A 57,671-nucleotide genomic window follows, 5' to 3' on the forward strand; every position below is an offset into this window, starting at 1 on the left:
TGCAACATGCGCCGCGCGTCAATCAACAAACGCTTGTCAGCGTCAATCAACATCGGCATCATCAACCTCGCCGCGACATTCTCATCTTGTTTGTCGCGCGTCTCTCATCCAGATTGTCGCGCCACACGAATGGGCGTTTTGGCATCAGCGAAGGCTGCATCACGATTCTGTCGCAGACTCAATTCGACAAGCTGCGCCAGTTCCTCCTGGCGCAAGAGACGAAGGTGATTCCCGGCACGAACATCAAGTACTACGGAACGGTGGAGGTGAGATGAGGCGATTGCTGAGCGCGCTGCTGGCCGTCGTGCTAACGCTGCCGGTGTTTCTCGTTCTAACGCGAATCGATGCTATCCCCGGGTGGCTATACAGTGAACGGGGCTACGCTGTGCTCGATCCGCTGTTTCGCATGTTCGGCGCAGTGGGAGTCGAGGGCCACGAGGATGTCGTTGCTGGCGTTTTGTTGGTTGCCAGCTTCGTTGTCGCCGCGTTGATCGTATGGGGAGGCTCGGTCGTGTGGCGAATCGCTCGCCGTTCGAGCCAGTAGCCGGGGCCGGACGTTTAGCGGTTGTCGATGGCTCGTTCGTTTGCAACCGTCTGGTTGGCGCCATCCCGTCCGCAACCGTGCGTTTCGCACCTTGGGTGCATGGTTATTGACTGCAGCCGGCCGTTGCCAAACAGGGTAGCTGCATGCAATTGGCTGACGGACAGGCCGCGCGCTTCTTGACTTGCTTTCTCGCGTCACGCCATGGTACGACCCATCGGGGCCTTTGTTTTTGTAGAACGCGCGATCGGATTGTAGATGCGGAAAGGGCCGCGCAACGCGCAGCCCTTTGATTTTCTTGGTAGGCCGTACTGGATTCGAACCAGTGACCAACGGATTAAAAGTCCGCTGCTCTACCAGCTGAGCTAACGACCCGAAAGACGAAAAATTATAGAGGGGGGAGGGCAGATCGTCAAGCTTGGGCTCGCGCCGTCTTGCCATCCCGCCCGGCCCGCCTCCCTATTTGATCTGCCCCAGCTTGGTCTGCGCCGATTGCGCCACTTCCGAGCCGGCATACTGCGACACGATCTGCTGCAGCGTCTTGCGGGCCTGCGCCTTCTGACCTTGTTCCAGCTGATTGTTCGCGATTGCCAGCAACGCCTCGGGCGCGCGCGGATGCTGCGGGTAGTTCTTGACGATGTTTTGCCAGATCGCGGTCGAACCTTTGTAGTCCCGCTGCGCATAAAGCGCATTGCCGAGCCAGTACTGCGCCGTCGGCTGATAGGGGCTTTGCGGGTACTTCGCGATGAAGTCGCGAAACGATGCCGCGGCCGTCTTGAAGTCGCCCGCCCGGAATTCCTGCGACGCCTTGTTGAAAGCATCCGTTTCGCCCGGCTGCACCGTGCCCTGCACACCATCGACAGTCTGCTGCTGCGGCTCGAACTTCTTGAGCCGCCCGTCGAGATCGGTGTAGTAATCCTTTTGCTGCTTTTGCAGGGTGGTCAGCTGGTTGGCCATGTCCTCGTTTTGCCCGCGCAACGTCGCGACCTGCTGATTGAGCTGATCGATGCGATTGGACTGGTCGAGGAGCGCCCGCTGGGCCGCCGACAACTGGCTCGCGAGATTGTCGGTCTTGCTGCGCAAGTCGAGAATCGCCTGACGAGCCTGGTCGTCGTCGAATATGCCGGCGTGAGCAGGCAGCGCGACAAGCGCCGAGGCAGTCATGCCGGCGGCTGCGACGCCGCGCAGCCAGGAAAAACGGTGCTTCATATACGTCGCCTGTTACCTTTATTGATAGAGGATGTCCGCGCGGCGGTTTTGCGCCCACGACGCCTCGTCATGACCGGGGGCCAAAGGCTTTTCCTTGCCCAGGCTCACGGCTTCCATTTGCGAATCGGGCACGCCGAGTGTGCGCAGCGCGCTGCGCACGGCTTCGGCACGCTTTTGACCCAGCGCGAGGTTGTATTCGCTCGTGCCGCGCTCGTCGGTGTTGCCCTGAATCAGAATATGGCGGTCCGGGTGGCTCTTCATGTATTGCGCATGGGCCTGCAGCAGCGACTGGTATTCGTCCTTGACCGAATAGCTGTCGAAGTCGAAGTACACGCTGCGCTTGGCGAGCGGGCTGTTCGGATTGTTCAGCTCGTCGACGGTGACGGGCGCCACTGCGTTCGGATTCGGCTGTTGGCCGACCGTGCCAGTGGTCCCTTTGTCGTTGAGCTTCACACCCGAATGGCAGGCTGCCAACGCGCCCACGAGCAACGCTGCAAACACCATACGAAGTTTCGACATCATTTCTTACTCTCCTTGTGTGTCATTGCATAAACGGACCCCAGGACGGCTCGCGTACGCTGCCGCCCGGAACGGACAGGATTTGCCGCGTCCGACCGTCCGTCGAGACTGCGGCCAGCACGCCACGGCCGTTCACCTGAGTGGCGTAAAGAATGTACTGACCGTTCGCCGCGAAGCTCGGCGATTCGTCATGTGTCGTATCGGTAAGCGCCGTTGCCACGCCGCTTTGCAAATCCTGCACGTAGAGCTTGAATGCACCGCCGACGCGCGAAATATACGCGAGTTGCTTGCCGTCCGGACTCACGCGTGGGCTTGTGTTGTAACTACCGGTAAAAGTCACGCGCTGCGCCGCGCCCGCTTGCTCGCCTTGCGCGGGCATCCGGTAGATCTGCGGTTGGCCGCCTCGGTCGCTCGTGAAGTAGATCCATTGCCCATCGGGCGAGTAGGTCGGTTCGGTATCGATCGAGCTGCTCTGCGAAAGGCGCCGCAAGCCGCCGCCGTCAGCGTTGACCGCGAAGATCTGCGTGTTGCCGGTGCGCGAGAGCGCGACCGCCAGCGTGCGGCCATCCGGCGACCACGCGGGCGCACTGTTGTTGCCCTTCTGGTCCGAGATGATGACGCGTCTGCCCGTCGGCAAATCGTGGACATACACGATCGGCTTACGCTTTTCGAACGATACGTAGGCCACCTTCGCGCCGTCAGGCGACCACGCCGGCGAGATGATCGGTTCAGGGCTCGACAGCGCGACATGCACGTCTTGGCCGTCGGAATCCGAGACCTGCAACAAGTAGCGGTTGCCGCTCTTGACGACATACGACAGCCGCGTCGCAAACACGCCGCGCGTGCCGAGCAGCTTCTGATAGATGTAATCGGCGATTTTGTGCGCGGTCATGCGCAGACCGCTTTCCGGCGTGGTCAGCGACAGGCCGCCGAGGTTTTGCTGCTTGACGGTATCGTAAAGCTTGAAACGCACCTCGTACGTGCCGTTCGCGGCGCGCGTCACGCTGCCCGCGACGAACGCATCGGCGCCTTTTGCCTTCCAACCGCCGAGGTCGACGGAATCGGTCTCGGAGACCGGCGCGCTGCCTGCATCGATATTCGTGAATTTGCCGCTGCGTTTCAGATCCTCGCGCACGATCGCGCTGATCTGCTGCGGGGCGCTGGTTTCATTCGCGAAATTCGCCGTTGCGATCGGAAGTTGCGCCGAACCGGTGCCCGTCACGACGACGGTCAGCTCCGCGTTCGCGGCGCCACATGCAGCGATCAGGCACGACGCCACCCATGTTCTCAAGCCTAGCTTCGTCATCAAACTCATGCGAGAAATCCCAAAAAACAAGTTGTCACAACTGCAAAGAGACCGTCGAGTGCATCTTTCGTTCCCGCTTGCGGTCCGTCGCGTCGACTTTGCGACGCCCGCCGCGTTCGTTACTGCGGTGGCCTTACCTTGATGGAAAAGCTCGCCGGTGCCTGCCCGTTGGTATCGAGCGGCATTGGATCGGACTCCCGTACCGCACGCAGCGCAGCTTCGTCGAATGCCGGGTTGCCGCTGCTGTGCTGGATCGTTGCCGACAGCAGGGTGCCCGTCGGCGCGCAACGCACGGCGATCAGCGTTTCGAGCGAATTGTCCGGCGGCCAATGAACATTCGGGGCCACGCGCCTGCGCACTTTGTCCGCGTATCCGGGCGAGGCGGCCGTGCCGCCCGAGCCCGTTCCGGTGCCGCCCTTGGCGAGCCCGTTGCCGCTCGAGCTGTCGCCGGCGAGGCCTTGCAACTGCGCGAGGCGCGCGCGGCGCTCCTGGTCGAGCTGCTGCTGTTTTTGTTTCGCCTGCTGCTGCGCCAGGGCCTTGGCCTTTGCCGCTTTCTCGGCCTCCGCCTTCTTTTGCGCTTCGAGCTGCTGCTGCTTGAGTTCCTCTTCCTTCTGTTGCTTGAGCTGCTCCTGCTTTTGCTCCTGCTTTTGCTGTTCGGCCAACTGCTGCTGGCGAAGCTTCTCCGCCTGCTGCTTTTTGAGTTTGTCGGCCGCGGCCTTCTGCGCGGCCAGCTCGGCCTGCTGCTGAAGCTCGCGCTGCCGTTTCGCCTGCGCCTCTTGCTCGGCGAGTTGCCGCTGACGTTCCTGCTGCTCGAGCAACGCCGCTCGCGCGGCGGCTTCCTGCTGCTGGCGTTTTTTCTCCTGCAGCGCGATGTCGGCCTGCTCGTCCGGCGCCGGCGGAGCAGGCGGCGCTACACGCACGGGCGGGGCCGGCGGGGGCGGCGTCTGCTGCTGCGGAATATCGGTCCACAACTCGGCTTCAGCCCCCGCGGGCGTGCTGTTTTGCCAATGAATGCCGTGATAGAGGAACAACCCGAGCAACACGTGCATCAACAGCGCGAGCGTGAACGCGCGCGTCGTCCCGCGTTCGCGGGGCGGTTGCGGGGGGAAGGAATCCGACTTGCCGGGTTTCATTGCGATTTAACGAGCAGCCCGACGCGCTTGACGCCGCGCGCCTTCAAATCCGACATGACCTGCATCACGGCTTCGTACTTGACCGTCTTGTCAGCCGCGATGACCACTGGCTGATCGGGATGCGAGGCTTCGCGGTCGGTCACGAAGCCGTTCAGCTCCGCACGGGTCATTTGTTCCTGTTGCGTCGCGCCCGCGTCGTCCTTGTAACGAACGCTCATCTTGCCGTCCGCGCCAATATTCACCACGACGGGCGGTGTTTGCTGTTGCGGCGCGGCGCCGCCCACCGTCGGCAGATTCACGATCGACGGTGCGACGAGCGGCGCCGTGACCATGAAGATCACGAGCAGCACGAGCATCACGTCGATGTAAGGGACGACGTTGATGTCAGACATCGCGCGGCGGGAGCGGCTGCCGCGCATGGACGAACGATTGGTCGAGCCGGCCATCGCGTACTCCTTAATGCGCCTGGCGCTGCAAGATATTCGAGAATTCTTCGATGAACGTTTCGAAGCGGATCGCAAGGCGATCGATGTCGTGCGCGTAACGGTTGTATGCCACCACGGCCGGGATCGCGGCGAAAAGGCCGATCGCCGTCGCGGTCAGCGCTTCCGCGATCCCTGGCGCGACGTTCGCGAGCGTTGCCTGCTGCACGTTCGCGAGACCGCGGAAGGCGTTCATGATCCCCCATACGGTACCGAACAAACCGATATACGGGCTCACCGAGCCAACCGATGCCAGAAACGCGAGGTTGGCTTCGAGTGCGTCCATTTCGCGCTGAAACGCTGCGCGCATGGCACGCCTCGCGCCATCCAGGATCGCGCCTGGATCGTTCAGGCGCTTTTCCTTGCCTTTCAAGAATTCACGCATGCCCGATTCGAAAATTCTCTCGAGCGCGCCGATCGTATGGCGGTTGTTCGCCGCGCTCTGATAGAGCGCTTGCAGATCGCCGCCCGACCAGAAGTCGCGTTCGAACTGCTCAGTTTGCGCGCGGGCGCGCCGAATGGCAAACCACTTGCGGAAGATAAACGTCCATGACATCAGGGACAGCAGCAGCAAGAGCCCCATGACAGCCTGCGCGAGCACGCTCGCGTTGAGGACAAGAGAAATAATCGACAGATCTTGTGCGTTGTTCATAGATATTTTGCTTTTGGATCCGAAGGGCGGCCTTCACGGGCGGTAAGCCGCCGAAGCAGCTCCCAGTCGGCAATCTGAAAGCTCGGCGGCACGCGCAGCCGGGCTCCGATGGGTAACGATGCGGACAATACAAGGCCACTGACGAACTCTCAACGGTGTTCATGCATCGGCCGTTGACATTCCGGCGTGCACGACGCCGGGGCCTCGCCGCAGCGCTGCGAGTACCTCGGGTGGAATGGGCGCGGGTTTGAACGTGGCGCGCTCGACGCAGGCGACGCGAATCTCGCCGGTGGCAAGCAGGCGAGATTCGCACCACGCGTGTTGCACGAAATCGACACTCGCGCGACCGAGCCGCTCGATGTGGCTCTCGATCGTCAGCAGATCGTCCAGACGCGCGGGCGCTCGATAGTCGAGCGACGTGCCGCGTACGACGAAGACGATCCCGATCTCCCGATCGAGGCGGCCCTGTTCGATGCCGCACGCGCGGAGCCATTCGGTTCTCGCGCGTTCGAAGAACTTCAGGTAGTTCGCGTAAAAGACGATGCCGCCCGCATCCGTATCTTCGTAATACACGCGCAGCGGCCATAAGAAGCCGCGGCCCGTTGCTGGGCGACTGCTAGGCATATTCATGGGCGCATTTTACCGGAACCGGTACGACCATCTCGAAATTACATGGCGAGCGCAGGGCGCAGAGCGCCTGACAAGGTCGTCCGGCCATGCCTTCGAGCTCGGAGCATGGGCGCTGCCGGGCGGTTTCAGCCACGATGGATCGACAGGCCCGCGAACGATTGCGCCACCGGCATCAACTCGATCGTATTCACGTTCATGTGGGCGGGAAGCGTGGCGATCCAGTAGATCGAATCGGCGATGTCTTGCGGCGAAAGCGGCGTCACATCGCGGTAGACGCCGGCTGCCTTGGTGTCGTCTCCCTTGAAACGCACGTTCGAAAACTCCGTGCCGCCGCAGAGCCCCGGTTCCACGCAGGTGACGCGCACGGCCGTACCCGCGAGGTCGGCGCGCAGGTTCAGGCTGAACTGATGCACGAAGGCCTTCGTTGCTCCGTAGACGTTGCCGCCCGAATACGGGTAGCTGCCCGCCGTCGAGCCGAGGTTGAATATATGGCCCCGATCGCGCTCGACCATTCCTGGCAGCAGAGCATGGGTGACGGCGGCAAGGCCGGTGCAGTTCGTCTCGATCATCCGGTACCAATCGTCGAGATCGGCGCGCTGCGCGGGCTCCACTCCAAGGGCGAGTCCTGCATTGTTGACGAGCACGTCCACGGACGCGAAGGCCTCGGGCAGCCGCCCCGGCAACGCTTGTACGGCGGCGCGGTCGCGCACGTCGAGCTCGAGCGGCAAAAGTGCCGGTCCAAGCTCCTTGGCGAGCGCCTCCAGGCGATCGAGGCGGCGAGCGGTGGCGATCACGCGGTGGCCGCCATTGACGAAAATGCGAGCGATGGCCGCGCCGAAGCCGGCGGAGGCGCCCGTGACTAAAACGATCATTGCTGCTCCTGACTGGTCGAACCCGACAGGCCTCGTGGCCTTGCCGGAATAAGCAAGAACTACCGAAGGCGAAAAACGGAACGGGCCGATGATACCCGCCGTATCCCGGTCGCGGTATGAAGGTTCCCGATTCTTTCGAAATGCTTTCGAGTGGGCGGCGGGCGCGAGGCGGGGGCTGCGGGTACCTTTTGCGGCGGGGTCGGCGCGGGAAACGGTGCGCGCAAGCCCGCCGCGATGCGGTCGTGCCGGCACTGTGGCCGGCCAATTGCCTATTGGTTGCGCTGCCAGTACACTAACGCGCTCAACCCTTGCGTAACTGGCGATAACACCCTCCGGGGTCAAGGTGGAGCGACCCACCGTGAAGCGCAAGGTGCCGTTTTGCCGTTCGCCTGGGCAGCCGAAAACCGCGCGCGTTCGCTTGCGCTGCGGCGGTTGCCCCGCGGGTGTAACGGAGCTTCGACCATTCGAATTTTCCGCCACGCCAGTGCCGGCCCCTCCGCCATCCAGTGCAAGCGTACGATCGTATGCATTCCGCGCATTTCGGCCAACCTGTAAACCTTCAACGGAATCCGTATGTTTGACAGAGCCCAAAGCACCATTGCCGCCATCGATCCCGAGATCTGGCAGGCGATCGAACAGGAAAACCGCCGTCAGGAAGAACACATCGAACTGATCGCATCGGAAAACTACACGAGCCCGGCCGTGATGGCCGCTCAGGGCTCGCAGCTCACCAACAAATACGCCGAAGGCTATCCCGGCAAGCGCTATTACGGTGGCTGCGAATACGTCGACATCGTCGAGCGACTGGCGATCGAGCGCGTGAAGACGATCTTCGGCGCCGAGGCCGCGAACGTGCAGCCGAACTCCGGCTCGCAGGCGAATCAGGGCGTCTTTTTCGCGATGCTCAAGCCGGGCGATACGATCATGGGTATGAGCCTCGCCGAAGGCGGTCACCTGACGCACGGCTCGCCGGTCAACATGTCGGGCAAGTGGTTCAACGTGGTCAGCTACGGCTTGAACGAGGCGGAAGACATCGACTACGACGCCGCGGCCAAGCTTGCCGAGGAGCACAAGCCGAAGCTGATCGTCGCCGGCGCATCGGCGTTCGCGCTGAAGATCGACTTCGAGCGCCTCGCGAAAATCGCGAAATCGGTCGGCGCGTATTTGATGGTGGATATGGCGCACTATGCGGGACTCATCGCCGCCGGTGTGTATCCCAATCCGGTTCCCCACGCCGATTTCGTCACGACGACGACCCACAAGAGCCTGCGCGGCCCGCGCGGCGGCGTGATCCTGATGAAGGCCGAATACGAGAAGCAGATCAATTCGGCCATCTTCCCCGGCATTCAGGGCGGCCCGCTCATGCATGTGATCGCCGCGAAGGCTGTCGCATTCAAAGAGGCGCTCTCTCCTGAGTTCAAGGCTTACCAGCAGCGGGTGGTCGACAATGCGCGCGTGCTGGCCGAGACGCTCGTCAAGCGCGGCTTGCGCATCGTGTCGGGTCGTACGGAAAGCCACGTGATGCTGGTCGACCTGCGCGCGAAGAACATCACCGGCAAGGCGGCCGAAGCCGCGCTGGGCGCGGCGCATATCACCGTCAACAAGAACGCGATTCCGAACGATCCGGAAAAGCCGTTCGTCACGAGCGGGATCCGCCTCGGTTCGCCCGCCATGACGACGCGTGGCTTCGGTGCGCAAGAAGCGGAGCAGGTGGGGAATCTGATCGCCGACGTGCTCGAGAACCCGGAAGACGCGGGGACGATCGAGCGCGTGCGCGCGCAGGTTGCCGAGCTCACCAAGCGCTTCCCGGTTTATCGCTGAGCCATCATGCGCTGCCCCTTTTGCCGGCACGAGGATACTCAGGTCGTCGATTCGCGCGTATCCGAGGACGGCGCCGCGATTCGGCGCCGCCGCCGGTGTCCGGCCTGCGACAAGCGTTTCACGACGTACGAGCGAGTCGAGCTCATGTTGCCGGCGGTGGTGAAAAAGGATGGCAGCCGCACCGAATTCGATCGCCGCAAGATCGTCGCGAGCATGCAACTGGCGCTTAGAAAGCGCCCCGTTGCGGCGGACGCGATCGACGCGGCGGTTGCCCGCATCGAGTATCAATTGCTGGGCAGCGGCGAACGCGAAGTGCGCAGCGAGCGCCTCGGCGAGCTCGTGATGAACGAACTGCGTCAGCTCGATACCATCGCCTACGTTCGCTTCGCATCGGTCTACCGGCGCTTCGAGGATGTATCCGAATTCGAGGACGTCATCGAAGAGTTTCGTCGCGCCGCTCCCGCCAAACCGTCGCGCAAGCGTTGATCGGTCTCGTCGTTTCATCGTTTTTTCATTCCCTCGCACATTGACGTGACGCGCCATTGTCGGCGCGTCGATACTCGCTCGCCAGTCGGCCGAACGGACGATGGTGCTGTACGTGCACGTCCGCTAGATTGATCGAAATCGAACAACGGACAACGGAGCGGGGGATGCGGTTCGGTGCAAGTGGGGCAGGCATTGAGCGCCGACGTGCGCGGCATGCGGGTGGATTCACATTCGTCGAAACGCTGATCGTCTGCACTGTGATGCTATTGCTCGCGACGCTGGCGATACCGTCGTTTGCGACCTGGCAGCAACGCCAGCGCGTCGAAGCCAGCATGCGTATGCTGCTGGCGAGCATGTCGTACGCGCGCAGCGAAGCGGTTCGCATCGGTTTGCCGGTCGTGATTTGCCGCAGCGATGGGGATGGACGATGCGTCCATAACGGCAGATATGACTTCGGTCGGGACCGTGTCCCAGTCGATTGGGCGACGGGATGGGTCGTCGCGCTTGAAACCGGTTACGGACAACGGGTATTGCGCACGCATGTTCCGGCGCCCGGCGTGCGGATCAGCGGCGCGGCGCATGCAATCCGGTTCCGCCCGCCTTCCGGGCAGGTGATCGGCGGGTTCCGCAGCTTCGAAGTTTCGCCGACAGGCGTTCGTCACGGCGCGTCTGCGCGAGCCGCGAGCCGCTGCGTTTCGATCGCTGCCGGCGGCAGGGCGAGGGTGAGCGCCGGGTGCGGGCGGCACGTATGAGTGCCTCGCCGCGAGTCCCGAGCCGGCAAACCGGAGGATCGCTGCTCGAGGTTGCGATCGCACTGGGCATCGCCGCGTTGTCTCTTGCTGGCACGATCTCGAGCCAGCTCGTGGCAGTGCGTACCGAAAAGAGTTCAGCGCAGCGCGAGGTGGCATCGCTGATCGCGGCTTCGGCCGCCGATGCGCTGCGCGAACGATCCGCGGCGGCGGGTGGGATCGAATACTGGCGTGCCCAGGCCATGCGGGCATTGCCGCGGGGCGACATCGTCGTACGCGATGCGGGTGGCGGTGCCGCATTCGTCGCGGTGCGCTGGGCGAGTTCGCAAGCGAGTGGGCACGCGCTTGGGCGAGCGGGTGGGCAAGCGAGTGGGCGAGCGCGCCCGACACGTTTCGACGGATGTCCGCCCGAGTTCGCCGCCCCCGAGGTTTATTGCAGCGTAGCGCCTCTGTTTCTGGGGGCGAGGCCATGAGGCCGGGCGCCGCGCGCGGGGCGAAATCGATGAGGCGCGGCTCAGTGGGAAGGCGCTGCAGCGGGCATACGCTCATCGAGTTGATGGTTGCAACGGCATTGGGGCTCGTTGTTGTGACGATGATCGCGTCGCTCTTCCATGCGGTGCGTCAGTTTCATGCCGCGTCTGCCGATACGGCGCTGATGCGCGAAGCCGGTATGACAGCCCTGTTGCTCATGAGCGAGCAGATCCAGATGGCGGGGTTCGTGCCGCCAGGGTTACCGGCGCTGTCGGGAGACGTCGCGCCGGGACTATTCGGCTGTGCGTCGGGATATCCGATCGAAACGGCGAGCGGGCTTCGTTGCGAGCGCGATGCGAGCGGCTCCGACGGCATCGTGATCCGCTATGTCGACGATGCCGTGGCGACGTGGCCCACTGAAGCGGGGCAAACGACGGACTGTCTGGGGCAAGGTATCGGCCGAGCCGGAGAGTCGGTCGTCGTGTCCAATCGTTTTTTCGTGGGAACGTCGCGGGAAGGGGGCACCCCCGAGCTTTATTGCGAAGGCAACGGCGGTCTTGCCCGGCAACCGGCTGTTGCCGGTGTCGAACGGCTGGCTTTCGGGTATTGGATACGCGGGGCGGCCCGAGCCGTTCGTGCCGACGCCGTCGCGCCGAACGATTGGCAGCATGTCACTGCCGTGGAGATTTGTGTGCGTGTCCGCGGAAGGCGGGCGGCCGCACGCGGTCAGCACGTCGATTGCGACCCGATGGCGACGAGGTATTTCGACGGTCACGCTCGGCACGTATTCCGGCGCCGCGTTGCGATCCGGAATCACGAGCAGGCGGGCCGATGAGCAATGCGTCGGCAAGCGCTCCGGTGCCACGGACCGGTCGCGCCCGCTGTCTCGCCCGGCACGCATCCGGGGCGGCGTTGCCGGTTGCGCTCATGCTGACGTCGATGGTATCGGCGGCGGCCATCGCCTCGTTCGACGCGGCCATCATGGGTGCGCGGCGCGCATCGAACTTCGAGGAAGCGCTGCACAGCATGCAGGCGGCCCATGTCGCGCTCGAGCTTTGCCTCCAGGAGCACGAGGCCGGCCGCGCGCCGCTGCTGCTGCCGAGCCGCGCGGGGGCGATGCGTTGGCAAGAGCGCGATCCGTTCGCCGATGCCGCTGCATTTGCGCCGCTACCGAACTGGCCCGGTGGTCGCAGGCCGCCTCAGTGTCTGATCGAAGGGCTGCGTATTGCGCGGCGGCCGCTCGCGCGGGGATATGTCGTCACGGCGAGAGGCTTTGGCGCAAGTGTGGATGCGCAAGCGTGGGCACAGGTCTTCGTGGTTCGCGAAGCGGGTACGGAATCGCGCCACTGGCGCCGCATCGCGAGGAGACGGTAATTGAACGCCAGGGACGCTACACGCACGCCGACTCGCTGGGCCGCGGCATTCTCCCTGATCGAGTTGGTGGTTGCGCTGGCGATCGTCGCTGCGTTGGCCGCTTACGCGCTGCCGAGTTACCGCGAGCATGTGGCGCGCGCCCATCGCGCCGATGCAGCGATGGCGCTCTATCGCGCGGCGCAGTATCTGGAAGCGGGCTCGGACTCGCATACGAGCGGGGCGGCCGTCTTGCCGGCTGGACTCGATCAGGCGCCGCCTGTCGGCGCACCAGTCTATCGGCTCCATGTGGTCGATGGCGAGCGCGCGAGCGGATACTACGCGTTGGAGGCGCGGCCTGTCGATGCCGGCCCGATGGCGGGCGATGCATGTGGGACATTCATTCTGGATGTGCTCGGCGAGCGTATGAATCGGCGAGCTGGCTCGCGCGGCACCATGGACCCAGGCTGCTGGCTTGCCCGCCGATAGCGGCAACCGCGGACATCAACCGCGGACATGAACCTCGGAAGTCGAACCGATTCGACTCGACTCTCGGAGATAAGCGTACTCAGCGGTGCACCGCTGCAAGCGCGTTACGGCGCATCGCCCGTCTGCGTGGCGGACCGCTCGTGCTCGCGGTGGATTGCTTGCGCGAGAAAGCGATACCCCGCCCATGCGGCCGCGGCGAGGGAGCCCCACTTGATGAGCGGCTTGGTCCCGGCGGCCAGCGTCGCGCGAAGCGGCTTGGCCAGTATCAACGACGCGAGCGAGCTCACCAGCGGGTGGCCGGAGAACCAATCGGTCAGCGAGGCGTTGATGCTCTTGCCGCCCGCCCTCGGCCGACGGCTGGAAAAACCCGGGACGAACAGCTTCAGCCAGCCGAAGCTCGACAGACTATGATGAAGCTCCATACGCGCGTGCACGAACTCGGAACGCTCGACCTCGGCGCGCAACAGCAGCAGCTCCTTGCGGACCGTGCGCAATTGCGGCGAACTCAGGTCCTTGACGGGGCCGTGCGCGCGGGCACGTTCGTGATGTTCGGTAGTCTGGCTCATGGCGGGCAGTGAATCTCGGTTCGATTGGGGCGTTCAACGGCAATCAACGGCAACCAACAGCAACGACCGCCAATTAAGGCTGACGGAACATCTCGCGATCTTTCTCGAACTCGTTGAGCGTCGATTGAAAAACGATGGGCGCGTCGTGCAAACCGCTGCGTGCCTTGAGCGCGCACAAAAGTGCGCCGATTCCATAGACGCCGGTAATGCCCGCAAGAACTTGCCACCGATAGGTGTCCCAGAATGCCACGGCAATCAGGGCTGTCAGGCTGATGAGCGCCATCATCGCGAACATGACGGCGATGAGGCCGAGAAACAGTACGGCCAGAATGCGCTCGCGCTCTTCCGCGAGCTCGATGCCGATGAGTTCGAGCCGCGTTTGCAACAGCGCGTACAGCGAACTGAGCATCCGTCGCAGCGGTCCGTGCTGGTTGGCGGATGAATGCGGCGATGGGTTGTCGTCGTTTGGCATGAAGGTCGGACGGATTAGCGCATAACCCGCGCGGGCAGACGGCGCCGGCGATTTGCCGTACAGGCTCGCGGCCGACCGGGCCAGCTCGGCGGCAGCCTGACGGGTACCGGCGCGCCGGCCGGCGCACCCGGATTACTTGCGGTTGATGAGAAGGCCGAGCACCACGCCGAGCCCGGCTGCAACGCCAATAGCCGTCCACGGGTGTTCATGCACATAGTCGTCCGTCGCGCGCGCAGCCTTTTTGCCTTTCTCCACGACGACGACCTGGACGTCGGCCGCTTTTTCCTTGGCTTGCTTGAGCCGGGAGAGCGCGGTTTCGCGCAATTCCGAGGCGCGTTCGCCTGTGGCATTCGCGGCTTGCTTCAAGAGGTCCTCGGCATCCGCGAGGACGGTTCTGATATCGGACATCAATCTCTCCTTGTTAACTTCAGCCATTCGAATCCCCTAGTTTCCATCCACGCGTGCATCGTACCAAAGATAGGACAGCCGGCGGGCATATGCCACACCGCGATGCGCATGCAGAATCCATTCCCGGCCCGATTCGCATAAACGATGCGCCTCACCGGACGGCTTTATCGCAGACTGTGCGCGTCTTGAAGAAGTTTCGTCGGCGCGACGCCGAATTTACACAGGCACCGGCCGATATACGGACCGGTGCCATGCGCTCAGAAGAATGCTTGAATGCCCGTCTGGGCCCGTCCGAGGATGAGGGCGTGGATGTCGTGTGTGCCTTCGTAGGTATTGACGACTTCAAGATTGACGAGATGGCGCGCAACGCCGAATTCGTCCGAGATGCCGTTGCCGCCAAGCATATCGCGGGCAAGACGGGCAATGTCCAATGCCTTGCCGCACGAGTTGCGCTTCATGATCGACGTGATTTCGGACGCTGCGATGCCTTCATCCTTCATGCGGCCGAGGCGCAAGACGCCTTGCAAGCCGAGCGTGATTTCGGTTTGCATGTCGGCGAGCTTCTTTTGCACGAGCTGATTGGCCGCGAGCGGGCGACCGAACTGCTTGCGCTCGAGCACGTACTGACGCGCCGTGTGCCAGCATGATTCCGCTGCCCCGAGCGCGCCCCAGGCAATGCCGTAGCGTGCGGAATTCAAGCAGGTGAACGGTCCGCGCAAGCCGCTTACATTGGGCAGCATGTTCTCGCGCGGCACCAGGACATCGTCGAGTACGATTTCGCCGGTGATCGACGCGCGAAGTCCGACCTTGCCGTGGATGGCCGGGGCACTGAGGCCTTTCATGCCTTTTTCGAGGATGAAGCCGCGGATGGTGTCGTTGCCGTCTTCGTCGAGCTTGGCCCAGACGACGAACACATCGGCGATCGGCGAATTGGTGATCCACATCTTGGCGCCCGTCAGCACGTAGCCGTCTTCGACCTTGCGTGCGCGCGTGACCATGCTGCCCGGATCGGAGCCGTGATCGGGTTCCGTGAGCCCGAAGCAGCCAATCCATTCGCCGGTGGCGAGTTTCGGCAGATAGCGCGCCTTGTGCGCATCCGAGCCGAACTCGTAGATCGGCACCATCACGAGCGACGACTGCACCGACATCATCGAGCGGTAGCCCGAGTCGACCCGCTCGACTTCGCGTGCGATCAGGCCGTAGCTGACGTAATTGAGACCGGGCCCGCCGTATTCGTCGGGAATGGTCGGGCCGAGCAGACCGATGGCGCCCATCTCGCGGAAGACCTCGATATCGGTGCGCTCGTGGCGAAACGCTTCAGTGACGCGCGGCAGCAGTTTGTCCTGCGCATAGGCGTGTGCCGCGTCGCGCACCATGCGTTCCTCTTCGGTCAACTGCGCGTTGAGCAGCAGCGGATCGTCCCAGTGAAACCGGGCAGGCTCGGCCATCGTGATCTCCTTTCAGGTCTGTTGTCGCGAAAGCATCGCACCACCGCGCGAAGCGCTGGAGCGGGATGCCCCGCGTTAGCGGATCCGCGCGTGCGGCTCGAACAGCGGCCCTTGCACGAAGCGCGCGCCGAACTGCTGGAGCGCATCGAATTGCGCTTCCGTCGCCACTCGATCGAAGATCAGCGGAATGTGCAACCGGTTGGCGTAGGCGATGAGCGGCTTGGTCATGGCATCTCTCAAGACGGCTGCCCCGTCGATCTTCAGAAAGTCGAGCCGCGCCATGTCCGATACCGACATGATGTGTCCGGCATTCGGCAGATTACCCGCCACTTTGAACCCGAAGCGCTGGTAACTCTTCGTCAGATAGCCGAGAAACGTGCGATGGGCGACCGCGATACCGGGCAGTTCGATCACGATACGTGCGGGGTTGAGGCCGAGCGAGACGAGCACCGTGGAGAAGTGCTGGCCGTGATCGTACTTGACGCTCTTGAGCAGACGCTCATGCACGCGCAGAAAAAGCAGCCCGTGCTGTTGCGAGCCGAAAAAGTTGATTGCATGCAGCGTGCGCGCGAGGCGATCGCGCGCGACGAGTTCCCGATCGTCCTCGACGCCTTCGCAAGGATCGAACGGCGTGCCGCCGGGCGCGAGCGTCAGCGCCTGAAAGCCCAGCTCGTCGCCGAAACGGTCTGCACTGTCGGGCGCGGACCAGAGCGTTTGTATACCGTTCATGCTCACGTCGAAGATGGGCTGATAGCCGCTTTCGAGGCGCAAGCCGTCCAGATGAGCATAAGCAAAGCTCGGCGGCGTGTCGCCGCCGGGCGACAAGTGCTCGCGCAAGAAAGGATGAGCGGCAGCGTGTTCGAGGAGCGCGGGAATGGTCGGGGGGATCATGGGCAGGCGTGGGAGGGGTGCTGTGTCGATGGTAGCAGCACCCTGGCCGGCAGCATCGTTTCGTTACTTCGTCGTTACTTATATCGATATTGTCGGGTACTGCTCTATCAGGGTTTACGTTGAATCAACAATGAGTAATTGGTTTTACCATGCGTAAATCCAGAAGCACCACGGAGATAGGATTCATGCACTCAGCCTCTCCCCACAGCGGGCCTGACGGCTATCAGTCGGGTTTTGCCAACGAGTTCGCCACCGAAGCGCTACCCGGCGCGCTGCCCGTCGGCCGTAATTCCCCGCAGCGCGCCCCGTACGGGCTGTACGCCGAGCAACTGTCGGGGACCGCGTTCACGGCACCGCGCGCGCATAACCGCCGCTCGTGGCTTTACCGAATCCGCCCGGCGGCCGTCCACCAGCCTTTCGAGCGCATGGCGGCGGAAGACCCTGGCGGGGCCTCGCCGCGACTCGTCGCGAACTTCGCTCAAGTTCCGCCCACGCCGCCGAATCAGCTTCGATGGGATCCGCTGCCGCTGCCCGATGCGCCGACCGATTTCGTCGAAGGGCTCGTCACGATGGCCGGCAACGGCAGTGCCGCGGCGATGTCGGGTTGCGCGATCCATCTCTATGCGGCCAATCGCTCGATGCATGACCGCTTCTTCTATAGCGCGGACGGCGAACTGCTGATCGTGCCGCAAGCGGGGCGATTGGCGATTGCCACGGAGATGGGACGGATCGACGTCGAACCGTCGGAGATCGCCGTCATTCCGCGCGGCGTGCGATTTTCGGTGGCGCTGCCGGACGCAAGCGCCCGCGGTTACGTCTGCGAGAACTTCGGTGCACTGTTGCGCCTGCCCGATCTCGGACCGATCGGCTCGAACGGGCTCGCGAATCCACGCGACTTCCTTACGCCGCATGCCGCATACGAAGACCGGGAGGGTGCCTTCGAGCTGGTGGCAAAGCTCGACGGTTTGCTCTGGCGCGCCGATATCGGACACTCGCCGCTCGACGTCGTGGCATGGCACGGCAATTACGCGCCTTATAAGTACGATTTGCGCCGCTTCAACGCGATCGGCTCGATCAGCTTCGATCATCCGGACCCGTCGATCTTCCTCGTGCTGCAATCGCCAAGCGATACGCCGGGTGTCGATTCGCTCGACTTCGTGATTTTCCCGCCGCGTTGGCTTGCGGGCGAAGATACCTTCCGACCGCCCTGGTTTCATCGCAATGTCGCCAGCGAGTTCATGGGGCTCGTCCACGGCGTCTACGATGCAAAAGAGGAAGGCTTCATGCCGGGCGGTGCGAGCTTGCACAACTGCATGGCCGGACACGGCCCCGATGCGGCCACGTTCGAAAGGGCGTCGACGATGGATACGAGCAAGCCGCAAAAGGTGGCCGACACGCTCGCTTTCATGTTCGAGACGCGCACGTTATTGCGGCCAACGCGTTTCGCGCTCGAAGGCGCTCAGTTGCAGGCGCGCTACTTCGAGTGTTGGCAGGGGCTGCGCAAACGCTTCGACGCTGCCCGCCGATGACGAGGTTCGAAGAAGACATCGGATCGGCTTCCAAACGCCCGGGCACGGGGGTTGCGGCCCGCACAGTGTCCGTGCGGCAAAAATCGGACGTAAAAGCGGACTTGTCATGTTTCTGTCATGGCGTTGCGACAAGCTTTCGCGCTTTCGTCACTGCCCGGCGCCGCGCGGTAGGTCAGCTTACGCGGTGCATTATCGATCCGAAGTCCCTCATGTCTACGCCCGCCTTGCGTCGTGCGGCCCCGATCGTGGCCACGGCCGGCTCCGAGCCGGTCTGGATCGTGCCTCTCGGCGACCATGCCCACTATGACCATGTCCGCTTGAAACGCGTGTTCGGCGACGCGGACGATACGCACCACTGTGTCGTGATGGTCGACGCGCGCAAGTTGCTCGAATGCGCCGATCGCGACGACACCGACTACGTACTGCCTCCTGTCGGCGACTGGCACAACGGCAAGATTCGCGGCATTCGCGAGTTTCTCGATCCGCGCAACCCCCAAATTCCCTCGATGCCCTACGTGACGATCGCCGCGCGCCGCTCGCGGACCTGGCTGGGTCTATTCGGCCTCGAGCGGGAGGGTGTGGTCGGATTCCGCAACGGGCAGCACCGGGCGCGCTATCTCGCGCATGCGGGTGCCGAAGCGTTTCCCGTCGAAGTTCACGAGCGCGAGGCTCGCCTGCTGACACTGTTCTGCGGCGCGACGGTGGCGGCGTGAACGCGCGCAGGACCCGGTTTCAGCCGAACGCCATCAGGAACGTACCGGCCGCGACGAGCGCGGCCGACCAGAGCCAGTCGAAGTTGATCCAGCCGCGCCGCAAGACGCCGAGCCCCACATACCGATAGGCAACGAACGCGAGGATCCCGCTGGTCGCGGTTGCCACGGCCGTATGCAGCAGCGTGGCCGCGGCGGCAGGACCGAGCGGGCCGCCCGGCGGTCCGAAGGCGCCGCTCGTGCAAAGCGGCATCAGCGCCGGAACCAGCATGAGCCCGGCGCCATGCAGCGTGGCCGTTGCGGCGGACCACAAGGCCAGCCCCGCAAATCCGGCCGTCATACCGACTGCGATGCGGTGGCGATGCCCGTAGAGATGGTGATAGATGCCCCATGCGATCAGCATAGCCCCGAGCGCGAGCTGCATATGCAACGTACGCGCGAGCACGCCGAACGCGAGCGCCGAACTCGTCACGGCGAATACCGACACGGCGTGTCCGAGCGCAAGCGGCGGCAGCGCGGCCCAAAGCGCCTGGCGACTGCCGCGCTGCAGCCCGAGCGCAGTCGCGAAGAGCCATCCCATGGCCGGATTGACGCCGTGAAAGACGCCGCTGCCGGCGATGGCCATCCAGCTCATCGCGGCGTTGGCGGCGCTTGCCGCGCTCAGTGTCGCACTCATACGGACCCCACGCCTGCGCGATGTCTCACGGGTAGCAGTACGAATCCGACGACGCATCGCCGCCTTCGAGCCGGATCTGATGCGGCCGATGCGTGTCATGCCACGGCAGATAGAACTCCCGGTCGAACTCGAGGCCGCTGCCGGCGGGCGCATCGAGCTTGACCATCCAGCCGGCGATGCCGTCGGGATAGAACTGTTCGTCGATCGCACCGTAAAGCGAGTTCGTGAAGTAGACGCGTTTGCCGTCACGGCTGACTTCGACCATTTGCGGTCCCCCGTTGAGCGGACGGCCGTCGGCGCACGGATGCGTGGCGCGCGAGGCGATGCCGCCCACGCGCACCGTGCCCGTCAACTCCGGATGAAACGGATCGGAAACGTCGTAGCGGCGCATGTCGCCGGTGCCCCAGCAGGCGACGAACAGCGACTTGTCGTCGAGCGAAAGCGCGATATCGGTGACGAGCGGCGGGACGGCGGAAAACCCCTTGAGCATCGGCGGCAGGATCGCCGGGTCCGCCGGTTCGGCCGGAATTTCGATGATTTTGCGCGCGGCCCAGCGGTTGCCGTCTCGATACCAGGTCCAGATCGATGCCGACAGGTCCTTCAAACTGATGACCGAATTGACGAAGCCGTAGGCCTGGGTCGGATCGTGCGCCGGCCGCAACTCGAAGACGAGTTGATTTTCCGCACCAAAGTCGACCGTTTGCTGGTGTTTGCGTGTGTTGAGATCCCAGAAGTGCAGCCGATGGCCATACTTCCCGCCGAGCAGTACTTCGGGCACGAGGCCGTTTTCGAACGTGGCCGGCAGCCCCCATTCGCTGGACACGAGCGTGTCGAAGCCGAGATGCCACCAGGCATCGTAGGCGAGCTCTTGCGGTCCGCGCTCGATTTCCCAGCGGCCGCGGACGTCGAACGTCTCATGATCGATGAGCATGACACCGCCGGGCGCTTCGCCCTCGGCATTCGCGAGCGCGGTCACGTAGATTCCCTGCGGGCCGCAATGGACGGTATGCGGGCGCGTATAGCCCGCTTTGCGTTTGAGCTCCTCGGGCTCGATCACGCGTACGATGGCCGGGCGGCGTGGGTCGGGCTTCGTATCGAGGATGTGGATGCGCGACGAGCGCAGCCCCGGTACGACGAGATAGCGGCGCTCGGAGTGCGGGTGGGGTGCGTTCGGACACAGGCACGAACTGCAGGCGTTCCAGCCGAAGTGATGCAGCTCGTCGCCGGTATTTGGCATGGCGACGCGGTGAACGATGGTGCCGTAGCTCGGCGACTTCGCATCGAGATCGACGACGGCGATTTCATCGGGCGTTGCGCGCTTCGGGTCGAAGCTCGCAACATAGGCCAGCGTTTCCGGGGGAGCGTCTGCGGCGAGCCTGGCAGACGGGTAGAACGTCGGATCGGGTTTCCAGGACGGCATGAGCCTCTCCAAGAGAGGGGGGGAGGCTCACTATCGTAGGTGGCCGTCGTATGGAAAATCAAGGAACCGTTTGGAATAAGGTAAGGCCCGGTCAGGTGGGACCCTCATCTCGGCCGCGCCGGGTTACGAAGGGCGAGCACTCCGTCGCGCTGATCCAATAGGTAGCGCGCGTGTTCGATGCCCGCCCGTTGCGCTTCTTCCCGGGTGCTCCAGAACGGTACGACGGTCTCGGGTACCTGCAATTGCACGGGTTGTCCGTCGCGTTCGACAGCGATGACGGCGTGCCAGCTGTTGCGCTCGTTGCGCTGCGTATGCACGGTCACGCTATAGCCGCGATACACGAAGCGCTCGGGTGGAAACTCGTCGCAATCGGATGGGAAGGACATAAGCGGGTGCCCGTGTCGGACAATGCGCGGCGGCGCTGCGGCTCATGCCGCGCGCGCGTGTCGATTGCCCCTGACGAGCCGCGCCACGCCGCAGGCGAGCACGGTCGCCACGACGGCTGTGGCGACAGGGAATGTACCGGCCGTGTTGACTACCACCTCCAGGGGATGTTCTCCCAGCAGTTGCATTCGCCGGCGCGTCATCTGCGCGCCCAGCGTGCGCAATTCGGGACCGAGTGCGCGCTCCGCGAGAGGTAGCAGCCTCGTTTCCTCATCGGCGACATGGTGCAGGGTATCGCGCATCAACTCCATGAAGAGCGAGTCGTATGCGGCGTTCTCCGGCCCCATGCCGCGCAGTTTCGCGATGATTTCGCGCAGTTGGTCATGCTCCGACTGGCTCTTCTTCAGCGTTTCGTCAGTCGGTGCGATGCGCGCAAGGGCAGGGTAGAAGATTTCTTCTTCGAGCTGTGCATGTATTTCAAGCGCTCGGCAGACGGAGGTGACGATCGCGCGTTTGCGCCACCATGCGGTTTCGCTACCGTAGCGATGAAATGCGGCTACGGCGTGGGAGTGATCGAGACGAATCATCGTCGTGATGGTGGGCACGTAGGGCATGGTATGGACCTCTCAGGGTGAGACGCGGCAAGGAGCCGTTCGCGTTCCGCCGAGCATGCTTCGTTCCCGCGCGGCACCGTCACGGTAAGGCAGTCGCGCGCGTACTAGACGATCCGCACCGGGATCGACTTCGCACCCGGGACCTTGCTTTCCTTAGCGTAGTGCCAAAGCGGGAGCAACACGTTGCATTCCGGGTAGTAGCCGCCGATACAACCCTCGGGTATCGCATACGCTTTGATCTCGAGCCCTTCGAGGCGCCGGTCGATTCCGTCGTCGGCGATCGTCTGCAGCGTCACTTTCTGGCCTTCGTGCAAATGACGTTTTTCGATATCCGCTTTATTCATCAGAATGACCATGCGCGTATTCTTCACGCCGCGAAAACGGTCTCCGATGTTGTAGATCGTCGTATTGAACTGGCTGTCGCTGCGCAATGTCATGAGACGCAGCGCCTCAGGTACTTTCTCCGGCATGTCGGGGTCTTCGCCCAGCGAGTTGGGCGTGAGGAACTCGGCCTTGCCGGATTGGGTTTTCCACTGGCGATGACGGGCGGCAATCGGCCGGTGGGAGCCGCCCGGCTGCCACATGCGCGCGTTGAAGTCGTGGAAGATGTCGGGATAGGTCTTCGCAATTTCGTCGCGCACGAGCGAGTAGTCGTCGCGCCAGGCGTCCCAGTCGACGGTGGAATGCTCACCCAGCGTTGCTTTGGCGATGCCCGCCACGATGTATTGTTCCGGCCGGGCTTTTTCGCTGGCGGGTTCCGTGACGCCCTTCGAGCCATGCATGCAGCCCGTGCTGTCTTCCATCGAAACGGCTTGTTCGCCTAGTGGCGTACGGTGAATTTCGATTCGGCTCAGGCACGGAAGGACGTACGAGACTTCGCCGTGCACGAGGTGGCTGCGATTGAGCTTCGTCGCCACACTGACCGTCAGTCGCAGACGTGTCCATGCCGGCTCTGTCCGCAGCCGATCCGGTACCGAGCGTACGAGATTGCCGCCCAGATTGACGACGGCTTTCACCTCACCTTTCAGCATTGCTTCGAACGCTTCGACTGTATTGAGCCCTTTGCTCCTCGGGGGCTCGAACGAGAACTGCGTCGCGAGCTGATCGAGCGGTGCCAGTTCCGGCTTCTCGGTGATGCCCACCGTGCGCTGGCCCTGCACGTTGGAGTGTCCGCGCACCGGCGACGGGCCGGCGCCCGGCTTGCCGATGTTCCCGCGCAACAGCAAAAGGTTGGTGAGCATACGGACGTTCTGCACGCCGAGCCGATGCTGCGTCAAACCCATCCCATAGTGCGCCATTACCGCGTTGGCCCGCATGTATTCGCCGGCCGTATCGAGCAGCGCAGCACGCGTGAGGCCGCTTACACCTTCGATCTCGCTCCAGTCGGTTGCCCGCGCATAGGCAGCGAACTCGTCGAAGCCGATCGTGTGTTCGTCGATAAAGGCGACATCGATGACGCGAGGCAAGCCCTGCGCTTTGGCCTGATCGTCCGCTTCGATGACCGCCTTGCAGATGCCGAGGATCGCGGCCGTGTCGCCGCCCGTCTTGACCTGATGGTACTGGGTGCTGACCTGTGTCTGCGCGGGTGTCAACATCTGCACGGGCGACTGCGGGTTCGCGAACGAAACGAGGCCCGGCTCGACCAGGGGATTGAACGTAATGATAGGGACGCCGCGTTTGCGTGCTTCCTGCAGCTGGTGGAGCATTCGGGGACTGTTGGTGCCGACGTTCTGTCCGAAGAAAAACATCAGGTCGGTTTTTTCGAAGTCTTCGAGCGTGATCGTGCCGACTCCGACTCCAATGGCTTCCTTCAGTCCGACGCTGGTGCTCTCGTGACACATGTTCGAGCTGTCGGGAAGGTTGTTGCAGCCATACATCCGCACGAAAAGCTGATACATGTATGACGTTTCGAGGGATGCCCGTCCCGACGTGTAGAAGACGACGCTCTTGGGATCGAGCGCGGCCAGTTCCCGGCCGATCTCGCGAAAGGCGTCGTCCCAGCTGACTTCGACGTATCGATCGGTAGCAGCGTCGTACCTCATTGGCGCGGTGAGTCTTCCGGCCTCCTCGAGGTCGTGGTCGTGCCAGTGCAGCAGCGAGCTCACCGTGTTGAGTTCGAAGAACTCGGGTGTCATGCGCTTCGCAGTGAGATCCCACGCGGTCGCTTTTGCTCCGCTTTCGCAGAACTCGAACGTGTGAGGATCGGCCGGCTTTGCCCAAGAACAGCTGACGCACATGAATCCGTCGGGCTTGTTCTGCTTGAGCAGAACCGCACTGTCTTTTAGCGAGACCTTTTCTTGCGCGAGGATGTTCGTGACCGCTTTCAGCGATCCCCAACCGCCCGACGCGAACGGATAGGATGGGCTCTTGTTTGCCTTGCTCATGGCGGGATGCTCCGGAGAAACTGCGCTACGCTTCGTCGCGAGCAATCTCCATTCCATCCCGCCCCGAGGGCTCAGCGTTTGTCGACGATCGTCGTATTGACGGTCTGGCCAGCGATGACCGTATTCGAGAGCGTGATCGCGTTCACGTTGTAGGCATAGACCGGCCCGGGCGACGTGACCGTGGCAGGACCTGCCGCGACCGGCGTGCCGAAGTCGCAGTTGCTGATCGAGACGCCCGAAATCGGCGCGACGGCCGGCGCGGGTGTGGGCCCGTTGTAGTCGAATGCGACGGGACCTTGCGCGACGATCGCCTGAAAACAGGAGCCGGTTACGCCGTTCAACGTCACGTTGCTCGCCTTGACGTCCGATATCGTGACGTTCTGCACGACGGGCGGCCGCGTTCTGACGGCATCGTTGGCGGGCTGGTAGTCGCAGTCGAATGTGACGATTCCGCCTTGGGCCGCCGCCGGATTGCCGGCCGCCGGCGTGACGACGCCCAGCGGCACGCTCGCGTTGATCGGACTGCCGGCGAGAAACGCGCTGCCGTAGCCACCGCCTTTGAGACTGACGCCGTTCGGCAGCGTCACGCCTTTGACGTGGAAGTCCTTCACGTAGCCGCCGCGATTCATGTTCGTTTTCACGCGAATGGCGATATTGAGCGGATTGGTTTGCCAGTTTGCGTTGAGCATCGACAGGTTCGTCGCGAAGATCTGCTCGACGCCGCCGCCCATCTCGCTGCCGAGCGTGATGCCGCCATGACCGCTGTTCATCGTGCAATCGCGAATCAAATGGCGTTTGGCCGGGCCGTATTCGGTGTCGAGGTTCTTGCCCGATTTGATGGCGATGCAATCGTCGCCGGTATTGAACGTGCAGTTTTCCACGAGGACGTTGGTGCACGCCTCGGGATCGAACCCGTCGTTGTTGGGACCGATGCTGTCTGTCGTCACGCCGCGAAACACGACGTTCATGCAGGCCGTGGGATGGTGCTGCCAGAACGGCGTGTTTTGCGTCTGGTAGTTTTCCATCAGCACGTTCTTGCAGTTGATGAATTCCACAAGGCAGGGGCGCAGATAATGGCCGAGCCCGAAGATGCGTTTTTCGACGGGCACGCCGGCTTCGGAGAGCGCCGGCAAGTAGTTCTGGTCCTGTTGCCAGGGGGTGCTGGGCGAGGTCAGCAGCGCATAGAGCGCGTCGGAGATACCGGGCGCCACGAGGCGCAAATCGACGTTGTTCGGGTTGGGATACGTCTGGCTCGGCACCGATGCGCCCGCTCCGTAGGCGCCCGACGAGCCCTTGTACGTCCACCAGCAGACGCTGTTGTTGCCGCTGCCTGAGAACGGCGTCATGGCTTGGCCATTGAGCACGGAACTCGGACCTTCGCCCGTCAGTGCGATGTTGATGGCGTTGCGCGCATAGACCGGAGCGCCGAAATTCAGGCAGTCGTCGGCCTGCCAGCGGCTGTAGTAGAGCCGGCCGTTGGCGCCGCAATCCACGGGGCCGTCCTTCGCATAGTCGGCAGGGTTCGGGCTGAAATAGATCGTGCAGTTCGCGCTCAGGTGAAAGCGGACGTTGCTTTGCAGGACGATCGGTCCGGCGCAGTACCAATTGCCGGGCGGGACGACGACACGACCGCCGCCTTCGCGGTGGCAGGCGTCGATGGCGGCGAGGAAGGCCGGGCGCGAGTCGAATGCATTGGGAGCGGGCGTCTTGTCGGAGCCTGGGCTGACAGGCGACTTGGCCAGATTCGTGTAGGGCGAGGTGGCCGCCACCACGCTCACGGATTGAGCGCCGTAAGCCGTCACGTCGTAATCGCGCGGACGAAAGAGCGTCTTCGAAACATGGGCCACCATCGCCGCGATCCTCGCGGCCGCGCCGTGTTCGCCCCAAATGAGATCGACCTGGGCAATGTTGGGTGCCGCAGCGAACGCGCGCACGGCGCTCAGCGGTCCCAGCGTCCCGGCAAGTGCCGCACCGCCGAGGCCGACGAATGCGCGGCGCGTGAGGCGGACGTTCGATAAGGCGGAAATCGACGATGCACGACGACGGCTTTTTGCTGTCATTTGGAACGCCTCCTGGATAGGATCGGCGAGCGGCAAGGGACGCGCGGCCCGCGCGAAGTCTTATGTTGTCGTACTACGTCGAGCAGTTTAGTTCCGAACCGTTCGGGCTGAGAGACCTCGTAAACCCGCGGAAGTAGTGCGATTGATTGCAGTGAGACGTGCCGCAATGTCATCAGTCATCGTATGAGACGCGTGCCGTGGTGGGCGTATGTCCGGCGGCCAACCGCCGGATTCGAACGACGCGGCCTAGAACGCCGGGGCGGCGCCGTTGCGCACGTAGCGTACGTAGAGGCTCGCGCTCAGCGCTGCCGCAGCCGCGGCGGCGAGTGCAGCCATGAGGAACACCGAGGCATAACCGAAAGCGCCTGCGACATAGCCCGCCAGGGGCCCCATGATGCCGAGCGAGAGGTCGAAGAACACGGAGTACGCCGACAGCGCCGCGCCACGGCTCGCGGGTGGCACGAGTTCCACGGCCTCGACGCCGAGTGCAGGGAATACGAGCGCGAAGCCGAAGCCGGTCAGCGCTGCCCCGGCCAGCGCGGCATGCGGGGTGCCGGCCAGCCAGAGCAGAATCAGGCCCGCGCATTCGAACGAGAACGACGCGATGGCAATGCGCAACCCGCCATATGTTTTGATGGCATTGGCGAATGCGAGGCGGGCGCCGACGAACAGCATCCCGAATACGCTCAGTGCGAGCGCCGGATGTTGCCAGCCGCGCGCGGTGTAGTAGAGCGCGATGAATGTCGCGATGGCGCCGAAGCCCGCGGTGCCGAGCGCGAGGCCAAGGCCATGGGGCAGGACACGCATGAAGACGCTCGCATACGACATCCGTTCGCCGTGGACAGGCGGGACCGGCGCGACCCGGCGCGCGAACGCGTAGCCGAGCGCCGCGAGGACCATCGTGACGGCGCCGAGCGCCCACGGGCCGCCGAGCGCATGGGCAAGCGCGGCGCCGGCCGGCGCGCCGACGGCAATGGCGCCGTAGGTGGCGACGCCGTTCCACGAAATCACGCGCGCGCTGTGATGCGCGCCGACGCGTCCGATGCCCCACAGAATCGCGCCCGTGCCGACGAAGCTCTCGCCGAAGCCGAGAACGAGCCGCGAAAGCAAGAGGACGCCAAGGCTTGCAATGCGCCACTCGGTCAACATGCTGGCGACGAGCAGCAGCGCGCCGCTCGCACCGCATGCGGCAAGGCCGGTGAGCACGGTGCGCCGGGCGCCCCGTGCGTCGGCGCTGCGACCGGCGTGCGGCCGCGAAGCGAGTGTCGCCGCGTATTGGACGCTGACGGCCGCGCCGGCCAGGACCGAACCGAAGCCGAGTTCGCCGTTGACGAAGCCCGGCAAGACGGGCAGCGGGATGCCGATCGTCAAATAGCAGAGGAATGTGAAACAGACGACGCCGACGATGCGCGCGGTCGCCATGCGATCGGACAACGCGGGTTGAGATGCGGAGGCGGACTCGGCGGACATGGACTCGGCGGCGGGACTGGGCAAGACGTAAAACCGGCAACAAAGATATGCGGCACGCCGGCTGACGGGGCGCGCCCGTGAAACGGGCGCCGTTCCCATGCGGCTCGCCGCAAAGCGGAGATTGTCTCATGGAACCGGTTTCTTTGCGTCGCAGCAAAGGATGCGGCCAAGCGGCGAACGGCATGCGCGACGGCGCGATTCCTGTACCATCGGCGGGCGCCGCGGTCCAAGACACGGCGGCGCGATGTTCACAGTTCCGACGCGTCCGATCCACTATCGATGAAACCGACTTCCGACCGCCCGCGCCGCGCCCCGCGCCTCGTCGCGCGTTTCGTAGCCATTTCCTGGCGCGATCTCGCGGTCTCGTTCGGCCCGATCCTGCTTGTGTCGGCGGCCGCCATCTGGGGTGCCATCCGTCTCATTCAGCCTGCGCCGCCGACGACGCTCACCATCACCGCGGGCCCGCCGGGCAGCTCGTTCTGGAACGCCGCCATCGGCTATCGGCGCATTCTGGCGCGCAACGGCATCAAGCTGATCGTGCTGAGTTCCGAAGGATCGCAGGAGAACCTGGAGCGGCTGTCCAATGTGCGCTCGGGTGTCGATGTCGGTTTCGTGCAAAGCGGACTCGTGGCGCCGCCGGCTGACTCCTCGGCGGCGAGCGCGTCGGCGCCTTCGTCGGCTTCATCGGTATCGTCCGCCTCCCAGCCGGTCGCGGCCTCCCTATCCGCCGCGCCGGCTTCCACGGTGTCGCCCTCCGCCTCGACATTGGCGCTGGCGCTGGCCGCATCGGATGGCTCGCCACCGTCGGCTGCATCCGACGCCGCCTCGGCGTCCGACGGCGGCGCGGTACCGCGGCCAGTGCCGAAAGGGCTCGTGTCGCTCGGCAGCGTCGCCTACGTGCCGCTCGCCGTGTTCTATAACGGACACGCCCGATACACGAGGCTCTCGGCGTTCGCCGGCAAGCGCCTTGCAATCGGGCCCGAAGGCAGCGGCGCACGCGCCTTGGCGCTCACGCTGCTGAAGGCCAACGGGATCGCGCCGGGCGGCAGTACCACATTGCTGCCATTTACCGGCGAACAAGCGGCCGATGCGTTGACGCACGGAAGCATCGACGCCGCGTTCTTTTCCGGCGATTCCGCGCAAGTCCCCGTGATGGCCCGGCTCACGCGCACGCCAGGCGTGCGGCTCTTCTCGTTTTCCCAGGCGGATGCGTACACGCGGCGCTTTCCGTATCTGACCGATATCGTCTTGCCGATGGGCGCGTTCGACCTCGGCAAGAACGAGCCTCCGCGCACGGTCCACACGCTCGCGCCGACGGTCGAGCTGATCGCTCGCGATTCGCTGCACCCCGCGCTGTCGGACCTCCTGATCGAGGCCGCGCGCGCGGTCAACGGCCGGCCGAACCTGCTGCAGCGCGCAGGCGAGTTTCCGGCGCCGATCGCGCACGATTTTCCGATCAGCGATGACGCCGCGCGCTACTACAAGTCGGGCAAGAGTTTTCTCTATCGGCTGATGCCGTTCTGGTTGGCCAGCCTTGCCGACCGGCTCATCGTGTTGATCGTGCCGATCGTCGTCGTGCTGATCCCGGGGCTGCGTCTCGTGCCTTCACTCTATTCGTGGCGTGTGAAGTCACGCATTTATCGCTGGTACGGTTCGCTGATCGCGCTCGAGCGCGCTTCGCTCAGCGACACGTCCGAAAGCGAGCGTTCGGCGCTCGTCGACCGCCTCGACGAAATCGAGGCATCGGTCAACCGGCTCAAGATGCCGCTTGCCTACGCGGACCAGTTTTACGTGCTGCGAGAGCACATCGGGTTTGTCCGGGAGCGGCTCGCGAAAAAGACCTGAGGGGGCGCGCACGCCGCAAGGCAGCGCGCGTAAGATTCAAGAAACGCGCGGCGTGGCCGGTGCTGCGGTGGCGTAGCACGGCTCGAGGCAGTCCAGGGTGCAACGGGAGACAACAATGACGCACAGCATCGATGCGGCCATGCCGCTGTGGTTCTACGACTTCGTGTCGCCGTTCTCGTATCTCCTGCTCGAGCAGCACGACAAATGGCCCAGCATGCCGTTCGCGCTCGTGCCCGTTTCGGTCCATGCGCTCTATCGCCACTGGGGGCAGCGACCGGCGAGCGAAGTGCCGCCGAAACGGGCGTTCACCTATCGTCACGCGCTGTTTCGTGCCGAGCAACTCGGCATTCCGTTCAAGATGCCGCCGGTGCATCCGTTCGATTCGACGAAGGCACTGCTGCTCGCGGCGGCCATCGACGCCGATCTGCCCACCGTTTGCACGATGTTTCGTTTCATTTGGCGCGATGGCCGCGATCCGTCGACGCCCGACGGTTTCGCGGATCTATGCAGCGCGATCGGCATGCCGCATGGCGAGCGGCTCGTCGAACACGAGGAGACGAAGTCGCGGCTGCAGCGCAATCTCGACGATGCGATCGCGCTCGACGTATTCGGCGTGCCGACGTTCCGGCTCAATCGCCAGCTCTTTTGGGGCGAAGATGCTTTGCCGATGTTGCTGTATTGCGCGCGCTCGCCGGGCTGGCTCGAGTCGCCCGAAGTGCGGCGCCTCGGCGATTTGCCGAACGGGATCGCCTCGTAGTCGATAGACCGCGTTGCGCCAGTTGCCAGCTACCCTAGCCGCGCTGACTCGTGCGCCGGCGTTCGGCGATCCGGTATTCGGTCGGTGAGATCGCGAGCCGCTTGCGGAAGATCTTCGCGAGCCCGTCGCCGCTGCTCACCCCGCAACGGCGGGCGATCTTGTCCACCGGCAGATCGGTTGCGACCAGCAGCAGACAACTGGCGTCGAGCCTCGCACGCAGCAGATATTCCGACGGTGTGAGACCCATTTGCGATTTGAAGCGGCGCAAGAAACTGCGCTCGCTCATCGCGGCGACCTGCGCGGCCTTGGCGACCGAGATCGGGCGGCCGTAATTTTCGCGCATCCATCGTGCCGCGGCGTTGATCTTCTCGCGAGCGCCGCCTTCATCGAGCTCGCCGAGCACGGCGCCGAGACGCCGCCACGCGCCCGGCACCGAGCGTTCGGAAATCTCGCGCGCGGCATCGGCGCCGCGATCGCGCTTGACGATCGACAGCGCGGCAGCGATCGGGCCGAGGGGATCGTCGAGCGCGACGGGCTGCTCGATCAACGGTGGACTTCCCGCCGCGGCGCCGATCGCGAGCGGTACGCTGGGCACGGGCGATCCCGCTTCCGGGTGTTGGCTCACGGCATGTGCGGCGGCCAGGATGGCGAATCCCTCGCCGATAGCCTTCACGATGCGGGTCTTCTCGAGCACTGCACGTAGATGGCGCAGAAATGTTTCGTCGGTCTTCGCGCGAGCGGCGCCCGGGCCGCCGGCGATGAAGAGCACATCGAAACCGCGCGCGCCGTCGTCTTCGAGCCGCTCCGACCAGACGCGCATGGCGCCGCTGCTCGCAATACTGCCGCCGACGTCCGACACGACGACGAGTTCGTAGGGTTCGGGCGGCTCGTGTGCTTCGGGCATGCCTTGCGGCTCGACGTGAGTCTGTACCCGCGGCTCGGCGCGCGGCGGCGGATTCGCGCGCGACGATGGCGGCGGGGGCTCCCCTGCGTGCGTCGCGCCCGCGCCGGGGGCCGAGCCTATGCCCGTGCCCGTCGGCGCGCCCGAGTGCTCCTGCGCTGCGACTTCGCGTTCGAGTTCGATCTCGTCGGCGAGCCGGAACACCTCGGCGACCGAGCTCACTTCGACGAGTGAAAACGCGTCGAAGATCAAAATAGCGATGCGTTTGGTCATGAGAGCAATATCGTCGCGACGACATCGGCGCCGCTCGCGGACATTCGCCTTGCGGCGTTCGTGGCAGCCAGCCCGGGTTCCCGGCGTCATGGTTCGACGGCGAAAAAGAATCGTGCACGGGGTGAAAGCTAATGGACTGGCTGCGTCGCATCATATGCGGCGCCGCATGAGACGCCTCTCGCAGCGTCGGAAAAGCGCGAGATGTTGTCAGATGGTCTCGATACTTTCGCGCTGCACGGCGAGGCTCCGGCCGCGATATGCGAGCCGGCGTACCTTCGCATGGCGGTGCGCACCGACCGAGGTCACTGCCCGGTGTAGCCCGCGGGAACGGTAACGTGGGACATCATGGCGTTGCGGTTCGACGAGACGACGTAGATGGGCGATTCGCTGAGCGGCAACACGATGCGGCCGTTGCTGTAGGCCATGGACGCGGCGTTGCCCATGACATCGAGCACGGTGACATTGCCGGAGGTGCCGTCGTCGTCGACCTTCAGCGAGTAGGGCACGGTGTAGGTGGCACTGAAGCCGGTGGCGGCGCTCCACACGGCATTGTTGTGCGCCCACAAGGCGGTGACGATCTTGCCGCCGTTCAAGCGTTGGAACGCATAACCGTAGACGCCCGAGGGGGTGTCCTTGAGATAGCCGAGCGTAGTGGTGCCGTCGACGATGCGCGTCATCGCAGCCATAGCCATCGCGGCGGGTTTCGGGCTGATGTCGTTCGAGCCGTAGCTGCCTTTCGGGTTGGACAAATCGAAGAACAGTCCGTAGCCGGGCGGCGAGTCGGGCGTGTCCGACGAATAGAACACGTAGGTCATGTCCGCACCCTCGCCGAGCAGAATCAAATGCGTGCGAGCAACGACGGCGCCCTGGGCAAACAGCACGTTCTGCGTAGGGTAGTTGGCGCCGTAGGCGGTACCGATGTCATAACTGATACCGGTTTCGGTCGCGAAAAGCTTGGCTCCGGGTTTCAGATACTGAACCATCGCGCGACGCAGCTCGCGCATCGAAGCGGGCAGCGCATTCGCCGCGCGGGCGGCATCCGCACTGGTTGCGAGCCGTTCGGGCGGGTGCGACGGCGAGCAGCCGACATCGTAATAGCCGTGAATCGCAAGGCCGTCGAGATAGTGCGCGAGACCCAATGGCGCGAGGCGCTTGAGCCAGCGCGTGTTTTCGCGTACCGATGCATTCGCGGTGCCCATGACGACGGCGTGCGGATCGGTCGCATGAATCGACTCGTAGGTCGCGCGATAAAGCGCGACGAAGTGCGCATCGGTATCGCGCCAGGGCAGTCCGCCGTCGTAGTCGGGCTCCCAGGTCGTTTGATAGTAATTGTTCGATTGATTCGGAAAGTAGCGCGCTCGAATGGCCGCGGAGTCCTGGCCGACCCGGCGCATGTAGCTGCGATAGGCGGCCTCGGACGACGGCGCATAGCTGTGCGTGCGCTGGCCGGTGGGACTGGCCCAGCCGGGAATGCCATCGAGCTGGATGAGCCGCATGATGTCGCCCTGTCTGAAGTAGCGCGCGAGCGTCTCGGTACCGGGCTTGAACGTATCGGCCTTTTCCTCCTCTTTCATGTACCAGTTGCGATTGTCGTTGGCCCACGAGAAGCCGAGCGTCGGGTAGAGCGGCCGATAGCCGTCCCCATCGCAGCAGGTTTCACCGGGCGCGAGGTAGTTGGTCCCCTGTCCGCCGAAACGATGCTGATCTTCATGTGAATAGCTCGGCCCCGGCAGCACGCGGGCCACATCGGGCAGCACACCGAATGTGGCGATGCCCGCGGGGCGGGTGCCACGGGCCGGCAAGGCATCCCCTGCGTCCGCGAGCCGCGCCGAGACCGCAAAATAGCCGGCCAGCGGAGAACGGCAGCGCAGCGTGGTCGTGCGTGCACCGGCGGGTATGCGCAGACGGCCGCTTGAGCGTACGGCATCGCGCGCGTCGTGGATTTGCCAGACGACGGTGTCGTCGTGTTCGATGTGCGTCGTGAACGCGATCGTGAAGTCGCGCTCCACGTTGAACGTGCGCGTGCCGTTGCTGCCCGGCGTATCGGCTTCGAGTGCGTCGCCTTTTTCGCGCGCCGCGTGCGTGCTCGCGCCGGGCTCGCACGCGATCGATCCGCTCACGCTGAACGGCATTGCCTTGGCCGTGGCGGCCGCGGCGCGCGTGGGTTGCGCTTGTGCTGCGTCGGCGCGGCCGCGTTCGCAGGCCGCGAGCGCACATGCCAGCGAGAGCAGGACGGGCGTCGCGAACAATGCGAGCCGGCTCAGGCGCGGGCGCCGATGCGCCTCGCGATCGGGGAGGGCTGCGGGCATGAAACGAACGCGCTCCTGAAAGACGGATTCTCGAGTTCAGCACAGTGTTCGCGCAGGGACCGTGCCCTGGCGAACATTTCGTGTGAACGATCCGCGCTAGTCGGAGCGCGCCCGCCCCATCACTGCGCCACGTAACCGGCGGGAACCGTGACGTGGGACATCATGGCGTTGCGGTTCGACGAGACGACGTAGATGGGCGATTCGCCGAGCGGCAGCGTAATGCGGCCGTTGCTGTAGGCCATGGACGTGGCGTTGCCCATGACATCGAGCACGGTGACATTGCCGGAGGTGCCGTCGTCGTCGACCTTCAGCGAGTAGGGCACGGTGTAGGTGGCACTGAAGCCGGTGGCGGCGCTCCACACGGCATTGTTGTGCGTCCACAAGGCGGTGACGATCTTGCCGCCGTTCAAGCGTTGGAACGCATAGCCGTAGACGCCCGAGGGGACATCGTTGAGATAGCCGAGCGTGGTGGTGCCGTCGACGATACGCGTCATCGCGGCCACAGCCATCGCGGCGGGCTTGGGGCTGATGTCGTTCGAGCCGTAGCTGCCGTTGGCATTGGACAAATCGAAGAAGAGTCCGTAACCGGGCCCGTCGGGCGTATCGGACGAATAGAAGACGTAGGTCATGTCCGCACCCTCGCCGAGCAGAATCAAGTGTGTGCGCGTAACGACGGCGCCATGCGCGAAGAGCACATTCTGCGTGGGGTAGTTGGCGCCGTAGGACGTCCCCATGTCGTAGCTGATGCCGGCTTCCGTCGAAAACAGTTTGGCGCCAGGCTTCAGATACTGCGCCATCGCCTGGCGCAACTCGCGCATCGAGGCGGGCAGCGCGTTCGCCGCATCGGCCGGATTGGGATCGGTTGCGTGCCGCTCAGGCGGATGTGACGGCGAATTGCCCACGTCGTAGTAGCCGTGAATCGACAGCCCGTCCAGATACTGAGCGAGGCCCAGCGGCGCGAGGCGAGCGAGCCACTCCGAATTCGTGCGCACGAGCGCGGCCGTCACACCCATGACCACGGCATTGGGATCGGTCGAATGCAGACCCGTGTAGGCAGCGCGGTACATCGCAACCAGGTTGGCGTCGCTATCGGACCACTTCGTCGGGCCGCCGCCGTCGGGCTCCCACGTGATCTGGTAGTAGTTGTTGGCCGCTTTCGGGAAGTAGGCCGCGTGGATCATCGCGGAATCGGTGCCTACCCGGCTCGCGTAATCCTGAAACGCCGACTCCGAGGACGGCGCATAACCTTCGGTCTGCCCGCCGGTCGGACTCGCCCAGGCGGGAATGCCGTCGAGCTGGATCAGCCGCATGATGTCGCCCCCGCGGAAGTACGGTGCAAGCGTTCCCGTACCCGGCGCAAAGGTGTTGGGACCGTTCGGTTCTTCCATGTACCAGTTGCGGTTGTCGTTGACCCACGCGAGACCGAGGTCGGTGTAAAGCGGGCGATAGCCGTCGCCGCTGCAGCAGGTGGTGCCCGCCACCAGATAGTTCGCGCCCTGGCCGCCGAAGCGGTGCTGGTCTTCGCGCGCGAAGACGGGGGCGGGTAGCGTGGCCGACAAGTCGGGCAGCACACCGAACGTCGCGATACCGGCCGGACGGGTGCCGCGCGATTGCAACTGCGCCCCGTTCGATGTCAGCGATGCCGTGACGGCGAAATAGCCGGCGAGCGTCGAGGAGCAATCGAGGGTCACGGTATTCGCGCCGCTTTGCACGGGAAAGCTGCCGCTTGCGCGTACGACGTTCCAGTCGTCGCGGATCTGCCAGCTCAGCGTATCGGCTTGCGCCGCGCGTGTGGTGAAGGCGAGCTTGAAGCGGCTGCCCGACGCGAACATGCGCGAGCCGTCGCTGCCCGGCGTGTCGGCTTCGATTGCGTCGCCGCTTGAGGACGCCGCGCTCGTCGGGCTCGACACCGATCCGCAGGTCAGCGCCTGAGCGCCGGCCGCAACGATGGGCGCGGCTGTGTTGGCTTGATTGGCACCCGCGGAGCCCGAGCCGGCGCCGCCACCCCCTCCGCCGCACGCGGCGAGCGCGAGAACCGCACACGCGACTGCGGCCGGCAAGGCGACGTAGGGTGGGGGAAAACTGGAACGCTCGGTAAGCAGGGAGGGAAGCAAGCGGGGGGCGCGCTTGGACAGCGCATTTGTTTTCGTCTTCATTCGTACGGTATGAAAAAAGCCGCGCCGTAAAAAGTGACGAGCGCAGGCATCCCGCATCGCAAGAGCGATGAACGGGGGCCACCAAAAGGCGGCGCAACCAAGGGAATGACGCGGTGTGTCGATTCGGCACGAAGAGGCGCAACCCGCTCAGGGCGGGGCCCTCGACCGCAAGACGCGGCCTTGCCGGAACGGCTCGTGACGCCAGGCGTATGAGGAATCGGGCGCGACGGCGATGTACAAACGTTTGCGTCTGACGAAACCGTACTGGCCGGCGATTCAGTGGACGAAAGACTAACCCGATTCGGTAATTATCGGGAGTGAAACATCTAGCTTATTTGCGCAACGGCAAGTGGCGGATCGGTGCTGGTCCTGGCGTCTGTGGCAACCCCGGGTCGCGGCATCGGACAGTACGCAAACGTTGCAGAGATGAATCGATTCGTTTTCGCTGCGGCGACACGGCGCAACGTTTGCCGGTCGCGGATCGGCTGTCCGCATCTTTCGTGCCGCGGTGCAGGGAGTTGCGCGCAAAGCCCGACACATGGGCTCGAATGAGCGGGAACGCGCGGGGAGGACCCGTGTCGCCTTTCGCCAAGCCGCGGCAAGCGGCTTTACTCGGTAGATCAATAAGCGAACTTATGACATGCCAATAAAAGTGGTCAATACCGCAAATAGTGGTATATCCCGATCCCCATTAAATGAGTCATAAATGAAACATGAAAGCGACAGCGCTCCTATCGTTTTGTATTACAAAATAGGAAAGCCAGAACCGTGGCGCCCTAAATCGACCGCTTCCATCGTTAGTCGTTATGCGCCAGTGTGGCTTGAGCCACAGATGCCCGGCGCGACTCCGACTATCTTCCTATCGTGCGTTTGATCGGAAGTGTCTTCGAGATCTGCTTCGAGAGTTTGCGGAGCAGTTCCGGCAAGTTCTCATTGCCGTGAAGGCATGACCGTCCCCGCGCTCGGTTCCATCGGCTCGAACGAGGCCGAATCCAGCAGTTCATTTCAGCCACATAAGGAGACCGGGTTCGCTCGACGCGGAGCGGGCCTGGCGTCGGCAGCGTTGGCCGGCGCGCGCAGGCGTTCTTTAGCTAAATGATGTGCAAAGGGTTCGGAAGTTAATCGGATTTGTCTGGTTAGGGCAGGAGTATTTCGGCAATGGCAGAGATGGGCAGAGGAATTCGAAGACACGCGACGGAGCAATGCCGCCAAGATGCCGTTCGGTTACGTCACGTAATCCGCCATATGGATACGTGCTGCCTATGATGCACTGCAAATTGCCGAAAAGAGGGGCTGCCGATATGCAGGCAACGAATATTGAGGGAAATACCATGCCTTACGCGAGTATCGAACCCGCTGTGATGGGTTGGTTGCGTGCGTCGCAAACGAGCGCCGCGCGCACCGCCACGCGCCGTATCGCGATCGTTTTGTTCGACGGTTTTTCGCTCCTCGGCACAGGCCTCGTTGCCGAAGTCTTCCATGTGGCCAATGAGATCGTCAGTACGCGCTCCAGCGACGAGTGGGTCTACGACGTGACCTTCCTCTCCGCGGGCGGCGGCAATGTGACGTGCTCGTCGTCGGTGCGCGTGTGGACCGATGGGCTCGACGCGCGTCACTTCAGTGGCTTCGATGCGCTCTTCGTTGCAGGCGGCAGAGGGGCGACAGCCGCGGCGCATGACGAGCGGCTGATCGGTTGGCTGCGCCGCGTGCAGGTCAAGACCGCCAATGTGCGCTCCATCGACGAAGGCCACTTGCTGCTCGAAGCGGCCGGGATCGGCAATCGCGACAGCGAGTATCAGTTCAACTCCTATCTGAAGCAGGCCGGCCGCGATGCCCCCATCGCGGACACGGGCGACCGGCTCGCGCCGATGAAAGGCGCGCTGACGATGGTCAAGCGCGACCTGGGCCTCGACATCGCGCGCAGCGTCGCCGAGCGGCTGATGCCGGGCTCCAGCGCCCGCTTCGTGCCGATTCTCGGAGACGCGGGTGCCGCCAGCGCAGGCGACAAGATCCGTGCGGCGGCGCGTTGGCTCCAGGACAACTGCGAACGGCCGATCTCGATCGCCGATGCTGCGCAGGTTGCCGCCATGAGCGAGCGCAACTTTTTGCGCCGCTTCAAGCTCGAGCTGGGCATGACGCCGTCCGATTATCTGCTGCAGGCCCGCCTGGCGATCACCTGCAGCTTGCTGATCGACTCCGAGCTGCCTGTCGACAAGATCGCCCGCCGCAGCGGCATGGGCAACGGCGATCGGCTCGCGAAGATTTTCCGCAAGCGCATGATGATTTCGCCGACCGAGTTCCGCATGCAAAGCCGCCGCGACGTGGGCGGTTAACGGGAGCATGGCATGAGAACTCACGAACAACGATATGGCAGTGGGGTTGCTGGGTTGTCCACTCCTGGACCGATTGGCGCGCTCGGCGCCCAACTCGCGCGCGAAAGGACGCCGTGCCGGCGGATCGTCCCCGTCGTGCTCGCCGGTGGCTCGGGCACGCGATTGTGGCCGATGTCGCGTGAGCACTTTCCGAAGCAACTGATCGACGTCGTCGGTGCCGATACGCTGTTGCAGTCGACGGTACGACGGCTCGACGGTTTTCCGGAGGAGTGGGAACTGGCCGAAGCGCCCATCGTGGTCTGCGGCGGCGAACACTGCTTCATCATCGACGAGCAACTGCGCGAGAGCGGCGTCACCCCGCAGCTCATCGTCGAGCCGGCGCGCCGCGATACCGCGCCCGCGCTGACGATGGCCGCCGCGCTCACGTGCGCCCACGGGCACGACGCGATTCTCGTGGTGATGCCGTCGGATCATGCGATCACGGACGTGGCCGCGCTGCAATCTTCGATCGAGCTCGCCGCGCGCTACGCGCAGCGCGGCGCGATCGCGACGCTCGGAGTGCCGCCGACGCGGCCCGATACGGGCTTCGGCTACATCCGCATCGGCGACGCGTTGGGCGACGGCGCACATCGGATTGGCGGCTTCGTCGAGAAGCCGGCGGCGGAGCTCGCCGCGCAGTATCTCGCCGCGGGCACCTACTGGTGGAACAGCGGCATCTTCGTCATGCGTGCGTCGGTATGGCTTGCGACGCTGCGCGCGCTGCAGCCCGCGATGCATGACGCGTGTCTCGCCGCGTTCGCGAGCGGCACGACGCAGGACACGCGCTTCACACCGGGCGCGCAAGCGTTCGCGCAGACACCGGCCGATTCGATCGACTATGCGGTGATGGAGCGGCTCGGCGGCGCCGATGCGCCGTGCGAGGGCGTAGTCGTGCCCCTCAACGCGGGCTGGTCGGACCTCGGCTCGTGGGATGCCGTCTGGGATGCGCTCGAGAAGGACGGGCAAGGCAACGTGGCACGCGGCCGCGTCGTCTTCGAAGGAGCGACATCGACCTATGCGCATTCGCAGGGCCGGCTCGTGGCATGTGTCGGGACGACCAACATCGTCGTCGTGGAGACGCCCGACGCCGTGCTCGTCGCCGACCGGTCGCACGTGCAGCGCGTCAAAGGGCTCGTCGCCCGCATCAAGGCCGATCATGCGCCGGAGGCCGATGCGCACCGCTTGGTACGGCGTCCGTGGGGCTTTTACGACTCCATCGATCATGGCGACCGCTTCCAGGTCAAGCGCATCGTCGTCTCGCCTGGCGCGCGGCTATCGCTGCAGATGCATCACCACCGCGCGGAGCATTGGATCGTCGTGCGCGGCACCGCGCTCGTGACGCGCGGCGAAGAGCAGTTCCTGTTGAGCGAAAACGAGTCGACGTTCATTCCGCTCGGCGTGCTCCACCGTCTCGACAACCCCGGCAAGATGCCGCTCGAAATCATCGAAGTGCAATCGGGCGCCTACCTCGGCGAAGACGACATCGTGCGTTTCGACGACCAGTACGGCCGATGCGCACCAGCCGCTGCCGAGGAAAAACACCCGAGCAATGCGAGCGGCAACGGCAATGGCGCCGGCGCGAGCCACGGCAGTGGAAACGGCAATGGCGCCACTAATGGCGCCACCAACGGCAACGGCAGTGTCCATGCCGCCAGCAATGGCAACGGCAATGGACATACGGGCGACCACCACGGCAGCGACCGCCCCGGTAACGATCAGCGCCGCAACGGCAAGGGTCTGGCGTCCTGAGCCGCCCAATGCTCGCGGAGATACGAACATGCGTGACTTTCAAGGCCTCTTTGCACGATTGTGCGACGTCGCGCTCATTTTCGCGGCGGCGGTCCTGGCGTCGCATCTACGGTTCGAGGACTCGGCGCAAGACGGTTTTTCGGATGCGTTTGCGCTTTACACCGCCGCCTTCGCGCTCATGCTGTTCCCGGTGTTCGGTGTCTACGAGTCGTGGCGCGGCCGATCCAAGCGCGTGTTGGCGGGCCAGGTCGCGCTCGCATGGATCGTCGTGCAGGCTTGCGCGTTGATGGTCATGTTCTCGCTGCGCCAGATCGATTTCATCTCGCGCCTGTGGTTCGCTTACTGGAGTGCATTGGCCGCCGGGTCGCTGATCGCCTATCGCCTCGTCGCGCATGCCGTGTTGGCGCGGCTGCGCCATGCCGGCCTGAATCTGCATCAAGTCGCAATCGTCGGATGCGGTACGCACTGCGAGGGCATCCTGCGGCGGATCGAAGCGGCACCGGCGACCGGTTTCCGTGCAACGGCCGTCTATCTGCCGAACGGCGATCCGCGGCACGAACTGGCCACGCTCGATCATACCGAGCCGAAGGTGGACCGTTTCGACGATTTCGATGCCTTCGTCAAGTACGTGCGTGCGAGCGATCTGCACGAACTCTGGCTCGTTTTGCCGCTATCCGAGGAGCGCACGATTTTGCGCGTGGTGCGCGAGTTCCACGAAGACCTGATCAACATTCGCTTCATGCCCGATATCCGCGCGCTCGCTCTTTTCGACACGAGCGGCATCATCGATCTGCTCGGCGTGCCCGCGATCAATTTGATGGCCTCGCCGCTCTCGCCGAGCGCCATGTTGAAAAAGGAGATCTTCGATCGCGTGTTCGCGCTGTGCGCGCTGATCGGTCTCGCCCCGCTGCTGCTCGTCATTGCGATCGCGGTGAAGATTTCGTCGCCGGGCCCGGTGTTCTTCCGGCAAAAGCGCAAAGGCGCCGACGGGCGCGTGTTCACGATCTACAAATTCCGCTCGATGCGGCTGCACGATGAGAAACTCGGCGTGGTCAAGCAAGCGGTGCGTCACGATCCGCGCGTGACGCGCGTCGGCGCCTTCTTGCGCCGCACGAGCCTGGACGAGCTGCCGCAGTTTTTCAATGTGTTGAAAGGCGACATGTCTGTCGTCGGACCGCGTCCGCATGCGCTCGAACACGACGACCTCTATCAGAAGGTTGTCGCGGGCTACATCCATCGCTATCGGATCAAGCCCGGAATCACCGGCTGGGCGCAAATCAACGGTTATCGGGGCGAGACGGACCGCATCGAAAAAATGGAGCGGCGCGTCGCGCACGATTTGTATTACCTCGGCAACTGGTCGTTCGCACTGGACATGCGAATCATCGCCGCGACCGTCGTGAAGGGGCTCACGCATACCAACGCATATTGACGGTCGATCAAGAGCGGCGTCTGCACCGGCACGTTGCGGGCGGGCGCCAAAACCAATAACCGGCACGGGAGGGAAGGGTCATGTGCTATTCGGTCGAGCGCGTTCGCGCATACGTAATGGTTGGATTCATCGCGCTGGCAGGCACGCTCGGGGCGTGTTCCATCGTGCCTGGTCAGCGCATGGATACGCCGGCGACCGTCGACGAGACCGGCGGCGAGTACAGCAAGGAGCCGGTGCAAAAGACGCAGATTCCGATCACCGACATCAACCTCGCGTTGATCCGGCAAATAGGCACGCAGGCGGGCCAGCCCAAGCTTTCGCCGGAGATCCTGAGCTTGTTCGGCAAGCCCGGCGCGTACACCGTCGGCCCCGGCGACGTGCTGCAGATCACAGTCTGGGATCACCCCGAGCTTGCGGCCGCGCTCGGTCAGCCCGCGGCGACGACGCGCGACGCGGACGCGGCACCGGGCTTCGTCGTCGACGAAGCGGGCAACATCCAGTTCCCGTATGCGGGCGTCGTGCATGTGGCCGGCGACAGCACCGAAACCATCCGGCGCAAGATCGTGTCGCGTATCAGCCGGGTCTACAAGAGCCCGGAAGTGACGGTACGTATCACCTCGTACCGCGCGTCGCAGATCTACGTCGACGGCGAAGTCGGCAAGCCGGGCGCCCAGCAGATCAACGACATCGGCATGACGCTCACGCAAGCCATCGGCCGCGCCGGCGGGTTCACGGGAGCCGCCGATCAGGGCGAAGTCACGCTCGTGCGCGGCGGCACCAGCTATCCGATCAATTTCAACGAGATCGTGAAGAGCGGACACAACCCCAACGATCTGGTTTTGAAGCCCGGCGACATGCTGCGGGTCGGTTCGCGTGACGAGCACGGTGTCTATGTAATGGGCGAGGTCAACAAGCCGGCGACCGTCCTGCCGATGCGCAACGGCAGGCTCTCGCTCGCGCAGGCGATCTCGGAGGCCGGCAGCATCAACCCGAACACTGCCAAGGCCAAGGAGCTCTTCGTCATTCGCACATCGACGACGGGCAACCAGCCGCAGATCTACCACCTCGATGCCACGTCGCCCGTTTCGATGGTGCTCGCGAATCAGTTCGCGTTGGAGCCGAAGGACGTCGTGTATGTCGATAACGGTGGGCTCGTCAAGTTCAACCGCGTGCTGAATCTGCTCTTGCCGGCAATCAACGCGGGGCTGACGGCGGCCATCGTGACCAAATAGTGCAACCCAATCGTCCCGCCGTGCGCGGCGCGGCATGACGGGACGGTTAGCAACGGGGCAACGGATATGGCTATGAATTTCGAAAACCGCTACACCGACGTGACGGCAGCCGACGAATTGCGCCTGACGGACTATCTTCAGGCGATCGTCGGCAACTGGCGCCTGATCGCGACGATCACGCTGGCCGTGACGCTGGTTTCAGTGGGCTACGCGTTTCTGACGCGGCCCGTATACAAGGCCGATGCAGTCATCCAGGTCGAGGATGTCCAGAATGGCGAGAACGGAGGCGGCGGCAATCAGCAGCAACAGATCGAGCCGCTCTCGCGGATGTTCACGCGCAAGGCGACGACCGCAGCCGAAATCGAACTGCTGAAGTCGCGCCTCGTCACCGAGGCGACGGTGCGCGATCTGCATCTCGATACGACTGTCGAACCGCGGACCGTCCCGGTCATCGGCTCGATCCTCGCTGCGCTGACGACGGGCAAGTGGGGTTTCAAGGTCGATCCTTTCATGAACCTCGGCGGCTTCGCCTGGGGCAACGAGAAGATCGGCGTGGCCCGCTTCGATACGCCGAAAGCGCTTTACGGCAAGCAGTTTACGCTCGTCGCCGGACCGTCGGGCACCTTCACGCTCGAAGATGGCGATGGCATTGCCCTTGCCAGCGGCCGGTTGGGCGAAGACGTGAAAGCCGCGACCGCGGCCGGCACCGTGCTGTTGCATGTCGATCAACTCGTGGCTCGCCCGGGTACGCAGTTTCATCTGACGCGGGCATCGACGCTCGACACCGTCGAGCACTTGCAAAAAGCGTTGCGCGTGGCCGAGACGGGACTGCAATCGGGTGTGATCAACGTGACGCTGCAAGGCGAGCACGCCCAACTGACGGCCGATATCGTCAACGGTGTCGCGCGCCAGTTCATCAAGCAGGACGCGGATCGCCGCTCCGCCGAAGCGGAGCACACGCTCGCCTTTCTCGATGAGCAACTGCCGCAGTTGCGCCACGAACTCGATGCGGCGGAGCAGCGCTACAACAATTTCCGGAACACGCATGGCACGGTCGACCTGAGCGAAGAAAGCCGGTTGCTGCTGCAGCAGATCGTCGACAACAAGACGAAGCTCGCGGACTTGCAGCGCCAGCGCGCCGATCTGTCGCAGCGTTTCACGGCCAACCATCCGGCCGTGGCCGCGCTCGATGCGCAGATCGCGCAACTGCAAGGATCGCAGGGACAGATGTCCAAGAACGTCGCGCAACTGCCCGATACCGAGCAGACGGCGTTGCGTCTGTTGCGCGATGTGCGGGTCGACACGGAGCTCTATACGAATCTGCTGAACAGCGCTCAGCAACTGCGGGTCGTGAAGGCGGGGCAGGTCGGTAACGTGCGGGTCGTCGATTTCGCCGAGACGCCCGATCAGCCGGTCTGGCCGAAACGCTACATCGTGATTCTGATCGGCTTGGGCGGCGGACTCTTCCTCGGCATCGTGGCCGCGTTCGTGAAGAAGGCGCTTTACGGCGGCGTGGAGCGTGCCGACGAGATCGAGAACGCGATCGGCGTGCCGGTTTTCGCGGTCGTGCCGCGAAGCGGCTTGCAATTGCGTCTGCAGCAAAACGTGATGATGCGCCGGCAGGGCTTGCACGTGCTGGCCGCGCAATCGCCGCAGGACATCGCCGTCGAAGGCGTGCGCAGCCTGCGCACGACGCTGCAACTCTCGCTCGATCAAGCGCGCAACAACATCGTCATGCTGACGGGTTCCCGTCCCGACGCCGGCAAGTCGTTCCTGTCGGTCAACCTGGCTGCGCTCGTTGCGTCGGCCGGCAAGCGCGTGCTCGTGATCGACGGCGACATGCGGCGCGGCGAAGTGCATTCGCACTTCGGCGTGCGCCATCAGCCGGGGCTCTCGGATGTGCTGCGCGGGGCCGAGCCGGCCTCCGTCATCCAGCGCGAAGTGCTGCCGGGTCTCGACGTGCTGACGAAAGGCACGCTGCCGAGCCACCCGTCCGAGTTGCTCATGAGCGAGCGTTTCCGCGATCTGCTCGACGCGCTCTCGCGGCATTACGACCTGGTGATCATCGACACGCCGCCGGTGCTGGCGGTCACCGATTCGACGGTGATAGGCAAATACGCCGGCACGTCGTTGCTGGTCGTGCGTTATGGACGGCATCCGATCGCGGAGATCGTCGAGACGGCGAAACGCCTCGAGACCGGCGGCGTGAATCTGCAAGGCGTCTTGCTCACAGATGTGCCGCCGGCCGTGCCGATGCTGGGAGGCTCGTACAACGGGGGCTATTACGGTTACGAAAGCATCGCCGAGTGAGATCGGCGATGCAAACTCACCGCGCCGGATTCGAAGCGGCGCGGCCACACCACAAAGAGGATATTGGCGATGAACCAAAAGGTCGCGTTGATTACCGGGATCACCGGGCAGGACGGTTCCTATCTGGCGGAGCTGCTGCTGGACAAAGGCTATGTCGTGCATGGTCTGAAGCGCCGCACTTCACTGTTCAATACGGACCGCATCGACCATCTGTATCGCGATCCGCATGAAAGCGGCGAGCGGCTCACGCTGCATCATGGCGACCTGACCGATTCGGCGAGTCTGCTGCGCGTGATTCAAGCCATCGAGCCTGACGAGATCTACAACCTGGCGGCGCAAAGCCACGTGCACGTGTCGTTCGACGAGCCCGAGTACACGGCGAACGCCGATGGCCTCGGTGCGCTTCGTATCCTCGAGGCCATCCGTATCCTCGGCATGGAAAAGAAGGCGCGTTTTTATCAAGCGTCCACCTCCGAGCTATACGGTCTCGTGCAAGAAGTGCCGCAACGCGAGACGACACCGTTTTACCCGCGCAGTCCGTATGCGGTAGCGAAGCTCTTCGCGTACTGGACGACGGTGAACTACCGGGAGGCGTACGGCATCTATGCGTGCAACGGCATCCTGTTCAATCACGAATCGCCCGTGCGCGGCGAGACGTTCGTCACGCGCAAGATCACGCGCGCGCTTGCCCGCATCGCGGTGGGCATGCAAACGGAGCTGTATCTGGGCAACCTCTCGGCGCTGCGCGATTGGGGTCATGCACGCGATTACGTCGAAATGCAGTGGATGATGCTGCAGCAGGAAGAGCCCGAGGATTTCGTCATCGCGACGGGAGAGCAATACAGCGTGCGCGAGTTCGTCGAGCGTGCCGCGGCCGAGCTCGGCGTGACGATTCGCTTCGAAGGGAGCGGCGTGGATGAGGTGGGTATCGTCGAACAGGTGGCGAACCGCGAAATACGCGTGACGCCGGGCGACGTGATCGTCCGCGTCGATCCACGCTACTTCCGTCCGACCGAGGTCGAGACATTGCTCGGCGATCCGTCCAAGGCTCACGAAAAGCTCGGCTGGAAGCCGCGCACGTCGTTCGAGGCGCTGGTGAAGGAAATGGTCCGCGCCGATTACCAGCTCGCGCGGCGCGATGCGCTCGTGACGCTGGCGGGCTTCACGGCGCTCGAACACCACGAGTGAGGAGACCTGATCGATGGACAAGGAAGCACGCATCTATGTGGCCGGCCATCGAGGTATGGTCGGCTCCGCACTCGTGCGCGAGCTCGATGCGCACGGTTATCGAAACATCATCACGCGCACGCACGCCGACCTGGACCTGACGGATCAGCACGCCGTCAACGCGTTTTTTCACGATGCACGTGTGGACGTCGTGCTGCTCGCGGCGGCGCGCGTGGGCGGCATCCTCGCCAATGCCACGCAGCCGGCGCGCTTTCTCTACGAGAATCTCGCCATCGAGACCAACGTGATTCATGCGGCGTATCGCGCGCAGGTGGCGCGGCTCGTCTTTTTCGGCTCGTCATGCATCTACCCGAAGCTCTGTCCGCAGCCGATTCGCGAGGAGTACCTGCTCAGCTCGGCGCTCGAGCCGACCAACGATGCCTATGCGATCGCCAAGATCGCCGGTCTCAAGATGTGCAACGCCTACAACAGCGAATACGGCACGCATTACGTCTCGCTGATGCCGACCAATCTCTACGGTCCCAACGACAACTACGATCCGCGCGGCTCGCACGTGCTGCCGGCGCTGATCCGCAAGGCACACGAGGCGAAGCTTGCGCATGCACCCCAACTGACTGTCTGGGGAACGGGCACGCCGAGGCGAGAATTTCTGCACGTCGACGATCTTGCCGCGGCTACGCGCTTCTTGCTCGAGGGCGACGTAGGGGAGGGGGTCTACAACGTGGGCGTGGGCGAAGACCTGTCTATCCGCGAGTTGGCCGAGTGCGTCGCGCGCATCGTCGGCTACGACGGCGAGCTGGTATTCGATGCGACGAAGCCCGACGGCACGCCGCAAAAGCTGCTCGACGTCTCCCGCCTCGCGCAGATGGGCTGGCGGGCGCGCATCGGCCTCGAAGAAGGCATCGCGCGGACTTACGAGGACTTTTGCTCGCACCATTGCGAACTTGAAACGGCTTCGAACGGATGAATCGAAAAATGACAGCAACCGTGACGATCTTTCACAACGTAGTGTGGTCGCGCCACAAGGGCGTTGTGTTCTCAGCGCTGCACTCTTTGTCGACGAGCGGAGCCATCCGATACTCGATGGTCCAGATCGCCGATACCGAAACGGATCGTGTCGGCTTTTCGGACGTCGACTACTCGTTTCACCGGTACCCGATGCAAAAGCTCTTCGACGGGTGCTATGAAGATGTGCCGGCCTGGAAGATGATCGGGCGGTTGACATGGGAGGTCGTGAAGGCGAAGTCGGACCTGATCGTGCTGCCGGGCTACCACCGGCCCGAGTATTGGGCGATGCTGGCTGCCTGTATCGTCACGCGCAAGCGGCGCGCCGTGTTTTGCGATTCGACCGGGCGCGACAAGCCTCGCCGATTGGCCACGTCGATTCCGAAGCGAATCTTCTTCTCGCTTTGCGACGGTTACTTCGGTTTCGGCGAGCGCTCGCGCGAATACCTCGTCTCGCTCGGGGCGAAAGCGAACCGCATCTTCGTGCCTTGTCAGGCCGCGGCCTTGCCGCGCTCCTATTCGAGCGAGCATGCACTCGATGCGCGTATCGACAAGCGCGCGAACGGCGAGCCGGTTTTTCTCTACGTCGGCCGGCTGTCAGAGGAAAAGAGCATCGATACGCTGATACGCGCATTCGCGCAGGTACGGATGAGCGTACCGTCGGCGACGCTGCGAATCGTCGGCACCGGACCGATGCTCGATCCGTTGAAGGCGCTCGTCGATTCGCTCGGCGTGCGCGGCACCGTGCATTTCGTCGGCAGTCTGCAAGACGAGCCGCTGTCGAACGAGTACTTCGGCGCGACGTGCCTCGTGCTGCCGAGCACGAGCGAGCCTTGGGGCCTCGTCGTCAACGAGGCGCTGAGCCACGGCTGTCCGGCGGTAGTCAGCGACCAGTGCGGCTGCGTGCCCGAGCTCGTCGTAAGGGGCGAAACAGGCTATGCGTTCGAAGCGGGCAACATCGCCGCGCTGCGCGACACGCTGTTGATGGCGATGGAGCGGTTCGCCGATACGCGCGCGACGGCTAAGCGGTGCCTCGAACGCATCGCGCGGTTCGATCCGCGCTCCGCGGCGGCCAATATCGCGCGCGGCTGCGCGACGATGCTCGTCGACAAGAGCGGCGATCAACCGGCGGCCGGCGCGGAGCGATTGCGGCAATGAGGCTGCTCGTCTATGGTCTGAACTATGCGCCCGAGTTGACCGGCACTGGCAAGTACACGGCGGAGATGGCCGAGGCACTGGCCGTGCGCGGCCATGATGTGCGCGTCGTGACCGCGCCCCCGTACTACCCCGAGTGGCGCGTGGCCGAGGGGTGGCACGCCTGGCGTTACCGGCGCGAAACGCGGGCGGGCGTAACCGTCTGGCGGGCGCCGTTATGGGTGCCGGCGCGCCCCAGTGGCGCGACGCGTCTCGTGCACTTGGCTTCGTTCGCGCTGAGTTCGGCCGTGCCGATGGCGCGTCAGTTGCGCTGGCGGCCCGATGTCGTCATGGCTGTCGCGCCGACGCTGCTGTGCGCTCCTGCCGCGCTGGCGGTGGCGCGCATGACGGGTGCGCGCTCGTGGCTGCATGTGCAGGACTTCGAAGTGGATGCGGCGTTTGGCCTGGGCATGCTTCAGAGCCCTCGCGCGGCCAGGCTCGCGCGTGGCGTCGAGCGGTCGCTGCTCACGCGCTTCGATGTCGTCTCGTCGATCTCGGCGAAGATGGTCGAGCGGCTTTCGCGTCTCGGCGTCGACGCATCGAAAGCGTTTTGCGCACCGAACTGGGTCGATGTCGAAGGGATCCGTCCGCTCGATCGCCCGAGCGGGTATCGGCGAACGCTTGCGATCCGCGATGACGCGAAAGTGGTGCTGTACGCGGGCAACATGGGAACGAAGCAGGGGCTCGAGCATCTCGTCCATGCGGCTATCCTGCTCGCACATCGTAGCGACATCTGCTTCGTCTTTTGCGGCGAAGGTCCGACAAAGGCCCGTATCGCCGAGCGGTGCGCGGGTCTCCCGAACTGCCGCGTGCTGGGCCTGCAGCCTGCCGAACGTCTGAACGAGCTGCTCAATCTCGCCGATATCCATGCGCTGCCGCAGCGCGCCGATGCGGCCGATCTGGTGATGCCTTCGAAGCTCACGGGCATGATGGCCAGCGCGCGCGCCATTGTGGCGATGGCGCGTTGCGGGACGGAACTTCATGACGCGGTCGCCCCGCGCGGGATCGTCGTCGAACCCGACGATGCGCGCGCGTTTGCGGAGGCGATCGTGAATCTTGCCGACGATCCGGCACGTCGCGCGAGGCTCGGCGCGGCGGCGCGGCGCTTCGCCTGCGAGACGCTGTCCACGGCATCGGTGTTGGCGCGCTTGGAGGCGCGGCTCGTCGAATGCGCCCGGCGAGCCAGGCCGGCGATCGAATCCCGGCGGGCCGGGTGACCCGCGGGGCTTGGGTGCCCCGTGCCGGTGCGGCACAACCTTCACTGATGCCCCATTGAAGTGCGCGAGCATTGGCAGCCCTGCCGGGTCCGCCGATAAAACCCGTCACTGATCCCCCTAGCTCAAGCCTGGCTTGCATCGGCACGCTAATTGCGTTGATGCGTTCCAACGTCCGGTTGCCTGCCGAACGGCCGGCGCTGCGGGTTTTCCCCGTATCGCGCTCGGCCCCGCAGCCGGCTACCGTGGCGTTGAGCACCGGCGAAGCGAGATCGACCGGGCTTTCGAGTGCGGCCGCCGCGTGCGGCCGCCTCCATCGAAGAATGCTTGATACCGAACGACTGCGTCCCGATGAGGACGATAGTCGGGCTCGACGGGGCCATGCTGTGAGCGCCAACGGCCCCGAATAACGGACGGGAATATCGGCCATGACGCAAGCCTTCTTCAGCGAGATGTTCGAGCGCGATGGGCCCGCTATCGCGGGCGTGCCGCCAGCCGAGTTTCCGGGCTGCGGCGAGACACGCGCGCACTACCGTGAATTCCACGGGTGGATGTGCGCGCAAAGCGAGCAGCAAATTGCGAACAAACGCGCCGAGGCGGATCTGAACTTCCGCCGCGTGGGCATTACGTTCGCCGTCTATGGCGCAAAGGACGAGACCGGGGTCGGCACCGAGCGTACGATTCCGTTCGACGTCATTCCGCGCATCTTTCCGGCACACGAGTGGGCGGCCCTCGAGCGGGGCCTGCGCCAGCGCGTTTGCGCGCTGAACCGCTTCATTCACGACGTCTATCACGATCAGGCGATCATGCGCGCGGGCGTCATTCCCGCGGAGCAGATCCTCGCCAACGGGCAGTACCGTCCGCAGATGCAAGGCGTGGATGTGGCGCGCGATATCTACGCGCACATCGCCGGCATCGACATCGTGCGTGCGGGTGCCGGCGAGTTCTACGTACTCGAGGACAACCTGCGGGTCCCCTCCGGCGTGTCGTACATGCTCGAGAACCGCAAAATGATGATGCGGCTCTTCCCCGATCTCTTTGCGCGCAATCGCGTCGCGCCGGTCGCGCATTATCCCGACCTGCTGCTCGATACACTGCGCTCGGCGGCACCGCACGGCGCGGCCGACCCGACGATCGTCGTGCTCACCCCGGGCATGTACAACTCGGCGTATTTCGAGCATGCGTTTCTCGCACAGCAAATGGGCGTCGAGCTGGTCGAGGGGCAGGATCTGTTCGTCGAGGGCGGCTTTGTCTATATGCGGACCACGCAGGGGCCGCAGCGCGTCGACGTGATCTACCGGCGGGTCGACGACGACTTTCTCGACCCGGAGGTGTTCCGACCGGATTCGACGCTCGGCGCGGCCGGTTTGCTCGCGGCCTACCGCGCTGGCAACGTGACGTTGGCCAATGCGGTGGGCACCGGTGTCGCCGACGACAAGTCGATCTATCCGTACGTGCCGGACATGGTGCGGTTCTATCTCGGCGAGGAGCCGATCCTCAACAACGTGCCGACGTGGATGTGCCGCAAGCCGGACGACCTGCGCTACGTGCTCGATCATCTGTCGGAACTCGTCGTCAAGGAAACGCACGGCGCGGGCGGCTACGGGATGCTCGTCGGTCCCGCGTCGAGCGCGGCCGAGATCGAAGCGTTTCGCGCCGCGTTGATTGCGCAGCCCGACAAGTACATCGCGCAGCCGACACTGGCGCTCTCGACCTGCCCGACCTATGTCGAGGCAGGCATTGCCCCGCGCCACATCGATTTGCGGCCGTTCGTGCTCTCGGGCAGCGAAGTGCGGATGGTGCCCGGAGGCCTCACGCGCGTTGCGTTGCGCGAGGGCTCGCTCGTCGTCAATTCTTCGCAAGGGGGCGGCACCAAGGACACCTGGGTGCTCGAACAGTAGGTCGCGCGGTACCGCCGCATTTTCGCTCTTGCCACCGAACGCATCGCCACGAAGGCATCGAGACTGTATGTTAAGCCGCACCGCCGACCATCTCTTCTGGATGGCTCGCTATACCGAGCGGGCCGAGAACACGGCTCGCATGCTCGATGCGAACTATCAAATGGCGCTGTTGCCGCAATCGGACGAGTACGCGGCGCTGGGCTGGCGCGCCATGCTGTCCATTTCCGAGCTCGCGGACATCTACACGGCCACGCATCCGAGCATGACGAGCCGCGATGTGATCGCCTTCATGTCGAGCGATCGCGACAACCTCTCGTCGATCGTCAACTGCTTGCGTGCCGCGCGGGAAAACGCACGCGCCGTGCGCGGCGCGATCACGACCGATCTTTGGGAAACGCTCAACACGACGTGGCTCGAGTCGCAGCGCATGCTAGCCGACGGCGTTCTCGATCGCGATCCGGGCCAGTTCTTCGAGTGGGTCAAATACCGCTCGCATCTATCGCGCGGCGTGCAACTCGGCACCATGGTCAAGGACGAGGCGTTTTACTTCATGCGCCTGGGCACGTTCATCGAGCGGGCCGACAACACCGCGCGCATTCTCGACGTCAAGTACGAGATGCTCGAGCAACGCGGCGGCATGCTGACCCAGCCGCTCGCGCAGTCGCTCGATTACTATCACTGGGCGGCAGTGCTGCGCTCGGTGTCGGGCTTCGAGGTCTATCGCAAGGTCTACCGCGATGTGATCACGCCGGAGCGCGTCGCCGACTTGTTGATCCTCTTCGCGGACTGGCCGCGCTCGCTGGCGGCAAGCCTCGACGAAGTTCGCCAGATCATCGCGCGTGTGCGTAACGCGCGCTCCGCGCACGCCGAGGCGATGGCCGTGCAGCTTCATGCCGATGTGCGCGCCGCGTCGATCGGCGACATCCTGAGCGGGGGCCTGCATGCCTGGCTGACCGATTTCCTCGTGCGGATCAACGAACTCGGCAGCCGTGTCAGCCGCGATTTTCTCGTGCCGCTCGCGCCGGAACCCGAGGCTGCCGTCGTTCAAACAGCATCTCAGTCCCAGTCGCAATCATCGCAGTCGCAATCGCAGTCCCAGTCTCAGCCGCACGCGGCATGAGCGCCGCGGCCGAAACGTTTCCCGCTTACCGCTTCGAGGTACTCACGTGTCGATTCGCGTCGCGTTAAATCATGTCACGCAGTACCGCTACGACCGCCTGGTCACGCTCGGACCTCAAGTCGTCCGGCTGCGACCGGCGCCGCATTGCCGCACGCCCATCCTCGGGTATTCGATGCGCGTCGAGCCGGCGGACCATTTCGTCAATTGGCAGCAGGATGCCTTTGCGAACTACCAGGCGCGCCTCGTCTTTCCCGAGCCCACGCGCGAATTCCAGGTCACGGTCGATCTCGTGGCCGAAATGTCCGTCTACAACCCGTTCGATTTCTTCCTCGAACCGGAGGCGGAGAAATTTCCGTTCACTTACGCGAGCGCGCTTGCCGCCGAACTGGCGCCGTATCTCGTGCGCGCGGCCGAGCCGACGCCGCGGTTCGCCGCTTTCGTCGAAAGCATCGACCGCACGCCGTGCGGCACGGTCGATTTTCTCGTTGCGATCAACCAGCGTCTCGCGGACGAAATCGGCTATTTGATCCGCATGGAGCCCGGCGTGCAAACGCCGGAAGAAACACTCGAAAAAGGCTCGGGCTCGTGCCGCGACACCGGTTGGCTGCTCGTCGAAACGCTGCGCCATCTCGGCTTTGCCGCGCGCTTCGTCTCGGGCTATTTGCTGCAGCTCGCCCCCGATGAGAAAGCGCTCGATGGTCCGAGCGGAACGGAGGTCGACTTCACCGACCTGCACGCGTGGTGCGAGGTCTATCTGCCGGGCGCCGGTTGGATCGGCTTCGATCCCACATCGGGGCTGCTCGCCGGCGAAGGGCATATTCCGGTCGCGTGCACGCCGCAGCCCGGCAGCGCGGCGCCGGTAGCGGGCGCACTCGACGAATGCGAGGTCGAGTTTTCGCACAGCATGTCGATCACGCGCGTGCTCGAGACGCCGCGCGTGACGAAGCCTTACGACGAAGCGCTCTGGCAGGACATCGAGCGCGTCGGCGCGCACGTGGACGCCGATCTTGCGTCGATGGACGTGCGCCTCACGATGGGCGGCGAGCCGACGTTCGTCTCGGTGCGCGAGCGCGATGCCGCCGAGTGGAACACCGATGCGCTCGGGCCGACCAAGCGTGGCTATGCGGTCTCGCTGATGGACAAGCTGCGAGACCGATACGGCGCGAACGGCTTTTTGCACGTGGGGCAGGGCAAGTGGTATCCGGGTGAGCAACTACCGCGCTGGGCGCTGTCGCTCTTCTGGCGCGCGGATGGCGAGCCGTGCTGGCAGGATCCGACGCGCTTCGCCGACGAACGCGAGACGATGCACTACACGGCCGACGACGCAGGCCGGTTCATCCGCCGTCTGGCGGACAAGCTCGCGCTCGACGACACGCATATCCAGCCCGGCTACGAGGATGTCTGGTATTACCTATGGCGCGAGCGACGCTTGCCGGTGAACGTCGATCCGTTCGATTCACGTCTCGACGACGAGCTCGAACGCCTGCGGCTGCGGCGGATCTTCGATGCGGGCCTGGCAGCCGTGACCGGTTACGCACTGCCGCTTGCGCGTGAACGGGACACGGCGGCAACACTCGCAGGCCCGCGCTGGATCACGGGACCTTGGTTCTTTCGCGACGAGCGTATGTACCTGATCCCGGGCGACTCGCCGATGGGCTATCGGTTGCCGCTCGATTCACTGCCCTGGGTCGGTGCGGCGGACCATCCCCGGCTGCACGAGCACGATCCGTTCGGGCCGCCGGCCGCGTTGCGCAGCGCCACGCAATTGCGTGCGCAGTATGCGTCGCCGCAAAACGCGGCAGACGACGTTGCGAAGCCCATCCGGGCCGCTGGTGACGCCGGCGCATCGCGAGCGGAAGGCAGCGGTGCTGCCGCGGCCGATGAGCGGATGCCGGAGCACGGCGAGTCGGCGGCATGGCTGCATCGCACGGCGCTTTGCGTCGAAGCGCGCGATCCGACGCGCGCGGCCGGGCCGCAGGCCGAAGCCGACGCCGCCGCGGCGGGCCGCAAAGGCGGCGCGCTTTATGTCTTCATGCCGCCGCTGGCCGCGCTCGACGACTATCTCGATCTGCTGGCGGCCGTCGAGGCGACGGCTGCGGACCTGCAGGTCAAGATCGTGATCGAAGGATATCCGCCGCCGCGCGATGCGCGCCTGAAGCTGCTGCAGGTGACGCCCGATCCCGGCGTCATCGAAGTCAACATCCACCCGGCCGCGACGTGGAGCGAGCTCGTCGACAACACCGCATTCCTTTACCGCGCCGCGCACGAATCGTATCTGGGCCCCGAAAAGTTCATGCTCGACGGACGCCATACGGGTACGGGCGGCGGCAATCACATGGTGCTGGGCGCCGCGACGCCGGCCGACAGCCCATTTCTGCGCCGCCCCGATCTGCTCGCAAGCCTCATCGGCTATTGGCACAACCATCCTTCGCTGTCGTACCTGTTCTCCGGGCTCTTCATCGGTCCGACGAGCCAGGCGCCGCGCGTCGACGAGGCCCGCAACGATCAGCTCTACGAGCTCGAGATCGCGTTTCGCGAGCTGCAGCGTCAGCTCGACGGACTCGCGGCGCTCGGCGAGGGCGAAGAGTCGGTGCCGCCCTGGCTCATCGATCGCGCCTTGCGCAACATCCTCATCGACGTCACGGGCAACACGCACCGCGCCGAATTCTGCATCGACAAGCTCTATTCGCCGGACGGTCCCACGGGCCGGCTGGGCTTGCTCGAGCTGCGCGGCTTCGAGATGCCGCCGCATGCGCGCATGAGCCTCGCGCAGCAGCTCCTGCTGCGTGCGCTCGTCGCGCGTTTTTGGCGCACGCCGAACACGACGCGTCTCACGCGTTGGGGCACGGAATTGCACGATCGGTTCATGTTGAGCACCTTCGTGCAGATGGATTTCGACGATGTGCTCGCCGATCTTCGCGCGGCCGGCTACGCGTTCGATCGTGCCTGGTTCGCGCCGCATTTCGAGTTCCGCTTTCCGCTCGTCGGCGAGTTCGATGCGAGCGGCGTCGCGCTGACGCTGCGCCATGCGCTCGAGCCCTGGCACGTCATGGGCGAGGAGGGAGGGCCGGGCGGCACCGTGCGCTTCGTCGATTCTTCGCTCGAGCGCATCGAGGTGCGCGCGCTCGGCCTCAACGAAAACCGCCATACCGTAACGGTCAACGGCGTGCCGCTGCCGCTGCAGCCCACGGGCCGTGCGAGCGAGTACGTGGCGGGGGTGCGCTTTCGCGCATGGCAGGCGACATCGTCGCTCCACCCGACCATCGGCGTGCATGCGCCGCTCACGTTCGATCTCGTCGACAACTGGGCCGAGCGCTCGCTCGGCGGATGCCAGTATCATGTCGCACATCCGGGTGGACGCAATTATCAGACGTTTCCCGTCAATGCCTACGAAGCCGAGAGCCGGCGGCGTGCGCGCTTCTTTACGATCGGTCACACGCCCGGGCCGATGTCCGTAAAGGCGCGCGAGCGCAGCCTCGAGATGCCTTTTACACTCGATCTGCGGCGTGTCGGCGGCGACGACTGACCGAAGCCAGAGAGCCTTTTGCCTTTTCAATCGACCCTGCCGTTCGATGCCGCGGCCGATGTCGCCGATGCGCTCGCGCGATTGCTCGACGTTCCGGCGCGCGCCGGCCATTGGGACGAGCTGCGCGATGCCACGGGCGCGTTGCGCACGCCGTGGCGGCGTTTTTTCGGCCTGCTGGGCGTGGACGGCGTCGCGGGCCTCGAGCATGCGGCCGCCGCTATCGCGCGGCAGATCCGTGACAACGACATCACCTATAACGTCTATGCCGACAACGGCGAGCCGCGGCCCTGGGCGCTCGATCTGCTCCCGTTCATCGTCGACGAGAACGAATGGGCGACGATCGAGCGCGGCGTCGCGCAGCGCGCGCGGCTGCTGGAGGCGCTCATCGCCGATATCTATGGAGCGCAGACAGTGCTGGCGCGCGGCTTGTTGCCGCCGGCGCTCGTATTCGGGCATCCGGGCTATCTGCGGCCGATGAAGGGATGCGTGCCGCCGGGCGGCCGATATCTGCAGATCGTGGCCGTCGATCTGGCCCGCGGGCCCGGTGGCGAATGGACCGTCATGGGCCACCGCACGCAGGCGCCGTCGGGGCTCGGCTACGCACTGGAGAACCGGCTCATCGTGTCGAGCCTGTTCGCTCAGCCGTTTCGCGCGCTCGGCGTGCAACGGCTCGCCCCGTCGTACTCGCAGTTGATCGCGACGCTCGCGCAGGCGGCGCGCGCGACGATGACCGACGACGAGCGGCAGGCCCGCGCCGGCTCGCCGCATATCGCGCTGTTGAGCCCGGGGCCGTTCAGCGAGACCTATTTCGAGCATGCGTTCCTGTCGCGCTATCTCGGCCTCACGCTCGTCGAAGGCAGCGATCTCACGGTGCGCGGCGACAAACTCTATCTGAAGACGTTGGCGGGCCTCGAGCGCGTGCACGGCCTGCTGCGCCGCCTCGACGACAGTTTTTGCGATCCGGTCGAACTGCGCGCCGACTCGAGCATCGGCGTGCCGGGCCTGCTGGAGGTCATGCGCGCCGGCAACGTCGTCGTATCCAACGCGCCGGGGGCCGGTGTGGTCGAGTCCGCGGCGCTGCACGGTTTCTTGCCCCGTATCGCCGAAGCGTTGTTCGGCGAGCCCCTCGCTTTGCCGAGCGTCGCCAGTTGGTGGTGCGGCGAAGCGGCCGTGCTCGAAGACGCATTCGGCCGGCTCTCCGATGCATGGCTCGCGCCGACCTGGGCAGGACTGCCGCATCCGGCCTCATCCGACATGCCGCCCGGGCTCGCGGCCGGACCGCAGCGTCTGGCCGACTGGCGCGCGCGCATCGAGCAGGCGCCCGATGCGTTCACGATACAGGCGCCGCTGCCGTATTCGTGCGCGCCGCGCTATGAGGACGGCACGTTATCGCACCGGCCCTGCGCGCTGCGCGTGTATGCGATCGCAGGGGCGTCGGGCGGCTG

General features: G+C 64.5%; 49 protein-coding genes, 1 tRNA gene and 1 riboswitch (1 of these 51 running past the window's edge). Of the genes, 26 read left to right on the forward strand and 24 right to left on the reverse strand.

The genetic code is table 11. From position 1 onward, the window contains the following. Positions 1 to 275: tlde1 domain-containing protein (locus tag GWC77_RS07500; RefSeq protein ID WP_173256273.1), on the forward strand; the 275-nt coding region annotated here is incomplete at its 5' end. After that, on the forward strand, positions 272 to 544 hold the full coding sequence (locus tag GWC77_RS07505) for a hypothetical protein (RefSeq protein WP_173256274.1): 273 nt from the start codon (positions 272 to 274) through the stop codon (positions 542 to 544). The genes GWC77_RS07500 and GWC77_RS07505, both read left to right, overlap by 4 nt. Positions 545 to 840: 296 nt before the next feature. On the opposite strand, the gene GWC77_RS07510 is transcribed toward GWC77_RS07505, so the two are convergent. From GWC77_RS07510 to GWC77_RS07550, 9 genes are all read right to left on the reverse strand, one after another. Continuing rightward, a tRNA-Lys gene (locus GWC77_RS07510) sits at positions 841 to 916 on the reverse strand. Between the two features lie 84 nt (positions 917 to 1,000). Next, positions 1,001 to 1,750 carry a tol-pal system protein YbgF gene (ybgF, locus tag GWC77_RS07515; RefSeq protein WP_173256275.1) on the reverse strand — a complete coding sequence of 250 codons (750 nt, stop codon included), beginning with the start codon at positions 1,748 to 1,750 and terminating at the stop codon, positions 1,001 to 1,003. Between the two features lie 18 nt (positions 1,751 to 1,768). Next, positions 1,769 to 2,272 (reverse strand): peptidoglycan-associated lipoprotein Pal, encoded by a 504-nt coding sequence (pal, locus tag GWC77_RS07520; protein ID WP_173256276.1) that lies wholly within the window; start codon positions 2,270 to 2,272, stop codon positions 1,769 to 1,771. Between the two features lie 19 nt (positions 2,273 to 2,291). Beyond that, complete coding sequence (gene tolB, locus GWC77_RS07525; protein ID WP_173256277.1) at positions 2,292 to 3,584, reverse strand: Tol-Pal system beta propeller repeat protein TolB; 1,293 nt, start codon at positions 3,582 to 3,584, stop codon at positions 2,292 to 2,294. 110 nt (positions 3,585 to 3,694) lie between these two features. After that, complete coding sequence (tolA, locus tag GWC77_RS07530; RefSeq protein ID WP_173256278.1) at positions 3,695 to 4,708, reverse strand: cell envelope integrity protein TolA; 1,014 nt, start codon at positions 4,706 to 4,708, stop codon at positions 3,695 to 3,697. After that, positions 4,705 to 5,154: a protein TolR gene (tolR, locus tag GWC77_RS07535; protein ID WP_173256279.1), complete on the reverse strand. Its 450-nt coding sequence runs from the start codon at positions 5,152 to 5,154 to the stop codon at positions 4,705 to 4,707. Before tolR ends, tolA begins: the two co-directional genes overlap by 4 nt. A gap of 10 nt (positions 5,155 to 5,164) precedes the next feature. Continuing rightward, positions 5,165 to 5,842, reverse strand: a complete 678-nt coding sequence (gene tolQ / locus GWC77_RS07540) for a protein TolQ (protein ID WP_173256280.1) — start codon at positions 5,840 to 5,842, stop codon at positions 5,165 to 5,167. A gap of 159 nt (positions 5,843 to 6,001) precedes the next feature. After that, positions 6,002 to 6,472: a tol-pal system-associated acyl-CoA thioesterase gene (gene ybgC, locus GWC77_RS07545; RefSeq protein ID WP_173256281.1), complete on the reverse strand. Its 471-nt coding sequence runs from the start codon at positions 6,470 to 6,472 to the stop codon at positions 6,002 to 6,004. A 125-nt stretch (positions 6,473 to 6,597) separates the two neighbouring features. After that, positions 6,598 to 7,344 carry an SDR family NAD(P)-dependent oxidoreductase gene (locus tag GWC77_RS07550; protein ID WP_173256282.1) on the reverse strand — a complete coding sequence of 249 codons (747 nt, stop codon included), beginning with the start codon at positions 7,342 to 7,344 and terminating at the stop codon, positions 6,598 to 6,600. Between the two features lie 302 nt (positions 7,345 to 7,646). Continuing rightward, a riboswitch (ZMP/ZTP riboswitch) is annotated at positions 7,647 to 7,746 on the forward strand. A gap of 171 nt (positions 7,747 to 7,917) precedes the next feature. Here GWC77_RS07550 and glyA point away from each other — a divergent pair. The 7 genes from glyA (at position 7,918) to GWC77_RS07585 (ending at position 12,710) form a co-directional block, all read left to right on the forward strand. Beyond that, positions 7,918 to 9,165, forward strand: a complete 1,248-nt coding sequence (glyA, locus tag GWC77_RS07555; protein ID WP_173256283.1) for a serine hydroxymethyltransferase — start codon at positions 7,918 to 7,920, stop codon at positions 9,163 to 9,165. Between the two features lie 6 nt (positions 9,166 to 9,171). Next, positions 9,172 to 9,651 carry a transcriptional regulator NrdR gene (gene nrdR, locus GWC77_RS07560; RefSeq protein ID WP_173256284.1) on the forward strand — a complete coding sequence of 160 codons (480 nt, stop codon included), beginning with the start codon at positions 9,172 to 9,174 and terminating at the stop codon, positions 9,649 to 9,651. A 164-nt stretch (positions 9,652 to 9,815) separates the two neighbouring features. Then, positions 9,816 to 10,403, forward strand: coding sequence for a GspH/FimT family pseudopilin (locus GWC77_RS07565; RefSeq protein WP_173256285.1), 588 nt, complete (start codon positions 9,816 to 9,818; stop codon positions 10,401 to 10,403). After that, the gene (locus GWC77_RS07570; protein ID WP_173256286.1) at positions 10,400 to 10,873 is read left to right on the forward strand and encodes a hypothetical protein; all 474 of its coding nucleotides are present in this window, start codon (positions 10,400 to 10,402) and stop codon (positions 10,871 to 10,873) included. The genes GWC77_RS07565 and GWC77_RS07570 overlap by 4 nt, the downstream gene beginning before the upstream one ends. Positions 10,874 to 10,917: 44 nt before the next feature. Continuing rightward, entirely contained in the window at positions 10,918 to 11,706 is a 789-nt protein-coding gene (locus GWC77_RS07575) for a PilW family protein (RefSeq protein ID WP_367949013.1), read from the forward strand. Next, on the forward strand, positions 11,703 to 12,245 hold the full coding sequence (locus tag GWC77_RS07580; RefSeq protein WP_173256288.1) for a hypothetical protein: 543 nt from the start codon (positions 11,703 to 11,705) through the stop codon (positions 12,243 to 12,245). The genes GWC77_RS07575 and GWC77_RS07580 overlap by 4 nt, the downstream gene beginning before the upstream one ends. Then, positions 12,246 to 12,710 carry a type IV pilin protein gene (locus tag GWC77_RS07585; RefSeq protein ID WP_173256289.1) on the forward strand — a complete coding sequence of 155 codons (465 nt, stop codon included), beginning with the start codon at positions 12,246 to 12,248 and terminating at the stop codon, positions 12,708 to 12,710. A 104-nt stretch (positions 12,711 to 12,814) separates the two neighbouring features. On the opposite strand, the gene GWC77_RS07590 is transcribed toward GWC77_RS07585, so the two are convergent. The 5 genes from GWC77_RS07590 to GWC77_RS07610 all read right to left on the reverse strand — a co-directional run bounded on the left by GWC77_RS07590 (position 12,815) and on the right by GWC77_RS07610 (position 16,495). After that, positions 12,815 to 13,276: a DUF3318 domain-containing protein gene (locus GWC77_RS07590; protein WP_173256290.1), complete on the reverse strand. Its 462-nt coding sequence runs from the start codon at positions 13,274 to 13,276 to the stop codon at positions 12,815 to 12,817. Positions 13,277 to 13,349: 73 nt separating this feature from the next. Then, positions 13,350 to 13,685 carry a phage holin family protein gene (locus tag GWC77_RS07595; RefSeq protein WP_173256291.1) on the reverse strand — a complete coding sequence of 112 codons (336 nt, stop codon included), beginning with the start codon at positions 13,683 to 13,685 and terminating at the stop codon, positions 13,350 to 13,352. Positions 13,686 to 13,880: 195 nt separating this feature from the next. Continuing rightward, on the reverse strand, positions 13,881 to 14,183 hold the full coding sequence (locus tag GWC77_RS07600) for a YqjD family protein (RefSeq protein WP_173256292.1): 303 nt from the start codon (positions 14,181 to 14,183) through the stop codon (positions 13,881 to 13,883). Positions 14,184 to 14,413: 230 nt separating this feature from the next. Next, positions 14,414 to 15,604 (reverse strand): acyl-CoA dehydrogenase, encoded by a 1,191-nt coding sequence (locus GWC77_RS07605; protein ID WP_173256293.1) that lies wholly within the window; start codon positions 15,602 to 15,604, stop codon positions 14,414 to 14,416. A gap of 75 nt (positions 15,605 to 15,679) precedes the next feature. Then, positions 15,680 to 16,495 (reverse strand): EAL domain-containing protein, encoded by an 816-nt coding sequence (locus GWC77_RS07610; protein ID WP_173256294.1) that lies wholly within the window; start codon positions 16,493 to 16,495, stop codon positions 15,680 to 15,682. A gap of 185 nt (positions 16,496 to 16,680) precedes the next feature. On the opposite strand from GWC77_RS07610, the gene hmgA reads away from it, so the two are divergent. Both hmgA and GWC77_RS07620 read left to right on the forward strand, forming a co-directional pair. Beyond that, positions 16,681 to 18,024, forward strand: coding sequence for a homogentisate 1,2-dioxygenase (gene hmgA, locus GWC77_RS07615; RefSeq protein ID WP_173256295.1), 1,344 nt, complete (start codon positions 16,681 to 16,683; stop codon positions 18,022 to 18,024). A 209-nt stretch (positions 18,025 to 18,233) separates the two neighbouring features. Beyond that, positions 18,234 to 18,737 (forward strand): hypothetical protein, encoded by a 504-nt coding sequence (locus GWC77_RS07620; RefSeq protein ID WP_173256296.1) that lies wholly within the window; start codon positions 18,234 to 18,236, stop codon positions 18,735 to 18,737. Between the two features lie 19 nt (positions 18,738 to 18,756). Here GWC77_RS07620 and GWC77_RS07625 read toward each other — a convergent pair whose 3' ends face one another. The 7 genes from GWC77_RS07625 to GWC77_RS07655 all read right to left on the reverse strand — a co-directional run bounded on the left by GWC77_RS07625 (position 18,757) and on the right by GWC77_RS07655 (position 27,742). Then, complete coding sequence (locus GWC77_RS07625) at positions 18,757 to 19,410, reverse strand: hypothetical protein (protein WP_254366865.1); 654 nt, start codon at positions 19,408 to 19,410, stop codon at positions 18,757 to 18,759. A 25-nt stretch (positions 19,411 to 19,435) separates the two neighbouring features. After that, the gene (locus tag GWC77_RS07630; protein WP_173256297.1) at positions 19,436 to 20,830 is read right to left on the reverse strand and encodes a selenium-binding family protein; all 1,395 of its coding nucleotides are present in this window, start codon (positions 20,828 to 20,830) and stop codon (positions 19,436 to 19,438) included. Positions 20,831 to 20,934: 104 nt separating this feature from the next. Next, positions 20,935 to 21,216 carry a DUF6566 family protein gene (locus tag GWC77_RS07635; protein ID WP_173256298.1) on the reverse strand — a complete coding sequence of 94 codons (282 nt, stop codon included), beginning with the start codon at positions 21,214 to 21,216 and terminating at the stop codon, positions 20,935 to 20,937. A 42-nt stretch (positions 21,217 to 21,258) separates the two neighbouring features. Beyond that, complete coding sequence (locus GWC77_RS07640; RefSeq protein ID WP_173256299.1) at positions 21,259 to 21,828, reverse strand: hemerythrin domain-containing protein; 570 nt, start codon at positions 21,826 to 21,828, stop codon at positions 21,259 to 21,261. 104 nt (positions 21,829 to 21,932) lie between these two features. Further along, a complete protein-coding gene (locus GWC77_RS07645; RefSeq protein ID WP_173256300.1) occupies positions 21,933 to 24,212 on the reverse strand; it encodes an FdhF/YdeP family oxidoreductase in 2,280 nt (759 codons plus the stop codon). Between the two features lie 71 nt (positions 24,213 to 24,283). Next, entirely contained in the window at positions 24,284 to 26,272 is a 1,989-nt protein-coding gene (locus tag GWC77_RS07650; RefSeq protein ID WP_173256301.1) for a glycoside hydrolase family 28 protein, read from the reverse strand. A gap of 246 nt (positions 26,273 to 26,518) precedes the next feature. After that, the gene (locus tag GWC77_RS07655) at positions 26,519 to 27,742 is read right to left on the reverse strand and encodes an MFS transporter (protein ID WP_173256302.1); all 1,224 of its coding nucleotides are present in this window, start codon (positions 27,740 to 27,742) and stop codon (positions 26,519 to 26,521) included. A gap of 279 nt (positions 27,743 to 28,021) precedes the next feature. On the opposite strand from GWC77_RS07655, the gene GWC77_RS07660 reads away from it, so the two are divergent. Next, positions 28,022 to 29,587 (forward strand): TAXI family TRAP transporter solute-binding subunit, encoded by a 1,566-nt coding sequence (locus GWC77_RS07660; protein WP_173256303.1) that lies wholly within the window; start codon positions 28,022 to 28,024, stop codon positions 29,585 to 29,587. Between the two features lie 115 nt (positions 29,588 to 29,702). Continuing rightward, positions 29,703 to 30,344, forward strand: coding sequence for a DsbA family protein (locus GWC77_RS07665; protein ID WP_173256304.1), 642 nt, complete (start codon positions 29,703 to 29,705; stop codon positions 30,342 to 30,344). Positions 30,345 to 30,378: 34 nt separating this feature from the next. Here the strand turns inward: GWC77_RS07665 and GWC77_RS07670 are convergent, their stop codons facing one another. From GWC77_RS07670 to GWC77_RS07680, 3 genes are all read right to left on the reverse strand, one after another. Then, positions 30,379 to 31,518, reverse strand: a complete 1,140-nt coding sequence (locus GWC77_RS07670) for a helix-turn-helix domain-containing protein (RefSeq protein WP_254366866.1) — start codon at positions 31,516 to 31,518, stop codon at positions 30,379 to 30,381. Between the two features lie 302 nt (positions 31,519 to 31,820). After that, entirely contained in the window at positions 31,821 to 33,827 is a 2,007-nt protein-coding gene (locus GWC77_RS07675) for a hypothetical protein (protein ID WP_217283207.1), read from the reverse strand. Between the two features lie 119 nt (positions 33,828 to 33,946). Beyond that, on the reverse strand, positions 33,947 to 35,983 hold the full coding sequence (locus tag GWC77_RS07680; protein ID WP_254366867.1) for a hypothetical protein: 2,037 nt from the start codon (positions 35,981 to 35,983) through the stop codon (positions 33,947 to 33,949). Positions 35,984 to 37,314: 1,331 nt separating this feature from the next. On the opposite strand from GWC77_RS07680, the gene GWC77_RS07685 reads away from it, so the two are divergent. The 13 genes from GWC77_RS07685 to GWC77_RS07745 all read left to right on the forward strand — a co-directional run. Beyond that, the gene (locus GWC77_RS07685; RefSeq protein WP_173256306.1) at positions 37,315 to 38,316 is read left to right on the forward strand and encodes a GlxA family transcriptional regulator; all 1,002 of its coding nucleotides are present in this window, start codon (positions 37,315 to 37,317) and stop codon (positions 38,314 to 38,316) included. A 12-nt stretch (positions 38,317 to 38,328) separates the two neighbouring features. Then, positions 38,329 to 40,104 (forward strand): mannose-1-phosphate guanylyltransferase/mannose-6-phosphate isomerase, encoded by a 1,776-nt coding sequence (locus GWC77_RS07690; RefSeq protein ID WP_254366868.1) that lies wholly within the window; start codon positions 38,329 to 38,331, stop codon positions 40,102 to 40,104. A 28-nt stretch (positions 40,105 to 40,132) separates the two neighbouring features. Next, positions 40,133 to 41,536: an undecaprenyl-phosphate glucose phosphotransferase gene (locus GWC77_RS07695; RefSeq protein ID WP_173256307.1), complete on the forward strand. Its 1,404-nt coding sequence runs from the start codon at positions 40,133 to 40,135 to the stop codon at positions 41,534 to 41,536. Between the two features lie 80 nt (positions 41,537 to 41,616). Next, positions 41,617 to 42,768: a polysaccharide biosynthesis/export family protein gene (locus GWC77_RS07700; RefSeq protein WP_173256308.1), complete on the forward strand. Its 1,152-nt coding sequence runs from the start codon at positions 41,617 to 41,619 to the stop codon at positions 42,766 to 42,768. 66 nt (positions 42,769 to 42,834) lie between these two features. Continuing rightward, positions 42,835 to 45,078 carry a polysaccharide biosynthesis tyrosine autokinase gene (locus GWC77_RS07705; RefSeq protein ID WP_173256309.1) on the forward strand — a complete coding sequence of 748 codons (2,244 nt, stop codon included), beginning with the start codon at positions 42,835 to 42,837 and terminating at the stop codon, positions 45,076 to 45,078. A gap of 69 nt (positions 45,079 to 45,147) precedes the next feature. After that, positions 45,148 to 46,266, forward strand: coding sequence for a GDP-mannose 4,6-dehydratase (gmd, locus tag GWC77_RS07710; RefSeq protein ID WP_173256310.1), 1,119 nt, complete (start codon positions 45,148 to 45,150; stop codon positions 46,264 to 46,266). A 13-nt stretch (positions 46,267 to 46,279) separates the two neighbouring features. Then, the gene (locus GWC77_RS07715) at positions 46,280 to 47,233 is read left to right on the forward strand and encodes a GDP-L-fucose synthase (protein ID WP_173256311.1); all 954 of its coding nucleotides are present in this window, start codon (positions 46,280 to 46,282) and stop codon (positions 47,231 to 47,233) included. A gap of 8 nt (positions 47,234 to 47,241) precedes the next feature. Continuing rightward, positions 47,242 to 48,429: a glycosyltransferase family 4 protein gene (locus GWC77_RS07720; RefSeq protein WP_173256312.1), complete on the forward strand. Its 1,188-nt coding sequence runs from the start codon at positions 47,242 to 47,244 to the stop codon at positions 48,427 to 48,429. Then, complete coding sequence (locus GWC77_RS07725; protein WP_173256313.1) at positions 48,426 to 49,682, forward strand: glycosyltransferase WbuB; 1,257 nt, start codon at positions 48,426 to 48,428, stop codon at positions 49,680 to 49,682. The genes GWC77_RS07720 and GWC77_RS07725 overlap by 4 nt, the downstream gene beginning before the upstream one ends. A gap of 425 nt (positions 49,683 to 50,107) precedes the next feature. Beyond that, a complete protein-coding gene (locus GWC77_RS07730) occupies positions 50,108 to 51,580 on the forward strand; it encodes a circularly permuted type 2 ATP-grasp protein (protein ID WP_173256314.1) in 1,473 nt (490 codons plus the stop codon). A gap of 67 nt (positions 51,581 to 51,647) precedes the next feature. Next, positions 51,648 to 52,700 (forward strand): alpha-E domain-containing protein, encoded by a 1,053-nt coding sequence (locus GWC77_RS07735; protein WP_173256315.1) that lies wholly within the window; start codon positions 51,648 to 51,650, stop codon positions 52,698 to 52,700. Positions 52,701 to 52,746: 46 nt separating this feature from the next. Further along, on the forward strand, positions 52,747 to 56,226 hold the full coding sequence (locus tag GWC77_RS07740) for a transglutaminase family protein (protein ID WP_173256316.1): 3,480 nt from the start codon (positions 52,747 to 52,749) through the stop codon (positions 56,224 to 56,226). 18 nt (positions 56,227 to 56,244) lie between these two features. Next, a protein-coding gene (locus tag GWC77_RS07745; RefSeq protein ID WP_173256317.1) for a circularly permuted type 2 ATP-grasp protein crosses the window boundary here: on the forward strand, positions 56,245 to 57,671 show its 5' portion. Its footprint extends 1,213 nt past the window's final position; 1,427 of the gene's 2,640 nt are visible here — the first part of the coding sequence; its start codon is at positions 56,245 to 56,247; its stop codon lies off the right edge, out of view.

It is taken from the genome of Paraburkholderia sp. NMBU_R16, assembly GCF_013282575.1.
Taxonomy (GTDB): domain Bacteria; phylum Pseudomonadota; class Gammaproteobacteria; order Burkholderiales; family Burkholderiaceae; genus Trinickia.

Bases quoted from the DNA above. Each gene is read 5' to 3' on its own strand.
- GWC77_RS07655 (WP_173256302.1), bottom strand. From the start codon at position 27,742: ATGTCCGCCGAGTCCGCCTCCGCATCTCAACCCGCGTTGTCCGATCGC.
- GWC77_RS07550 (WP_173256282.1), bottom strand. From the start codon at position 7,344: ATGATCGTTTTAGTCACGGGCGCCTCCGCCGGCTTCGGCGCGGCCATC.
- ybgC (WP_173256281.1), bottom strand. From the start codon at position 6,472: ATGAATATGCCTAGCAGTCGCCCAGCAACGGGCCGCGGCTTCTTATGG.
- GWC77_RS07590 (WP_173256290.1), bottom strand. From the start codon at position 13,276: ATGAGCCAGACTACCGAACATCACGAACGTGCCCGCGCGCACGGCCCC.
- GWC77_RS07675 (WP_217283207.1), bottom strand. From the start codon at position 33,827: ATGCCCGCAGCCCTCCCCGATCGCGAGGCGCATCGGCGCCCGCGCCTG.
- nrdR (WP_173256284.1), top strand. From the start codon at position 9,172: ATGCGCTGCCCCTTTTGCCGGCACGAGGATACTCAGGTCGTCGATTCG.
- GWC77_RS07695 (WP_173256307.1), top strand. From the start codon at position 40,133: ATGCGTGACTTTCAAGGCCTCTTTGCACGATTGTGCGACGTCGCGCTC.
- tolB (WP_173256277.1), bottom strand. From the start codon at position 3,584: ATGAGTTTGATGACGAAGCTAGGCTTGAGAACATGGGTGGCGTCGTGC.
- GWC77_RS07565 (WP_173256285.1), top strand. From the start codon at position 9,816: ATGCGGTTCGGTGCAAGTGGGGCAGGCATTGAGCGCCGACGTGCGCGG.
- GWC77_RS07610 (WP_173256294.1), bottom strand. From the start codon at position 16,495: ATGATCCCCCCGACCATTCCCGCGCTCCTCGAACACGCTGCCGCTCAT.
- GWC77_RS07630 (WP_173256297.1), bottom strand. From the start codon at position 20,830: ATGCCGTCCTGGAAACCCGATCCGACGTTCTACCCGTCTGCCAGGCTC.
- GWC77_RS07620 (WP_173256296.1), top strand. From the start codon at position 18,234: ATGTCTACGCCCGCCTTGCGTCGTGCGGCCCCGATCGTGGCCACGGCC.
- GWC77_RS07730 (WP_173256314.1), top strand. From the start codon at position 50,108: ATGACGCAAGCCTTCTTCAGCGAGATGTTCGAGCGCGATGGGCCCGCT.
- glyA (WP_173256283.1), top strand. From the start codon at position 7,918: ATGTTTGACAGAGCCCAAAGCACCATTGCCGCCATCGATCCCGAGATC.
- GWC77_RS07685 (WP_173256306.1), top strand. From the start codon at position 37,315: ATGCCTTACGCGAGTATCGAACCCGCTGTGATGGGTTGGTTGCGTGCG.
- GWC77_RS07650 (WP_173256301.1), bottom strand. From the start codon at position 26,272: ATGACAGCAAAAAGCCGTCGTCGTGCATCGTCGATTTCCGCCTTATCG.
- GWC77_RS07670 (WP_254366866.1), bottom strand. From the start codon at position 31,518: ATGACCAAACGCATCGCTATTTTGATCTTCGACGCGTTTTCACTCGTC.
- GWC77_RS07645 (WP_173256300.1), bottom strand. From the start codon at position 24,212: ATGAGCAAGGCAAACAAGAGCCCATCCTATCCGTTCGCGTCGGGCGGT.
- GWC77_RS07720 (WP_173256312.1), top strand. From the start codon at position 47,242: ATGACAGCAACCGTGACGATCTTTCACAACGTAGTGTGGTCGCGCCAC.
- GWC77_RS07600 (WP_173256292.1), bottom strand. From the start codon at position 14,183: ATGGCTGAAGTTAACAAGGAGAGATTGATGTCCGATATCAGAACCGTC.
- tolR (WP_173256279.1), bottom strand. From the start codon at position 5,154: ATGGCCGGCTCGACCAATCGTTCGTCCATGCGCGGCAGCCGCTCCCGC.
- GWC77_RS07570 (WP_173256286.1), top strand. From the start codon at position 10,400: ATGAGTGCCTCGCCGCGAGTCCCGAGCCGGCAAACCGGAGGATCGCTG.
- GWC77_RS07725 (WP_173256313.1), top strand. From the start codon at position 48,426: ATGAGGCTGCTCGTCTATGGTCTGAACTATGCGCCCGAGTTGACCGGC.
- GWC77_RS07605 (WP_173256293.1), bottom strand. From the start codon at position 15,604: ATGGCCGAGCCTGCCCGGTTTCACTGGGACGATCCGCTGCTGCTCAAC.
- GWC77_RS07580 (WP_173256288.1), top strand. From the start codon at position 11,703: ATGAGCAATGCGTCGGCAAGCGCTCCGGTGCCACGGACCGGTCGCGCC.
- GWC77_RS07705 (WP_173256309.1), top strand. From the start codon at position 42,835: ATGGCTATGAATTTCGAAAACCGCTACACCGACGTGACGGCAGCCGAC.
- GWC77_RS07690 (WP_254366868.1), top strand. From the start codon at position 38,329: ATGAGAACTCACGAACAACGATATGGCAGTGGGGTTGCTGGGTTGTCC.
- GWC77_RS07665 (WP_173256304.1), top strand. From the start codon at position 29,703: ATGACGCACAGCATCGATGCGGCCATGCCGCTGTGGTTCTACGACTTC.
- GWC77_RS07735 (WP_173256315.1), top strand. From the start codon at position 51,648: ATGTTAAGCCGCACCGCCGACCATCTCTTCTGGATGGCTCGCTATACC.
- gmd (WP_173256310.1), top strand. From the start codon at position 45,148: ATGAACCAAAAGGTCGCGTTGATTACCGGGATCACCGGGCAGGACGGT.
- GWC77_RS07660 (WP_173256303.1), top strand. From the start codon at position 28,022: ATGAAACCGACTTCCGACCGCCCGCGCCGCGCCCCGCGCCTCGTCGCG.
- GWC77_RS07625 (WP_254366865.1), bottom strand. From the start codon at position 19,410: ATGAGTGCGACACTGAGCGCGGCAAGCGCCGCCAACGCCGCGATGAGC.
- GWC77_RS07505 (WP_173256274.1), top strand. From the start codon at position 272: ATGAGGCGATTGCTGAGCGCGCTGCTGGCCGTCGTGCTAACGCTGCCG.
- GWC77_RS07680 (WP_254366867.1), bottom strand. From the start codon at position 35,983: ATGAAGACGAAAACAAATGCGCTGTCCAAGCGCGCCCCCCGCTTGCTT.
- GWC77_RS07715 (WP_173256311.1), top strand. From the start codon at position 46,280: ATGGACAAGGAAGCACGCATCTATGTGGCCGGCCATCGAGGTATGGTC.
- hmgA (WP_173256295.1), top strand. From the start codon at position 16,681: ATGCACTCAGCCTCTCCCCACAGCGGGCCTGACGGCTATCAGTCGGGT.
- tolQ (WP_173256280.1), bottom strand. From the start codon at position 5,842: ATGAACAACGCACAAGATCTGTCGATTATTTCTCTTGTCCTCAACGCG.
- GWC77_RS07700 (WP_173256308.1), top strand. From the start codon at position 41,617: ATGTGCTATTCGGTCGAGCGCGTTCGCGCATACGTAATGGTTGGATTC.
- GWC77_RS07635 (WP_173256298.1), bottom strand. From the start codon at position 21,216: ATGTCCTTCCCATCCGATTGCGACGAGTTTCCACCCGAGCGCTTCGTG.
- tolA (WP_173256278.1), bottom strand. From the start codon at position 4,708: ATGAAACCCGGCAAGTCGGATTCCTTCCCCCCGCAACCGCCCCGCGAA.
- ybgF (WP_173256275.1), bottom strand. From the start codon at position 1,750: ATGAAGCACCGTTTTTCCTGGCTGCGCGGCGTCGCAGCCGCCGGCATG.
- GWC77_RS07640 (WP_173256299.1), bottom strand. From the start codon at position 21,828: ATGCCCTACGTGCCCACCATCACGACGATGATTCGTCTCGATCACTCC.
- pal (WP_173256276.1), bottom strand. From the start codon at position 2,272: ATGATGTCGAAACTTCGTATGGTGTTTGCAGCGTTGCTCGTGGGCGCG.
- GWC77_RS07595 (WP_173256291.1), bottom strand. From the start codon at position 13,685: ATGCTCAGTTCGCTGTACGCGCTGTTGCAAACGCGGCTCGAACTCATC.